General features: G+C 42.9%; 25 protein-coding genes and 1 tRNA gene (1 of these 26 cut by a window edge). 15 read left to right on the top strand and 11 right to left on the bottom strand.

Annotated elements, in window-relative coordinates:
- From ACM0OR_RS04855 to ACM0OR_RS04885, 7 genes are all read left to right on the top strand, one after another.
- Positions 1–2612 carry the 3' portion of an amino acid adenylation domain-containing protein gene (locus ACM0OR_RS04855; protein ID WP_414575221.1) on the top strand. 832 nt of this gene lie to the left of the window's left edge, so the window shows 2612 of its 3444 coding nt (coding positions 833–3444); the start codon falls outside the window, past its left edge; it ends in the stop codon at positions 2610–2612.
- A gap of 120 nt (positions 2613–2732) precedes the next feature.
- Positions 2733–5789 (top strand): thioester reductase domain-containing protein, encoded by a 3057-nt coding sequence (locus ACM0OR_RS04860; RefSeq protein ID WP_414575222.1) that lies wholly within the window; start codon positions 2733–2735, stop codon positions 5787–5789.
- 28 nt (positions 5790–5817) lie between these two features.
- Positions 5818–6696, top strand: a complete 879-nt coding sequence (locus ACM0OR_RS04865; protein ID WP_414575223.1) for a class I SAM-dependent methyltransferase — start codon at positions 5818–5820, stop codon at positions 6694–6696.
- A gap of 70 nt (positions 6697–6766) precedes the next feature.
- Positions 6767–8245 (top strand): aspartate aminotransferase family protein, encoded by a 1479-nt coding sequence (locus tag ACM0OR_RS04870; RefSeq protein ID WP_414575224.1) that lies wholly within the window; start codon positions 6767–6769, stop codon positions 8243–8245.
- A 329-nt stretch (positions 8246–8574) separates the two neighbouring features.
- Positions 8575–9024, top strand: coding sequence for a hypothetical protein (locus tag ACM0OR_RS04875; protein WP_414575225.1), 450 nt, complete (start codon positions 8575–8577; stop codon positions 9022–9024).
- Positions 9018–9593, top strand: coding sequence for a siderophore biosynthesis protein (locus ACM0OR_RS04880; protein WP_414575226.1), 576 nt, complete (start codon positions 9018–9020; stop codon positions 9591–9593). The genes ACM0OR_RS04875 and ACM0OR_RS04880 overlap by 7 nt, the downstream gene beginning before the upstream one ends.
- 53 nt (positions 9594–9646) lie before the next feature.
- Positions 9647–14350 carry an SDR family NAD(P)-dependent oxidoreductase gene (locus ACM0OR_RS04885; protein WP_414575227.1) on the top strand — a complete coding sequence of 1568 codons (4704 nt, stop codon included), beginning with the start codon at positions 9647–9649 and terminating at the stop codon, positions 14348–14350.
- 134 nt (positions 14351–14484) lie between these two features.
- On the opposite strand, the gene ACM0OR_RS04890 is transcribed toward ACM0OR_RS04885, so the two are convergent.
- Entirely contained in the window at positions 14485–15420 is a 936-nt protein-coding gene (locus ACM0OR_RS04890) for an alpha/beta fold hydrolase (RefSeq protein ID WP_414575228.1), read from the bottom strand.
- Positions 15421–15517: 97 nt separating this feature from the next.
- On the opposite strand from ACM0OR_RS04890, the gene ACM0OR_RS04895 reads away from it, so the two are divergent.
- Positions 15518–16396, top strand: coding sequence for a shikimate dehydrogenase (locus ACM0OR_RS04895; protein ID WP_414575229.1), 879 nt, complete (start codon positions 15518–15520; stop codon positions 16394–16396).
- Between the two features lie 32 nt (positions 16397–16428).
- Here the strand turns inward: ACM0OR_RS04895 and ACM0OR_RS04900 are convergent, their stop codons facing one another.
- Both ACM0OR_RS04900 and ACM0OR_RS04905 read right to left on the bottom strand, forming a co-directional pair.
- Positions 16429–17409 carry an alpha/beta fold hydrolase gene (locus tag ACM0OR_RS04900; RefSeq protein ID WP_414575249.1) on the bottom strand — a complete coding sequence of 327 codons (981 nt, stop codon included), beginning with the start codon at positions 17407–17409 and terminating at the stop codon, positions 16429–16431.
- Positions 17410–17447: 38 nt separating this feature from the next.
- A complete protein-coding gene (locus tag ACM0OR_RS04905; RefSeq protein ID WP_414575231.1) occupies positions 17448–18350 on the bottom strand; it encodes a rhodanese-related sulfurtransferase in 903 nt (300 codons plus the stop codon).
- 72 nt (positions 18351–18422) lie between these two features.
- Between ACM0OR_RS04905 and ACM0OR_RS04910 the strand changes: the two genes are divergently transcribed.
- Positions 18423–18495, top strand: a tRNA-Ala gene (locus tag ACM0OR_RS04910).
- Between the two features lie 93 nt (positions 18496–18588).
- Here the strand turns inward: ACM0OR_RS04910 and ACM0OR_RS04915 are convergent.
- Positions 18589–19230 carry a class I SAM-dependent methyltransferase gene (locus tag ACM0OR_RS04915; RefSeq protein WP_414575232.1) on the bottom strand — a complete coding sequence of 214 codons (642 nt, stop codon included), beginning with the start codon at positions 19228–19230 and terminating at the stop codon, positions 18589–18591.
- A gap of 42 nt (positions 19231–19272) precedes the next feature.
- A complete protein-coding gene (locus tag ACM0OR_RS04920) occupies positions 19273–19434 on the bottom strand; it encodes a type II toxin-antitoxin system HicB family antitoxin (protein WP_414575233.1) in 162 nt (53 codons plus the stop codon).
- A gap of 322 nt (positions 19435–19756) precedes the next feature.
- Between ACM0OR_RS04920 and ACM0OR_RS04925 the strand changes: the two genes are divergently transcribed.
- Positions 19757–20374: a Uma2 family endonuclease gene (locus ACM0OR_RS04925; protein WP_414575234.1), complete on the top strand. Its 618-nt coding sequence runs from the start codon at positions 19757–19759 to the stop codon at positions 20372–20374.
- Between the two features lie 48 nt (positions 20375–20422).
- Positions 20423–21835 (top strand): 1-acyl-sn-glycerol-3-phosphate acyltransferase, encoded by a 1413-nt coding sequence (locus ACM0OR_RS04930; protein WP_414575235.1) that lies wholly within the window; start codon positions 20423–20425, stop codon positions 21833–21835.
- A gap of 85 nt (positions 21836–21920) precedes the next feature.
- Here the strand turns inward: ACM0OR_RS04930 and ACM0OR_RS04935 are convergent, their stop codons facing one another.
- The gene (locus ACM0OR_RS04935) at positions 21921–22841 is read right to left on the bottom strand and encodes an FTR1 family iron permease (RefSeq protein ID WP_414575236.1); all 921 of its coding nucleotides are present in this window, start codon (positions 22839–22841) and stop codon (positions 21921–21923) included.
- A gap of 4 nt (positions 22842–22845) precedes the next feature.
- Positions 22846–23202, bottom strand: a complete 357-nt coding sequence (locus ACM0OR_RS04940; RefSeq protein ID WP_414575238.1) for a hypothetical protein — start codon at positions 23200–23202, stop codon at positions 22846–22848.
- Between the two features lie 332 nt (positions 23203–23534).
- On the opposite strand from ACM0OR_RS04940, the gene ACM0OR_RS04945 reads away from it, so the two are divergent.
- The 3 genes from ACM0OR_RS04945 (at position 23535) to ACM0OR_RS04955 (ending at position 28614) form a co-directional block, all read left to right on the top strand.
- Positions 23535–24923: a 3' terminal RNA ribose 2'-O-methyltransferase Hen1 gene (locus tag ACM0OR_RS04945; protein WP_414575239.1), complete on the top strand. Its 1389-nt coding sequence runs from the start codon at positions 23535–23537 to the stop codon at positions 24921–24923.
- Between the two features lie 172 nt (positions 24924–25095).
- Complete coding sequence (locus tag ACM0OR_RS04950; RefSeq protein ID WP_414575240.1) at positions 25096–25929, top strand: potassium channel family protein; 834 nt, start codon at positions 25096–25098, stop codon at positions 25927–25929.
- 84 nt (positions 25930–26013) lie between these two features.
- Entirely contained in the window at positions 26014–28614 is a 2601-nt protein-coding gene (locus tag ACM0OR_RS04955) for a polynucleotide kinase-phosphatase (RefSeq protein WP_414575241.1), read from the top strand.
- A 144-nt stretch (positions 28615–28758) separates the two neighbouring features.
- Here ACM0OR_RS04955 and ACM0OR_RS04960 read toward each other — a convergent pair whose 3' ends face one another.
- A complete protein-coding gene (locus tag ACM0OR_RS04960) occupies positions 28759–28938 on the bottom strand; it encodes a hypothetical protein (RefSeq protein WP_414575242.1) in 180 nt (59 codons plus the stop codon).
- A 234-nt stretch (positions 28939–29172) separates the two neighbouring features.
- On the opposite strand from ACM0OR_RS04960, the gene ACM0OR_RS04965 reads away from it, so the two are divergent.
- Positions 29173–29838: a DUF305 domain-containing protein gene (locus ACM0OR_RS04965; protein ID WP_414575243.1), complete on the top strand. Its 666-nt coding sequence runs from the start codon at positions 29173–29175 to the stop codon at positions 29836–29838.
- 90 nt (positions 29839–29928) lie between these two features.
- Here ACM0OR_RS04965 and ACM0OR_RS04970 read toward each other — a convergent pair whose 3' ends face one another.
- The 3 genes from ACM0OR_RS04970 to ACM0OR_RS04980 form a co-directional block, all read right to left on the bottom strand.
- Complete coding sequence (locus ACM0OR_RS04970) at positions 29929–30591, bottom strand: PEP-CTERM sorting domain-containing protein (protein ID WP_414575244.1); 663 nt, start codon at positions 30589–30591, stop codon at positions 29929–29931.
- A gap of 260 nt (positions 30592–30851) precedes the next feature.
- Positions 30852–50447: a beta-propeller fold lactonase family protein gene (locus tag ACM0OR_RS04975; protein WP_414575245.1), complete on the bottom strand. Its 19596-nt coding sequence runs from the start codon at positions 50445–50447 to the stop codon at positions 30852–30854.
- Positions 50448–50799: 352 nt separating this feature from the next.
- Positions 50800–51546, bottom strand: a complete 747-nt coding sequence (locus tag ACM0OR_RS04980; RefSeq protein ID WP_414575246.1) for a hypothetical protein — start codon at positions 51544–51546, stop codon at positions 50800–50802.
- Positions 51547–52215: the final 669 nt, after the last annotated feature.

Genomic DNA, 52215 nt, shown 5'->3' on the forward strand with positions numbered 1-52215 from the left:
TATTACAATTACCCACCGACTACCCCCGTGGAAGAGTACAGACATTTCGGGGTGCAATTGAATCTTTTTCTCTCTCTCCTCAGTTAAGTCAAGACATTATCAAACTGGCAAAAAATGCAGGTGTCACCCCCTTCGTTACCCTCCTCACAGCTTATAAAATTCTCCTGCACCGCTACACCGGACAAACAGATATACTCGTTGGTACTCCCGTAGCTAATCGCCATCGCCGAGAAATTGAAGCTTTAATTGGATTTTTTATCAACACATTAGTATTGCGGACAAATTTAGCAGATAATCCTAGTTTTCAGGAATTATTACAGCAGCTAAGAACCACCACTTGGCAAGCTTATGATCATCAGGATATACCTTTTGAGAAATTAGTAGAAGTTCTACAACCAGAAAGAGATTTAAGTTTTAATCCGCTATTTCAGGTGAAATTCCGGTTAGAAAATGCCCCTACAGAAAAATTAGAATTACCAGGGTTAACTCTCACACCTCTAAATCGGACAGAAGCAAGTGCCAAACTAGATTTAAGTTTGGATATGTACGAGACATCAACAGGTTTTGTAGGTGCATTTGAATATAACCGTGATTTGTTTGCACCAGAGACAATTAAACGGATGGTAGGGCATTTTCAGACGCTATTAACAGCAATTTTTGAAAATCCACAAAAACGGATTTCCGAATTACCATTACTGACAGACAAAGAAAAGCAAACCATTCTCATTGATTGGAATCAAACCCAAGTAGAATTTCCTAGCCATTTAACCTTTCAAGACTTATTTGCAGCGCAGGTAGAAAAAACACCCGATGCAGTAGCAATTATCTTTGAAAATCAGTCTCTTACTTATAAAGAACTCAATCAAAAAAGTAATCAAGTTGCTCATTACCTCAAACAAAAAGGGGTGAAACCAGAGGTAATTGTGGGATTATGTGTAGAGCGTTCCCCATTAATGATCATCGCTTTACTTGGTATCCTCAAAGCTGGTGGTGCATATCTCCCCCTCGACCCCAATTATCCCCCAGAACGCCTGGGGTATATGTTGGCTGATTCCCAAGTACCGATTTTACTAACAGAAACAAGTTCCAGGGAAGCAGAGGAGCAAAAATTTACCCAGTCCCCAAGCTACGAAATAATCTATTTAGATACAGACTGGGAAACAATTTCTCAATGCAGTATAGAAAACCCAGAAAGTGAAGCTACACCAGAGAACTTAGCTTATTTAATTTACACCTCTGGTTCTACTGGTAAACCAAAAGGAGTGTTAATTCCCCACATCGGCTTAACTAACCTCACACAACACAAAATTGAAGTCTGTGATGTCCATCCCGGTGATTGTGTACTGCAATTTTTCTCCCTCAGCTTTGATGCTTCCATCCCCGAAATCATCATGGCTTTGGGGAGCGGTGCTAAACTCTGTCTAGCCAAACCAGAATCTTTACTACCTGGAGAAACCTTACTCCAACTGCTACGAGACAACGCAGTTACTCATATAACTATCACCCCCTCAGCCCTGTCCCTACTACCCTCAGCAGATTTACCTCATTTGCGGATGGTACTAGTAGGAGGTGAAGCACCATCACCTGAATTAATCGCCAAATGGTCAGAAGGAAGACGTTTTATCAACGCCTATGGCCCAACCGAAGTTACAGTCAACGCCAGCATGGTACTTTGTGGAAACGGTCATCCTCTACTTCCTAGCATTCGCCCCAGTGCCAACAAACAACTATATGTATTAGATAATTATTTACAACCCGTCCCCATCGGCGTAATTGGTGAACTCTACATTGGTGGTATAGGTTTAGCAAGAGGCTATTTGAATCGTCCAGATTTAACAGCCCAAAGATTTATTAGTGATTGGGGACTGGGAAAAGAAATGTCCTCAGTCAACAGTGATTCCAGACTCTATAAAACTGGTGACTTAGCTTGTTACTTACCTGATGGTCGCATCAGACTTTTAGGAAGGGTTGATAACCAAGTCAAAATTCGCGGTTTTCGGATTGAACCGCAAGAAGTGGAAACAGTATTGTGTCAACATCCTGGGGTGCTTGCGGGAGTTATAATTGTCCGAGAAGACCAACCAGACCAGAAGCGTTTAGTCGCTTATGTTATTCCCAATGAGGAAGGAAGGGAGCAGGGGAGGGAGAATTTACCCAGTCCCCAATCCCTCCGCGCTTTCATGCGAGAGAAGTTACCCGAATATCTTGTACCGGCGGCGTTTGTTTTACTAGAAAATTTACCCCTGACACCCAACGGTAAAGTAGACACCCACGCACTCCCCGCACCCGAACAAGTCCTAGCAAACGCTGAATTTATCGCCCCCCGTACAGAAATCGAAGCGCAATTAGCCGATATTTACGCCCAGATACTCAAGTTAGAAAAGGTGAGTGTTCACGATGACTTTTTTGAATTGGGGGGACATTCTCTCATCGCTACTCAATTAATCGCCCAAGCTTTGCAAGTGTTTCAAGTCGAACTGACTGTTATGGATTTGTTTGATGCACCGACAGTAGCAGGGATGGCGGAACGAATTTTACAACGACAACTCACCGCACAAATTCCAGTAATATCTGATACCCCCGATGATGAACGAGAGGAGTTTGAAATTTAGGCCTAGCTGAATTTGAATATGAAATGCAAAAATCAACTCTTCTCAACTCTTACTCTCTGCGACTCTGCGCCTCTGCGTGATCAAAATTCATATTTCCACTCAGCAACGCCGAAATTAACCATGAACCAACCGCTATATCTCAAACCAAATGTCATCATTGAACCACTATTCAATCAGTGGTACGCCTGGTCATACCTAATTTCTCCCGCCACAGCCGCAATGTATATTGCTAATTCTCACATACCAATTATGCAATCATTCATTGCTGCGCCACAGTTACATCATGATGCTTTGAAAAATCCGGCGATGACTGGTAGCCCCTTCATCAACCATAATCCCAGTCAAGTTGAGGATATTCGGGTATTACTGGAGACAACGCAAAAGCAGCAAGCGCAAATGCTAGAACTGGCGCAAGCAATTGAAGATTTAGAACACCTCTTGGCTGCACATACTCATGGTTATTCATTAGAGCCTTTGTATGCTAAAATTCCAACCCCACTACGAGGTTACGTAGAACTGGTACAGGATAGTAACAATCACCCCTCAATTCGCTTCATTGAAGGGCTACTATATCGCAGTCCATATTATAATCCTGCCAATCAATCGGTGAATATGTACATGGGTGACGGGGATAAACGCGCTTTTGTTTTGAGTACACCGCGTTTAGAAGATGACCAGAGTATACATCTAAAAATGGCATTTAGCGATCGCCGTCTTGACCAACTCTGCCAAATGCGTCATACTCCCCACCCCTACAACGACATTCGCGAAACCCTGCAAATTCAACCCCAGCAAGAATCGCTATTTGCAGACTTTTTCACCACCACACCCCCAAACCCAGAACCAGACTACACCGGGGAAGCTGTACGAGTTCGCTACTTTGGTCATGCTTGCGTTCTTATTCAAACCGAATCAGTCAGTATTCTCTGTGACCCCATCATTAGCTATCCCCATGATTCGGGGATAAATCGCTATACATACGAGAATTTACCCCCGGTGATTGACTACGTTATTCTTACCCACAATCACCAAGACCATGTAATGTTAGAAACACTGTTGCAGTTACGCCACAAAATTAAAACAGTGGTCGTTCCTAAAAGCAATAAGGGAATATTAATAGACCCTTCCCTAAAATTGATGCTGCAACAAATTGGTTTTGCAGATATCCGAGAAATTGACGAGTTAGAAGTAATTAATCTAACTAACGGATATATTACCGCATTGCCATTTTTAGGAGAACATGGAGATTTAAATATAGGTGCGAAAGCAGCATATTTAGTAAATCTTAAAGGACGTTCAATCTTATGTGCAGCCGATTCTAATAATATTGACCCCAAATTGTACAGCCACCTACAGCAAATTTTTGGGGATATAGACGTACTATTTATTGGCATGGAATGCGAGGGTGCGCCTTATACATGGGCTTATGGCTCATTATTAACCAATCAAGTACCGCGAAAGATAGCCCAAACCAGACGATTAGATGGTTCTGATAGTAGCAGAGCGATCGCACTAGTGCAACAACTCCATCCCCAGCAAGTATACGTCTATGCGATGGGACAAGAACCGTGGCTGACATTCATCACCTCAATTATATATACCGCAGAATCTCCAGCCATAATTGAATCTAACAAACTCATCGCCTATTGTCATAGCCAAAAAATACTCAGTAAACGCCTCTATGGTTGTGAAGAAATCTATTTAACACCCAACACTCAACCATCATTTATCCTAGCGAATATTAAAACTCCCTCCCTTTTACAAGGGGAGGGTTGGGGAGGGGTATCTTCAATTCAATCATTACTCTCAGAATTACAACATTTAGATATTCGTATATGGCTAGAAGACACTGATAGCACACCTAAATTAAGATGTAACGCTCCCAAAAGAGTTTTAACCCCGAACTTAAAAGCACAATTACAGGAACGCAAAGAAGAAATCATCGAATTTCTACAGAATTGTCAACAACCAAAATTAGAAATAGATTGGGAAAAAGAAACAACCCTTGACCCTACAATTATTCCTCTTTCCCCATCTTCCCTACCTTCCGCATATTCCTCATTACTATTAACAGGCGCGACAGGATTTATCGGGGCATTTCTACTAAGAGAACTACTAAACAAAACTACAGCATCAGTTTATTGTTTAATCAAAGCTGAAAATTTTGAAACCGCAACCCAAAGAATTATCAAAACCTTACAAGATTACCAAATTTGGGATAGCTCATATCTAGAAAGAATTATTCCCATAGTAGGCGACCTAGCCCAACCAAAACTAGGACTATCTGAACTGGAATTTGAAAATTTAGCTAATCAGATAGACGTAATTTATCACAATGGAGCGAGGGTAAATCACACAGAACCTTACAACAGATTAAAACCTGCTAATGTGTTAGGTACACAGGAAATTTTAAGACTAGCAAGCCAGAGCAAATTAAAACCCGTACATTTAATTTCCTCAATCAGTATTTTTGCAGCCAACAATAATAGTAATCTACAGGTAACAGAAGATGATAATTTAGATAATTATGGTATACCTATTGGTGGTTATGCTCAGAGTAAATGGGCAGCAGAAAAATTAGCCATCACTGCTATAAACCGAGGAATACCAGTCAACATCTACCGATTAGGTGCAGTTTCAGGAGATAGTAAAACTGGAGCATTTAATCAAGATGACTTTCTCTACAAACTGCTTTTAGGCTACATACAGTTAGGCAGTATACCAGATACAGCCATGCCCTTAGAAATCTTACCAGTAGATTACGTCTGTAGTGCCATTATCGAACTATCAAAAATATCATCTCACTATCAAATTTTCCATATCATCCAACCAAAGCCTGTCTCCTCAGAGATTGTTTTTGAACAACTAAAAAAAATCGGCTTTGAAATTGAGAAAACATCATATGATCAATGGCGCAACAAAATCTTAGAAATAGCCCAAAACTCCCCAGAACATATCTTATATCCCCTAATTCCCCTATTACCCAGACAAAGAAACACCAGCGAAACCCAAACAAACAAACTACAAATTGACAACAGAAAAACCCAAACCATACTAAATCAACTCATCACCCCACCCACCATCAACGAAACCCTAATTCAAACCTACCTCTTCCACCTCATCCAACAAAACCTAATAAAAAAACCTCCTTCAAACCTCCGCGCACCTTTGCGTTAACCTCAGCGTACCTTTGCGTTTAAAAAACATGATCTCCAACAACCCAAACCATACAGAATATGACACCTGGGCTTGGCTATATAACCAAACAATGGGGCCAGAATATTGCCAAAACCAACTAAAACCCCTAGAAAAAATTCTCCTACCCCTACTAAACCAAAACGCACAAATCCTAGACCTATGCTGTGGAACAGGACAACTAGTACAAATATTAATCAATCGAGGATATCAAATAACAGGCGTAGATAACTCCACCCAAATGTTAAATTATGCCCATCAAAACGCCCCCAACGGAGAATTTCTCCTAGCAGATGCGCGTCACTTTGAACTTCCCCCATCCTTCGACGCAGCATTTTCCACAAGCGCAGCCCTCAACCACATAATGACAATTCCTGAACTTCAGCAAGTCTTTCAAAAAGTATATTCAGCCCTCAAACAAAATGGCTGGTTTCTCTTTGACATTAACCATCATCAACAAATGCAACGCTGGTGGAGAGGAAAAATTGCCGAAGGAGAAATAGAAAATAAATACGCCTGGATGGTGACACCAAACTACAACCCCGAAGAACGTAAAGGCTACTTTCAAATCACCATGTTTCAGAAAAAAACCAAACCATCATCCGCCCCCATACTAAAAACAATTTGGCATTTATTTTCCCCAATATTAAACCACAGACTTTTATACAGAATCCGTATAAAACTCCTATCAGCATTTCAAACCAAAGAAAAAAACTGGCAAAGAATGGATGAAAAATATTTTGTCAGAGGACATATCCCCCAAGAAATCGAAATAGCCCTACAACAAACAGGCTTCACCGACATTCAAATCCTCACCCTAGAAGGAAACCCCACAATAGACGATAGACACTCAGCTTACTTCCTCTGTCGTAAACCCCTAAACATCTAACATTTCTTCCTTTGCGTCTTTGCGCCTACTCTTCGAGAACAGCTTCGCCGAATGCGCGAACAAAAAAACCATGACAGCTACTCAAAACCCACCCCAACAAAACTACCTAAAAAACTTCATCCAAAACTACACCCAACGTACCCAAACCTCCAAAAACCTAGCCCAACAAAATCGCCAAATATTAGCCGATAAAACCTCAATAGGCTTCAACTTCGCAGCAGAAACCAAAGAACTCTGCTACCCCATCGCCATCGAAAAATCCAACGCTTCTCGCCTGTGGGATATCGATGGAAACGAATACATAGACATCCTCATGGGACTAGGAATCAACCTATTTGGACATAACCCCCCATTCATCCAAACAGCCATCACCGAACAACTACAACAGGGAATGCACATCGGTGTCCAAAATACAATAGCTGGCGAAGTAGCCCAACTCATCAGCGAATTAACAGGTGCAGAACGAGTCACCTTTAGCAACACAGGTACAGAAGCAGTTATGACGGCTATACGCATCGCCCGTACAGCCACAAAACGCCCAAAAATAGCGATTTTCACCAACTCCTACCACGGACACTTTGACTCTGCACTTGTAAGGGCAACAATGACAGAATATGCTAAAAAAGCCGCCCGTCGCGTCATCGCCGCTAAATCTGGAAGCCTCCTCGGTAGACTAGCCCAACCAATTCAAGCCATTTTCACAGCCAACCTCAACCCCAAAGCCGTACCCGCAGCCCCAGGTATTCCCAAGAGTGCAGCTGCTGACGTGCTGATTTTAGAATACGGTAACGAACATTCCTTAAAGCTGATTCGCAAACACCGCCGAGAACTCGCCGCCGTCTTAGTAGAACCAGTACAAAGCCGTTTTCCCGAACTCCAACCGCGCGAATTTCTGCAAAAATTACGACAAATCACCCAAGAACTAGGAATAGCCCTAATTTTCGATGAAATGGTGACAGGTTTTCGCATCCACCCCGGAGGAGCGCAAGCACACTTTGGTGTAAAAGCAGACATTGCTACTTATAGCAAAATCGTTGGTGGTGGACTACCGCTATCGGTAATCGCTGGCAAAGCTAATTATATGAACTACATAGATGGTGGACAATGGCAATTTGGTGATGATTCCGCGCCCCAAGTTCCCACAACCTTCTTTGCAGGGACATTTTGTAAACATCCTCTCGCCCTCGCCGCCGCCCGCGCCACCTTACAACACCTAAAAATAGAAGGTATTAAATTACACAAAGAGTTAAATCAACGGACTACCCAACTCGTCAGTGATTTAAACGCGCACATGACACAACAGGGCATAGCTATCAAGTTTACTAGCTTTGGTTCATTTTTTGGCATAGCAGCCTCCCAAAGCGCAGTTTCCCCAATGGCGATGAATTTACTCTCTTATCACCTCATCGAAAAAGGAATACATCTGCGCCAAGGAGACAAAGGCGGATTTCTTTCCACAGCACACACACAAGAAGATATTAATCTCATCAAAAAAGCCTTTATCGAGAGTATTAACGAACTACGCAACGAAGGATTTATTAACAATTAATTTAGTCCTGATTCTCATTCACATCAAAAACACGAATAAAGCCATGCCCCAAATCGGAACATATTGCAAAGCTTACCTATTAAAACAACTGCGCCAATATCCGAAATAGCAAGAAATCACCGACAATCAACTAACAGAAGAAAGCGTCTTATATCTCCAAGAAAATTATGTAGTAACCACCGGAATTTATTTAGATGAAAACATCATCTTCAACAATATCACCCCCGAATGGCAACAATTTTGTCACCAAACCTTAAAATTCTCCCTCCCTTCTTAAAATATCTGCGCCCCTCTGCGTTTCCCTCTGCGCCCCTTTGCGTTTAAAAAATATGCTCCTAGAACTCTTAAACCCCGCAGAACTCCCCATCAAACAACAGCTAAACCCACCCACCCAAATTAAACTCAAAAAAATCCTCACAGAACTATTAATAGCATTAACCGAAACCGATATTCAACAAGCCATAAACACAATTGAAACCGCAATAGCTGAACTAGAAATATATGATGTATTCCCCTTAGAAATAACCTCCACACAAACAACCTTAAAATACTGGGAGATAGAAGACTTTGACACTTACTTTCATGTACAACACGTCCAAAGCAACGAACCAGAATTGTGCTTAGTCAAAGGTTTATTATCAGCTTGTCAAACCTTCTTGTATCTCCAACAAGAGAATTTAAATCTAGATATTACTCAAATTGAACTACAAAGAGAAGGCTTTAAAAATCATGTCTATCTTTTAGACAGAGTATTTCAACTTAACTTAGAGTCATGTTAAAACTCACACCCCAGGAAATTTGGCAAGGTTTCCATTGGTCATTTTTTATCAATATTCAAGGATTAATTATTTGTTTACGTCGCTTTGGTTTAGAATTAATAGACGGAAATTTACAAGAAGCACGAACAGAGTTAAAAACTGCTACTAAATTAATGTTAGCATCCGGTGCATCAATGGAATTAGCAGGTAGCTTAAGCCCAGAATTATATGAAGCTGAAATTCGCCCTTCGATGATGCCTCCTCATGTTAAATCTCATGATTTTAGTGGGTTGATGTCTTGGGAACATTCAGTTTTGATTAAAGTTTGGAAGCAGTTACGACCTCATTTTGCTAATCTACCAACAGAATTAAAATCTGAACATCAAGCGTTTGTTGATGCTTATCTTTATCTGGCTAAGTCTCATCGAGCAGTTTGTCAAAAGTTTGGTGGGGAGGAGGCTGGTAGTTTAAGATTTGAGCGTAGTTGTGCTGTTGATGTTTTAGATGCTTTTGCTCGTAGTCGTTGTCAGTTTATTAATCCTGAGAATTTGGAGGGTTGTCTCACGCAGAGACGCAGAGGCGCAGAGTGAGATTTATAAGTTTGCTTAGTTTCATATTAGAGAGTTTTAAGGGTAGAGAGATTATGAATTATTCTATTGATGATATTAAAAATCACCCTGCATCTGAGCGTATTTTGGCGGCACTTAAGGAGGCTCGGATTAAGTTAGAAGCGGTGGAATTAGAAAGGTCTGAGGAAGTTGCTATTGTCGGTATGGCGGGACGGTTTCCTGGTGCTAGAAGTGTTGATGAGTTTTGGGATAATCTGAAAAATGGTGTTAACTCGATTGAGTTTTTAAGTGATGAGGAGTTATTAGCAACCGGGGTAAAAGCGGAGGATTTAGAAAAACCAAATTATGTCCGGACTTATGCTAGTTTCTCTGGAATTGATGAGTTTGATGCCGGTTTTTTTGGTTATTCTCCTAGAGAAGCGGAAATTCTTGATCCTCAGCATCGGTTGTTTTTAGAATGTGCTTGGGAAGCTTTAGAAAACGCTGGCTATGATTCGGAGCAATATTCAGGTAGTATTGCTGTCTATGGTGGGGCTGCACTGAATAGTTATTTGGTGAATTTATTGAGTAATTCCCATTATCGAGAAACTGCTGATACTGTGCAAGTCGTAATCAGCAATGTTATGGGCTTAATGCCTACTCGCGTATCCTATAAATTGAATTTAACAGGGGCGAGTTGTGGTATTCAAACTGGTTGTTCTACTTCTTTAGTAAGTGTACATATTGCCTGTCAAAGTTTATTAAATAAAGAATGCGATATGGCACTAGCTGGCGGTGTATCTATCGGTTCTGGGGAAAAGACAGGTTATCTTTATCAAGAAGATGGTGTACTTTCACCAGATGGTTATTGTCGGGCTTTTGATGTCAACGCTAAAGGTACAGTCTTCGGTAATGGTGTGGGAATTGTGGTTTTGAAAAGACTGCGGGATGCTATTCAAAACGGCGACCATATTTATGCAATTATCAAAGGCACTGCAATTAATAATGATGGTTCGCAAAAAGTTGGTTTGACTGCACCCAGTGTCACAGGACAAGCAAAAGCCATCACTACTGCTTTAGCAAAAGCCAAGATAAATCCAGAGACAATTCAATATATTGAAACCCACGGAACAGGAACAGCTTTAGGCGACCCTATTGAAATTGCGGCTTTGACTAAGGCATTTTCACCACATACTAATCAAAAACAATTCTGTGCTGTTGGTTCAGTCAAAACTAATATCGGTCATTTGGATGCGGCTGCGGGTATAAGTGGTTTAATTAAAACTGCCCTTGCTCTCAAACATAAACAAATTCCTCCAAGTTTAAATTTTACTACGGCGAATCCCCAAATTGATTTTGCTAATAGTCCATTTTTGGTGAATACTCAGTTGACACCTTGGACAAGTCATCAACACCCCAGAAGAGCTGGAGTCAGTTCCTTTGGGATGGGTGGAACTAATGCTCATGCTATTTTAGAAGAAGCACCTGTTTTTAAGCAGAGGAGCAGGGGAGCAGGGGAGCAAGGGAGAGATTATCAACTTTTGGTACTTTCGGCTAAAAGTGAGAAAGCACTTGAACAAGCAACAATCAATCTTGCTACACATTTACAAAAGCATCCAGAATTAAACCTTGCAGATGTGGCTTATACTCTGCAAATCGGTAGAAGAGGATTTACCCATCGTCGCTGCTTAGTTTGTCAAACCCCAGCGCAAGCAATCGAAATACTCTCAGGAATTGATTCTTCCCAACTGTTGAGTTATTCCCCAGAAAACAGCGAACCCAGTCTAGTATTTATGTTTCCTGGACAGGGTAGCCAATATGTGAATATGGGACAAGAATTGTACAATACCGAACCAGTTTTTCGCAAAGAAATCGACCATTGCTGTGAATTATCAATACCACATTTAGGCTTAGATTTGCGTGAACTTTTGTATGGTGATGATGTGGGAAACCTAACCCCCCAACCCCCTTCCCTGTCTTCGACACGCTACGCGAATGTAGGGAAGGGGGAGAGTTTAAAGCCTCTCTCCTTGGAGGAGAGAGGTTTATTAAAACAAACCACCTACGCCCAACCCGCTCTATTTGTCGTAGAATATGCCCTAGCTAAACTCTGGTTATCTTATGGTATCGAGCCACAGGCGATGATTGGTCACAGCATTGGGGAATATGTCGCTGCAACTTTGGCGGGTGTCTTCACCTTGGCTGATGCTTTGGCAATAGTGGCACAGCGCGGAAAATTGATGCAACAATGTCCATCGGGAGTGATGCTTTCGGTTTCCCTTGCGCCTGAAAAATTGCAACCGTTTTTGACTGATGATTTAGTCATCGCTGTCCATAACGCACCTCAGTTATGTGTCGTATCGGGAACTGAAGCAGCAATTACTCTACTAGAAAAACTTTTAGTACATCAAAATATTGCTCATCGGCGGTTACACACTTCCCATGCTTTCCATTCACCCTTGATGGTAGATGCGATCGCTCCTTTAACGCAAATATTACAAAATATTCCCCTCCATTCGCCACAAATTCCCTTCATTTCCAACGTTACGGGAACTTGGATAACTCCAGAACAAGCCGCAAACCCCAATTATTGGGCTACCCATTTACGTCAACCAGTGCTGTTTGCTGAGGGAATTACCCAACTCCAACAAACACCCAATCAGATTTTCTTAGAAGTTGGTTTTGGTCAAACTTTAAGTACCATTATCAGACAGTTTCCCGATGCACCCCCCACCTTATCATCTGGACGACATCCCCAAGACACCCAATCTGATGTAGCTTTGATTTGCAAAACCTTGGGACAACTTTGGCTGCGAGGTGTGACTATCAACTGGGTAGAATTTTACACCCAACAACAACGCCGACGATTACCCCTCCCAACTTACCCCTTTGAACGTCAACGTTATTGGGTAGAACGGGATACCTTCCCAGAAACTACTTCTACTACCTCTAAAACGCTCCAGAAGCAAGAAGAAATCTCAAATTGGTTTTATTTGCCCTCTTGGAGACAAAAACCCCTGTTGCGTTCTGCTGCACCGCTAAATAAACAGCGATATTTAGTATTTTGTCATGCTGGGGATGTGGAGGAAAAATTAGTACAACATCTTCAGGAGACTGAACAGGAAGTAATCACTGTCAAACCGGGAGAGAGATTTACTCAAGAAGGTGATAATTACAGAATCGCACCTCATAACCCTGAAGACTACAAAACACTGTGGTTACAATTACAAACAGATGATAAGTTACCTGATGTAATTATACATTCATGGACTCTCACAGAACGCACAGATTTTCAGCAACAGCAAAATCTGGGTTTTTATAGCTTACTTTGGCTCACTCAGGCTTTATCTTCCACAACCCTATCAATTTATGTACTGACTCAGCAAGTACAGAATGTTCTGGGGAATGAAAGTTTTAACCCTGATGATGCTACTATTCTGGGTTTAGTTAAGGTAATTCCCCAAGAATACCCGAATTTGACTTGTCAAGATATTGATGTGTCAATTTCTGACATTAACTTACAGCAAATAGTTAGGGAAATTACCACCAATCCCTCAGATAAAGCCGTTGCTTATCGGGGGAAAACTCGTTGGATACAAGAATTTCAACCGATTTCTTTACCCAACCCTGAACCTACTCAACTACCCTTAAAATCAGGGGGTGTGTATGTGATTGCTGGGGATTTAGTGGAAGGTTTAGGGTTAATTTATGCCAAGTTCCTTGCAGCCACAGTCAATGCAAAATTAGTGTTTCTGGGACGCTCAGATTTACCGCAACCAAAAGAATGGGATAATTGGCTGGCTACCCACGGTCGTCAAGACGCCGTAAGCCATTGTATTCAACAACTGCAAGGTTTACAGGCTCAAGGGTGTGAATTTTTATTTACGAGTGTTGACTTAGCAGACATTAACCAAGTGGAAGATGCGATCGCCAATGCCCTCACGCGATTTGGTAGAATCAACGGTGTGATTCATGCTGCCGCAATGGGCGATCGCGCTAGTTGTTTGATTCGCAATCTCACTATCCCAGAGTGTGAAAAACAATTCCATACGAAAATTCACGGTCTACTGGCGTTAGAGAAAGCACTTCAAAATCAGCCCCTAGACTTTTTCCTATTGCAATCATCCCTCTCGGCTGTAGTTGGTGGTATAGGCTTTGCGGCTTACGCTGGGGCAAATTGTTTCATGGATGCGATCGCTTATCAACGTAGTCAAAACAGTCACACACATTGGATTACTATTAACTGGGATGCCGTCAGTTTAGCAGAAATCACCACTCCCACAGGTGCAGCCCTCGTAGACTTGGCGATGACTCCCCAAGAAGTTTGGCAAGTCACAGAACGGATTTTGGCGCAACCTATAGCCCCACAAATCACCGTTTCCCCCGTAGACTTAGCATCTCGCCAAACATCCCAGTCACTAGAACAATCAACAACTAACCACGCCCGTCCCCAAATTGCTACTACCTACGTTCCCCCCAACAATGAAATTGAAGCCAGAGTCACCCAAGTAATGGAGAAGTTATTGGGCATCTCACCTATTGGGATTCATGATAACTTCTTTGAATTGGGAGGACATTCCTTGTTAGCAATTCAAGCCGTTTCCCAACTCCGGGAAGAATTTCAAGTAGAATTACCCATGCGGCAATTTTTATTTGAATCACCAACTACGGCGGGGATAGCCAAAATTATCGTTGAAAATCAATCACCTATGACTGATGATACAGAAGCGTTAGCAGCACTAATAGACCAAGTTGAACAAATGACCCCCACCCAAGTACAGCAATTGCTAGCGGAATAATAATAAACAGGAACAAGGCGATTGTTAGAGATGACTCCACATCGAGAGGGATACCGTTCTCAATATTGAGCTAGTTGGAATAAGAAAAAGATGGTGCGTTCACAAAGTAACGCACCCTACAAATATTGGATCATTTAAACAATTGACAACACCCAATCTCGTAGAATTGGGTTTACCTGATCTGGTACTTCATCATGGGGACAATGACCAGCCTTGAGAAAATATTCTGTTAACTCATGATAATATAGGCGGAATTTTTGAGAACGTTCTCTAGCATTCATCCAAGGATCAGCTTCTCCCCAAAGTAGCAATAAAGGGCAAGTTAATTGTTTTAATAAGACATCAACTTTTTCGCCTTGAGGAGTGCTGAAAACTGAGACGAACACATCCAAAGCACCAGGATCGTAAGCAGGACGCGCAATTTCTGCTACTAATTGATCTGTGATTGCTGTTTTATCAAAATAAACTTTTTCTAAGGTTCGGCGAATTACCCAATTTTGTCGCAAGTATTGAAATAGTAAAAACTGGGCTAGAGGTTGTTGAAAAATCCATTTAACACTAGTACCCAAAAGTTTTTGTAAGGGAGATGGTTGTTTAGGTGGTTGAATGTGTGATTGTAAAGCTTCTGGTTCAGATGTAGATGGAGTGACGCTAAAGGGGCCAGCACTGTTAAGTAAGACTACACCAGCTACGCTGTCAGGATATTGAGCCGCTACACACAAGCAAGCATAACCGCCAAGGGAGTTACCTGCTAGTATTGCCTTTTGACCTATCACTTCACTAATAAAATAATGGAGTTGGTCGCCCCACAAGTCGCCGCCATACTCTAATTTTGCTTTGGCTGAACGTCCAAATCCCAACAGGTCGATCGCAAATACTTCAAAATCAGGATACAGACCTGTGATATTCTTACGCCAGTGGTCTGTTGAAGCACCAAAACCATGCACCAAAAGCAATGGCGGACGCTGCGGTTGTTTTTCTCCCGCACGGACGTAGTAAATTTGATGCCCTCGCCACTGCCAATATTGTCCAGGAATAGGAGTTGTAGAAGGGGCGGTTGTTACCTGCATATTTTGAATAAATGTTAAGTAGATGTTAATAATTGTAAAGCAGGTGCAGGGGAAGAGGACAGGTGATAAGGGAGACAAGGGAGAAAGACTAATAACTATGATTACAGGAAAAACTAAGTTACTAGGTGTGATTGGGTATCCGGTGGGACATTCGCTGTCACCAGTGATGCACAATGCAGCGATCGCTCATTTGGCGTTAGATTATGTGTATCTTCCGTTACCTATCGAACCACAAAATTTAGAAGTGGCGATCGCAGGTTTGGCGGCTGTGGATGTTGTCGGTTTTAGTGTGACAATTCCCCATAAACAAGCAATTATCCCGCTACTCTCAGAAATTACACCCCTGGCTCAAGCTATAGGTGCAGTGAATACCGTGAGCCGTAAAAACAACCAATGGGAGGGTACAAACACGGATATAGTAGGATTTATTCATCCTTTGCAAACTACCTATAAACAGGATTGGAGTCAGAAAATCGCTGTCATTTTAGGGAATGGTGGCGCGGCTAGGGCGGTTGTTGCAGGTTGTCACCAGCTAGGTTTTGCGGAAATTCATGTAGTGGGGCGGAATTTAGAGAAATTAAAAGATTTCCAACAGAGTTGGGAAGATTCACCCATTGGGGACACTTTACAAGTTCATACATGGGATAAATTAACACAGTTGATTCCCCAAGCTGACCTACTGGTAAATACAACCCCTATTGGGATGTATCCCAATGTGGATGATTCGCCTGTAAGTGTAGATGAAATGACGAATCTACAATTGGGTGCAATCGCCTATGATTTGATTTATATCCCCCAACCGACCAAATTTCTCCAATACGCACAACAACAAGGTGCGATAGCCATTGATGGCTTAGAAATGTTAGTCCAGCAAGGTGTTGCAGCCTTAAAAATCTGGTTGCAGCAAGACAATATACCTGTAGATGTCATGCGTCAAGCTTTGAGACAACATTTAGGCTTAGAAAATAGGTGTTAAAGAACAGAAAATTGTTTGTAGTGGTTCTTTAATTACGAATTACTAGAATCAATCTTTTCTAAAATAATTTTAATAGCATTTATGATTAACTCAGGTTGATCAATCCAAACAAAATGACCACTTTTATGAGCATCAAGTTGTACACAATTTGTAGATAAACTAATTATTTGCTTGTGCATTTGCTCTCGTAAATGATTAGCTGCTTTTATAGGTAAAAGCACAGTCCAAAGGGATGTTTGAAAAAAAGTATTGGCTTTAATACTAACTATAGGTAAGGCTTCAAACTGACTAATTAACTGAAGTTGGCGACTGCTATTATCAAGGTTTAAGAGTTCGCGACTCATGGTAATCCAGTGTTTAGGGCGACAGAAAGAACGCTTAATTGGGTTGAGTGCTGCTTGAGGAAATTTAATTAATTCTCGCTTAATAATTTCAAAAGTACCAATCACTTTAAGTAATCTGATAATGCCAAGCATTGATCCTAAAATTGACATGAAGAAGCCAGAAACAAAAAATAGTTTCAAAGCTTGTAAATAGATGGACATTTTCAGCATTCCTGTTTCATGGAGTCCATCAGTAAGTACCATTCCGATTACTTTTTCGGGAAAATAATGGGCATATAACCGGACGTTATAACTACCAAAGGAATTACCTACAAGAATATAAGGTGGCTCAATTCCTGCTTGTGTGAGGAGAGTATCTAATTCTGTAACAATTTGCTGACTGGTGCGTGGATGAGGACTATGATCACTCCAACCATACCCAGCACGATCATATATACAAACTCGTGATAGCTGGGCTATTTCTTGCACAAGTAAATAACCTTCCATTCCGCCTAAACTGTGTTCTAAGACCACAGTGGGGTTAGACTTTCCCGCCGTGTAAAAGTGTAAGCGATACCCACCCACATCAATTAGTTGTCCTGGTGGTGGTTGTCGATTTTCTCTTAAACTTGCGATCGCCTGATAAAAAGTTGTAGCTAATAGTACGATAATTTCGATAGGGGATGGCATTCTATATGGTTGGCGTAAAATTCTAGAATAGCCGTCAATTAGCCAAACCGTTGCTTTTGTAGTTGGTACTGTCGCCATTTTTCTTGCTGACGCACTCTTTTCTCTGGGGTGAGATGATCAAAACAGTAGGGACAGGACATACCTAACTCATATTTGGGTGAGGCTTTATCTTCTTCAGCTAGGGGATGTCCACAACAGAAGCATAATTCATGACTTCCTGTTTCTAACCCATGACCTACGGCTATGCGTTCATCAAAAACAAAACATTCCCCTTCCCATAGACTTTGTTCTGGGGGAATTTCTGCTAAATATTTGAGAATGCCGCCTTTGAGGTGATAAACTTCCGTAAAACCTTGGGAAAGCATAAAAGCAGAGGCTTTTTCGCAGCGAATTCCCCCAGTGCAGAACATGGCTACTTTTTTGTGTTGATGAGGGTCAAGGTTTTGACTGACATATTCGGGAAACTCGCGGAAGGAATCGGTTTGCGGATTTTGCGCCCTTTTAAAAGTACCGATATGCACCTCGTAATCGTTGCGGGTATCAATCACGGTGACATCTGGGTCGGCAATTAAATCATTCCATTCCTGGGGGGTGACGTAAATACCTACCTGTTGATTCGGGTCAACTTCCGGTACACCCAAAGTCACAATTTCTTTTTTCAAACGCACCTTCATTTTTTCAAAAGGAGGGTTTTCAGCCGTAGATTCCTTGTGTTCTAAGTCTGTGAAGCGAGGATCAGAACGCAGATGGCTAATAACTGAGTCTATTGCTGGACGCGAACCTGCGATCGTACCGTTGATTCCTTCTTTGGCTAAAAGAATCGTTCCCTTAATGCCTTGTGCTAAACAGTAAGACAATAAGGGTTCTTGCATCTCGGTAAAATCCGGTAAACTCACGAATTTATAAAACGCGGCAACAATTTGGGTATTTTCTTGGTTCATCCCTTTGGTAAAATTACAACTTTCTGGTATACTTATCTAAGTGAAATAAAATTACTCATATTTTTATTTTACGGGGGTTTAGCTCAGTTGGTAGAGCGCCTGCTTTGCAAGCAGGATGTCAGCGGTTCGAGTCCGCTAACCTCCATACTATTCATTCATTTAAGTTTGTAGTAAGGACTTTAGTCCTTAAATAGAAAAGCACTAAAGTGCTTACTACAAACCTATCAAAATTAATGTACTACTTAGAACGCTGAAATACTACTGACAGATTATTGGCTGGCATTTGGTAAGTTGCTTGTAAACTGAGATTTTCTTTACTAGCTACTGTTACCACATCTTCTAAGTTGCGTATACCCCATTCTGGATTTTGAGCGCGTAAAGATTCATCAAAAGCCTCGTTACTGGGTGCGGTATGTTCTCCGCCTTGTTTATAGGGGCCATATAAATAGAGAATACCGCCTGGGGGTAAAATGCGACCAGCACCCGCCATCAGTCCCAAACAGGCTGACCAAGGGGAAATGTGAATCATATTAATATTTACAATAGCAACTATGGGGGAGTAATTACTGTCTTGGTCTTTTTCTACTGGCCAAATTGGTTGTGCAGCATCCAGTTCTAGAGGGGGATAGAGATTATCGCTGGGGAAATGTTCTGCCCAAGTTGCGATACTAGCCCGTAATTCGGGATTAGGATCAGAAGGTAGCCATTGACGGGGAGTGAGGCGGGGGGCAAAAAATATGGAGTGTTCGCCAGTACCGCTTGCTATTTCCAAGATAGTGCCAGTGGTGGGTAAGACTTGCAAAAGCAGTTCTAGAATGGGTTCACGATTGCGCTGTGTAGCTGGGGCGTATTTTCGTGCGTCTTCTTTTGGTATATTCATTTGACTGTGTAGCCTGCCTTGGATATTCATCTCATAATTAAGCTAACAGCGATCGCCTAGTAACATCTCGATTACTTCACGCAGATTCATCTGTAACTCGTCTAAAGTTTCAGCTTGAGAATGCGCTCCAGGAAACCCAGGAACGTAGCCCACATATAAACCAGTTTCCATGTCTTTCTCAACAACCGCAGTAAAGGTTTTCATAATGGCTTAAGTAGAACAACTTGAAAAAGCAAAACTATGTTAAGTAATGTAAAAAAATAGGATTGAGTTCGTAGTAAGGACTTTAGTCCTTATTTTAGGACTAAAGTCCTTACTACAAACCTTTAATTATTTACGCCGTTCTGCTTAGAACTTATTGATTTGTTAAGCGTTGCTCACCCACTCCAGGGAAGATTTACCCTTGTAATTCGAGGCTACCATGCTCCTGCTGATTCCAGTGTAGTCGCTCTGGGATATTCATCTGATAATTAGACTAACAGCGATCGCCCGCGTATATTATATTAATTCGTCTTGAGGTGAAGCTATGACTCAAGCCTTACGCCAGTTAGTGACATTTGATGAGTTCGTTGCTTGGTATCCAGACAACTCACAGCGACGTTATGAGTTGCATGATGGAATAATTATTGAAATGCCGCAACCCACAGGCGACCATGAAGAAGAGATTGGATTTTTGGCTACACAATTGACCTTAGAGTACAGTCGCCTTCATCTTCCTTACTTCATTCCCAAAACTGCATTAATTAAACCATTAGAAAATGAATCGGCATATTCGCCAGATGTGGTGATATTGAATCGCCCCAACTTAGTTAACGAACCTCTATGGAAAAAAACATCAACAGTTAGCCAAGCCGCATCAGTTCCGTTAGTTATTGAAGTGGTGAGTAGCAACTGGCGAGATGATTATGTCAAAAAGGCTAGTGATTATGAAGTGATAGGAATTCCAGAATATTGGATTGTTGACTATTTAGGATTGGGTGCGAGGCGATTTATTGGCAACCCCAAACAACCCACGATCTCAATCTACACTTTAGTAGAAGGCGAGTATCAAGTCAATCAATTTAGAGATCAGGACTTTCTCATCTCACCGACGTTCCCAGAACTAAAATTAACCGCCGCACAAATTTTTCAAGTTGGTCAATAGTTCTCCCTTGTCTTCCCAGTCAACAGTCAACACTTCCCGGAGATTCCTTTGCCTAAATTTATTACATCTGTCCAACCGCCGCTAAAATTTATCCCTCACCGGTTTAATCCGCTTATCCTGCGAATTTTTCACGGATTTTTACCGATTATCTTACGGTTTCGGACTCGTCCTTGGCTACCGGCGGGAATTGTCCGGGTGGAAGTGAAAAATGCTGAGGTATTGGCAGAACTCTATGCACAATTCCAAACTGGTAAAATTCGTCTGTTGATGGCATTTCGTCACCCAGAGGTAGAAGATCCCCTGTGTGTGCTGTATATGTTGTCGCGTCTTGTACCACAGGCGGCACATCAGCAAGGAATCAAGCTACAATACCCAATTCACAGCCATTTTCTCTATGACCGAGGGATGACTATCTGGGCTGGGAATTGGTTAGGGTGGTTGTTTTCGCGGTTGGGTGGTGTGGCGGTGCGTCGTGGACGGCGATTGGATAAGCAGGCGATTCAAACCGCACGCAATTTATTTGCAAATGGCGAATTACCGATCGCCATTGCCCCGGAAGGTGGTAACAATGGTCATAGTGGCATTGTCAGCAACTTAGAACCTGGTGTGGCACAAATGGGGTTTTGGTGCGTGGAAGATTTGCACAAGGCTCACCGTACTGAAACTGTGATAATTGTGCCGATTTCGATTCAATATCACTATATTCAGCCACCTTGGTTAAAACTAGATCAGTTATTAAGTAAGTTAGAAGCTGATAGTGGTTTACCAGACAAGTCTATTGGTGATGAGGTAAATCAGCCGGAAATTTACCGTCAGCGTATTTGTCGGTTGGGTGAATATCTGATTACGGAGATGGAAGAGTTTTATCGCCGCTTTTATCATCAAGATATCCCGAAAGCGAGCGTATCTGAAGCCTCGAATACACCAAATGAGGTGTTAATAAATAGACTACATTACTTATTAGAGAAAGCTTTACAAGTTTCCGAGCAATATTTCGGTCTGCAACCCCAAGGTAATTTTATTGACCGTTGTCGCCGTTTGGAAGAAGCTAGTTGGAATCTGATTTATCGGGACGATTTGCCAGATATAAATACTTTACCACCTTTCAAACGGGGACTCGCTGATTGGGTAGCCCAAGAAGCAGACTTAAGGGTACAGCATATGCGCCTGGTAGAAACTTTTGTGGCGGTTCAAGCTAATTATCTGCAAGAACAGCCGACTGCTGACAGATTGGCAGAGACAGCTTTACTGATGTTTGATATGTTATCTCGAATCCAATCATCTACATTACCAGGGCGATCGCGTTTAGGTTTGCGACAAGCAACACTGAAAGTAGGTGAACCCATTTCTGTAACTCAACGCTGGGAAAAAGTGCAGCATGACCGTCAAGCAGCTAAACGTGCTGTTAGTGATTTGACGCAGGATTTGCAGTTGGCGTTAGAACATTTGATTCGGGACTGATGACAGTGAGAACAAAAAAGTGTTTTTTTACCACAGAGGCACAGAGACACAAAGAAGAGAATATTGAGCTTTTATTAATAAAAAATCAAGGATTTGCGACAGTTTTTAGTTGTGTAGGTTTGTGAAGACTACGGAAGTATAGACTACCTACTGTTAGCCAAAACAGCAGATAACCGATCGCCTGCACGAGATACAGTTTTTGGGTGTAGCCAAATAAGGTTTTGAGCAAAATTCCTGGAAACTGTCTATCAGGTAAGATTTCTGATAAATCCCACATGAGGGGGCCGAGAAGACAAGAGGTGTTTTCTAGTCCACAAGTATTAGATATTGAGGGGTTGATGTGGTTAAAGGCGATCGCAGCTGCATCTAGATGACGGAAAGCTGAAATCACTAATCCAGAGACAATCAACAGCAGCAATACACCCATTGCTTGGAAAAATTGCCTTAAATTAATACGGATGCTCCATTTAAAGAGCAGCATACCAATGACAGCTGCCATAATTAGTCCAGCGATCGCACCCAGTACAGGTGTCCAGCCTTCTTGAAACTTAGCGACGATAAACACAGCTGTCTCTAAGCCTTCCCGAAATACAGCGATAAAAATGAGGCTGAAAATTGCCCAAGCTGCTTTGCTATCTTGACCTAATGCACTTTTAACAGAGCCTTCGATTTCTGCTTTGAGAAACCTTGCTTGTTTAGTCATCCAGATGAGCATCCAACTGAGCATAGCGATCGCAATTACACCCAGTCCCATCTCAAATAATTGTTTGAAAACAGGTGCATATATATTCTCAGATGTCTGTAATCCTTGGATACCTAAATTTAGTAATAAACCAACCACAAAACTAGCTATAGCGGCGGTAAAAATTCCTAAATATACCCAACGATGCAATTTTTGTTGTTCGGCTTGTTGTAAACAGGCGAAGACAATACCGACAACTAAAGCAGCTTCTACACCTTCTCTGAGGGTAATCAAAAAAGTTGGTAATGCAGCACTCCAATCCATATTCTTAAATGCTTTCTGTAGGGGATACTTCTACGGTTTTAATAGCCGCAGATTCTTTATCTTTAACAGATTTTTCCTGGTGTGAGCGATGCTTTGATTTTTTGGATTTATGTCCGTGCGGTTTTTCGGGGTTAGCAGCTATCTTTTCTTTGGCGATAGGTTCAGAATCTGCTACTGGTTCAGTCTCGGTTGTCGTCAATTCTTCCTTACTGGCTACTGGTTCAGTCTCAGTTGTCGTCGATTCTTCCTTACTGGCGTGATGTTTTGACTTCTCAGGCTTATGTTTGTTACCTTTCGTCTCTGAAGGTTTCGCTAAAGCTGCGGCTGGTAATAAGAGTGTAGCAGCGATGATTGCTGTCACTTGCCCTAAAAAAAATCTCCGGTAGATAGCTTGATAACCCTGCTGTTTCTACATACCAAGAGTTTGACAGATAAACATAACAGAAAAATAACAACACGAAGGCTTATGTTGCTAGTAACTGCCGATTTTGTCATAAAACAGTTCAATTTGAAAGGACGAAGGAAACTCTGGCATAGTTGGCAAACTATCCGTTTTTATCGAAAATTTGGGTTTAAAACCCCGTTTTTACTTTTGCGAAAGTATAGTGTAACAAATTATAAATTACAAATTTTCCGTAATCGCTTAACATTGAGCAGTATTTATTTACTATTCGCATATCTTCATACCAGTGAATGCTGCTTACCATCACCACGACTTACTCCCCAGCTACGGAGTTAGGCTACTTACTACATAAACACCCAGATCGTTGTCAGTCCTTTGCTCTCAGTTTTGGACAAGCGCACGTTTTTTACCCGGAAGCAAACGATGATCGCTGTACAGTCGCGCTGTTGTTGGATGTTGACCCGGTAAAATTGGTACGGGGAAGGAGTAAAAGCCTAGAACAATATGTGAACGATCGCCCTTATGTGGCATCATCTTTTATGAGTGTAGCGATCGCACAAGTTTTCAGCACGGCTTTGGGTGGACGCAGTAAAGATAAGCCAGAATTAGCTCAAACTCCTCTACCTCTAGTGGCGAAACTATCTGTATTACCCTGTCGTGGTGGTGAAGGTTTCCTCCGGCAATTATTTGAGCCGTTGGGTTACACTGTGAAAGCCACAGGTCATGTTTTAGATGCAAAATTCCCAGAGTGGGGAGAGAGTAAATATTTCACTGTCGAATTGCAAAACACCATCACTGTTAGCGATTTGTTAAGTCATCTCTATGTTTTAATTCCCGTACTTGATGACGACAAACACTACTGGGTAAACGATGAAGAAATTGACAAGTTACTACGTCATGGTGAGGGTTGGTTATCGCAACATCCAGCCAAAGAACAAATTACTCGCCGTTACCTCAAACGCCAGCACCGTCTGACGCGTCAAGCTTTAGCGCAGTTGGTAGAGGAAGATAATCCTGACCCTGATAGTACAGAAGAAACTCACGCTGAGGAAGAAGCGGCGGTAGAAAAGCCCATTAGCTTAAATCAGCAGCGCATGAATGCGGTGAGTGAGGCTTTAAAAACAAGTAATGCTAGGCGCGTGATTGATTTAGGTTGTGGTCAAGGAAATTTATTAAAAATGCTCATGAAAGATAGCTTTTTTGAGCAAGTTACAGGTGTAGATGTTTCCTATAGGTCGTTAGAAATTGCTCAAGAAAGATTAGACCGCTTACATCTTCCTCGTAATCAATGGGAACGATTACAACTCATTCAGAGTGCGCTGACTTATCAAGATAAACGCTTTTGTAGTTACGATGCGGCTACTGTAATTGAGGTGATAGAGCATTTAGATTTACCGCGTTTAGGGTCATTTGAGCGGGTTTTGTTTGAGTTTGCTAAACCAAAAACAGTAATAGTAACAACACCGAATATTGAATATAACGTTAAATTTGAAAATCTGCCGGCGGGGAAACTACGACATAAAGACCACCGTTTTGAATGGACGCGATCGCAATTTCAAGCTTGGGCAAATAAAATTACAGAAAAATTTAGTTACGCTGTAAAATTTCAATCTATTGGGGAGGAAGATTCAGCAGTCGGTTCACCTACGCAAATGGCACTGTTTAGCCTGAATAATTAACCTCAGATGTTCAAAATCATGCCTTCTGATTGGTGTCATTGACCAATTGTTTGACTAAATTAAATATTAAAAGTGATATGTTGCTGACTTTATTTAGATTAGTCAATTCAAATCACAAAACTTTTTCAGAAAGTGTTGCTAAAGTTTGAGCCAAAGTTATTCAGAAAAAACTATGAATGAACCTAACTTTTCTCGAAAACAAGACCTAGAAGCACAACGTAGCGAGATTTTACAACAGCTAGAAGAGTGGCTAGAAATCCCAATGTTAATTCTGGCATTTACTTGGTTAGCACTTTTTATAATTGAACTGATTTGGGGTTTAAATCCTCTACTGGATGTGATTGGTATCACTATTTGGATAATTTTTATTCTAGATTTTGCCGTGAAACTAGTCTTTGCTTCACGTAAACTTTCTTATATCAAAAGCAATTGGTTAACCGCTATCTCTTTGATGATACCCGCCTTGCGTACCTTTCGCATTGTAACAGTAGTGCGATCGCTAGCATCAGTCAGAGCCATCAGAGGATTACAACTGTTACGAGTGATGACGCGCACGAATAGAGGAATGCGGGCTTTAGGCGCAACTGTTCAGCGTCGAGGTTTTGGTTATGTACTATCACTAACAGCCATTGTCACCTTAGTAGGCGCAGCTGGAATGTATACGTTTGAAAGTGATTTACCCAATGAATCTGGGTTGAATAACTATGCTAATGCGCTGTGGTGGACAGCAATGCTCATCACCACAATGGGTTCTGAATATTGGCCTAAAACCCCTGAAGGTAGATTGCTGTGCTTTTTCTTAGCAGTATATGCGTTCGCTGTGTTTGGCTACGTCACCGCAACCCTTGCAACCTTCTTTATAGGTCAAGACGCAGATGATGATGAAGCAGAATTAGCAGGTGCAAAATCGATTACCGCACTTCAAGCGGAAATAGCAGCCTTGAGAGCTGATATTCAAGCATTATTGCAGCAAAATTCCAACCCGGAAAAAGATTGCAGAGATTAAAAAAGATAACTCTTTACACCTCTGTGCCTCTGCGCCTCTGCGTGAATAAATTACCTACCAACTCAACAACGCCCAATCACATAAATGAACATCACCATCCCCGAATTATCCTTAGTTGTCCTCATTGGTGCATCCGGTGCAGGTAAATCAACCTTTGCTCGTAAACACTTTCAACCCTTTGAAGTCTTATCCTCAGATTTTTGTCGGGGGTTAGTTTCTAATGATGAAAATAGCCAACCTGCTTCCGGGGATGCTTTTGATGTTCTGCACTACATCGCAGCCAAGCGACTCGCAGCAGGTAAACTAACGGTGATAGATGCTACCAACGTACAGCCAGAAGACCGCAAAAACTTGCTGCAAATGGCAAAACAGTATCATTGCTTTGCAGTTGCCATAGTTTTTGACTTACCAGAAGAATTATGTCATGAAAGAAATCAGCAAAGGAGCAATCGCAATTTCGGCTATCATGTCGTGCGTCGTCACACTCAAATGTTACGGCGTTCCCTGCACGGTTTAGAAAAGGAAGGTTTCCGCTACGTCTACACCCTCAAGTCTGTTGAGGAAATCACATCTGTAGAAATTGAACGTCAACCCCTCTGGAACAATAAAAAACATGAACACGGCCCCTTTGATATCATCGGTGACATTCACGGCTGCTGTGATGAATTAGAGGTGTTACTGCAACAGTTAGGCTACGTGAGAGAAGAGGGGAATCAGGAAGAAGTTTCTACATTGTCGCCCTCATCTCTCTGGAACTCTCCCACCTACTACCACCCAGAAGGGCGTAAAGTTGTGTTTCTTGGTGATTTAGTAGACCGTGGCCCCCGCATTCTAGATACAGTCAAGCTAGTGCGAAATATGGTTGCTGCTGGGACAGCTTTTTGTGTTTGTGGTAATCATGAACACAAGTTTTTGCGGAAATTGCGGGGTAAAAATGTCCGGATAACTCATGGTTTACAGCAAAGCATTGATGAAATGGAAGCTTTACCGGATGCAGTGCGTAAACCTTACAGCCAAGAACTCGCAGAATTTTTAGACTCCCTCATTAGTCATTATGTGCTAGATGATGGACGCTTAGTAGTGGCTCACGCAGGGTTGAAAGCGGAAATGCAAGGACGTGGTTCTGGTGCGGTGCGAGAGTTTGCTATGTATGGTGAAACTACAGGTGAGATTGATGAGTTTGGTTTACCTGTACGTTACAACTGGGCGGGAGATTATCGAGGTGAGGCGTTGGTTGTCTACGGACATACCCCTGTACCGGAAGCGGAATGGTTGAATAACACTATCGATATTGATACAGGTTGTGTGTATGGTGGTAAACTTACAGCCCTGCGTTATCCCGAAAAAGAACTGGTGAGTGTACCGGCGGCTCGTGTTTACCGCGAACCGGTTAAACCCTTGGGAGATAACAACATTACCCGTACAGCCCAACAAGAACTAGACGATGTCCTCAATATTGAGGATGTTTTGGGTAAGCGCATTATCAACACCAAACTCCAGCCAAATATTACCATTCGAGCAGAAAATGCGATCGCCGCTTTAGAAATTATGAGTCGGTTTGCAGCTAACCCCAAATGGCTGATTTACCTACCTCCTACCATGTCCCCTGTTGAGACATCCTCAGCATCGGGATATCTGGAACACCCAACCCAAGCCTTCGCCTACTACCAAACCCAAGGAATTACAGAAGTAGTTTGTGAAGAAAAACACATGGGTTCACGGGCGGTTGTCGTGATTTGCCGCGATGTCGCCGCCGCCGAAACTAGATTTGGTGTAGTAGATGAAGGTATCGGGATTTGCTACACCCGCACAGGGAGACGCTTTTTTGATGACCCAGCATTAGAAGCGCAAGTCTTAACGCGGGTAAATGCGGCTCTGACTCAAAGCAACTTTTGGGAGCAATTTAATACAGACTGGGTATGTTTAGACTGTGAACTGATGCCTTGGTCAGCCAAGGCGCAAGCTTTGCTAAGAGGTCAATATGCACCCGTGGGAGTTTCATCAAACTTAGCTTTAAATGATGCTGTAACTCTATTAAAACAGGCAAGTGTGCGGGGTGTTGATGTCGCCACTCAACTGACTCACTACCAACAACGTGCTGAAATGGCGAGTCAATACGTCACCGCTTACCGTCGTTACTGCTGGAAAGTCAACGATATTGCCGACTTAAAACTTGCGCCCTTCCACATTCTAGCCACAGAGGGAACAGTCCACACCGACAAAAACCATCTTTGGCACATGGAACAAGTAGCCAAAATTGCTCACTCAGACCCCGCACTACTCCTAGCAACTGCATACAAAGTTATCGATTTAACCGACCCCAGCAGCCAAGCTGAGGGCGTACATTGGTGGTCAGAAATGACTCAAGCCGGCGGTGAGGGTATGGTAGTTAAACCTATGCAATTCATCGTCAAAGGTAGCCGGGGTATTGTACAACCTGCGGTGAAATGTCGTGGACAGGAATATCTGAGAATTATCTACGGCCCTGAATATTCAGCCCTAGAGAATTTGCAACGTCTGCGTCAACGGGGTTTATCCCTCAAGCGTTCCCTAGCCATGCGTGAATTTGCCTTGGGTGTAGAAGCCTTAGAGCGATTTGTTACCCAGACACCCTTACGCCGTGTACATGAATGCGTCTTTGGCATTCTCGCCTTAGAGAGCGAACCAATTGACCCACGACTATAAAATGTCAATCACACACTCTGTCCCTCTGTGCTAAAAAAATCACCTTTAAACACAGAGATAGAAAGACCTGACTTTTCACGGGATATGGAAAACTCCTCTTCAAAAACGCGGCTTCTCGCTAGAGTACCTCTCCCCTACAAAGAGCTACAGTGTACACACAAGTTGCTGCATCGACATTGCCAATGTATCGCCTGACATTGCTAATGTATTGCCTGACATTGGCAATGTATTGCCTGACATTGGCAATGTATTGCTTGACATTGTCAATGTATTGCTTGACATTGGCAATGTATTGCTTGACATTGCCAATGTATTGCTTGACATTGCTAATGTATCAACTAACTATCTTGTGTGTACACTGTAGCCTACAAAAAGAGAGGCTTTAACTTTTCCCCCTTCCCTACTAGGGAAGGGGGTTAGGGGGTTAGGTTTCGCATTAGCTTTTCCACATAACGTGAAAAATCAGGTAGAAAGACACACAAAAAAATTCATCCTGATTTCACTTTTATTTGCCAGACTAGATAGTTGAACTGCTAACTTATGCTGTAGATAAAACTAATGCGATTCCCCACTTGGAAAACAAGTTTTTTAGCTTTTAGCTTTGTAGTGCTAACAGCGTGTTCTTCAAACTCTCAAGCCCAAAATAAAAACTCCAATCCTATTGCTGATACTAGCCATAACCAGCACATGAATCATGGTGGCATGAATCACAACATGGCAATGGATTTAGGGCCAGCCGATGCTGACTATGATTTGCGATTCATTGATGCAATGATTCCCCACCATCAAGGGGCGTTAGATATGGCTAAGGAATTGCAACAAAAATCCACTCGCTCTGAACTCAAACAGCTAGCTCAAGCTATTATCAAAGCTCAGAACCAAGAAATTAGCCAGATGAAGCAGTGGCGAACAGCCTGGTATCCCAAAGCAGGAGATAAACCAATGGCTTATGATGCCAAAATGGGTCACATGATGGAAATGTCATCTGACCAAATTAAAGCCATGATGATGAGCATGGATTTAGGCGCAGCTGATGCAGAATTTGACCTCCGCTTTATCAATGCGATGATTCCCCATCATGAAGGAGCTGTCGTCATGGCTCAAGATGCTTTGAAAAAATCTCAGCGTCCTGAAATCAAAAATTTAGCTCAAGCCATTATCAAAGAGCAAAATACAGAGATTAATCAAATGAAAAATTGGCGTAAAACTTGGTATAAAAAGTAGACCTCATTTGATAACTTTGCTCAAGGCTTCTCAGTTACCGATTTAGGTTGTGTCTTCCGCAAAGAGAACATAGGCATCTCCTTGCGAGTCTTAACATTTTTTACCAAAACGCGATCGCATAACTAAGCCGCAACCCAATCCCGTAAATACACTCAAAAGAGTTAAGGGTTCGGGAACTTTTTGAAGTCTACCATTGCTTACTATTAATTGTGATTCACCACCACCATCAATGATATCGACGATACCAATACCAACCAAGAAATCACCAGCACTCCCAAAGGTATACTCGTAGTCTCCACTCAAAATATCATCTATATTCAAAGGATCGATTGAACCATTAATAGTCACAAAAGCTTTGTCAACAGTATCACTTCCGTCCTGAAGCTTCCAGTTAAAACTTAACTTATCACCAACTTTTATATTATCGAAGGTCGTCTTGATAGCTGAACCAAATGTAGCAGCATTAGCAAAAGGATCATCGAGATTAACTGGAGCAAGGCTATCGAGACTACCAGGAGTAATCTCCAAGAACTCTTCTAGAGATCCTGTACCACCACCAGTCAAAACTGTATCAAAAGTACCTGAATTAGCTTGAGCTTGATCTGGTGTTACCGGGTTAACATCACCAATTTTGTCCCAAGTAGTGAAATTAAGAGTGAAAGCATAACTAGGACTGGCCAGCAAACAATTACCAAAACTCAATAAACTAGCTGCGCCTGCGGTCAAAAGTGAATGTTTGAAACCAATAAACATAGGTGTAGTTAGTGGGTGAAAAAAGTTTTGCATTCAACAAATAGAAACTATGACATTTGGTTTGACCTGGCATTTTAGTCTCACCATTGGCGTGATCCAAAATTTTCTCTCTTAGATTATGCCAATCATGAGTTCGGTATTGAGAATACCAACACAGAGCCTTGTTTTCATGAGTCATTCAGGGGAGGGCTAAACAATTAGCCCATTTACCCTAAAAACACAATTAATTAAATTTAGGTAAAGTAACCAAACCCAAATTATTAAATGTGCTTACTCACAGTAGTGCTGGTAGTATCACTACCGCCATCATCATCAGTCACAGTCACATTAACAATGTAGTTATCCACATCTTTATAGATGAAATTGTCAGGATTATTCATAGCCTCCAAACCAACATTATCGATGATTAAGAATGAACGAAAAATTGCCGACCCCTCACCATCACGGTCAATTTGGATAATGGTGCTATTAGCGGTGGGGCCTTGTACCAGGCGCACATAACCATCAGCAATCGCATCCGTACCCTGATAACCGCCAATCACCAAGCTATCAAGTAGTTGGTTCAGATTGATTTTGTCTTTACCAACTTCAAAGTCGGCAATGCGATGACCCACTTCTCGGAGGTCTGTATAAATAAACTCATCATTACCTGCACCACCAGTAATCGTTTTACCATTCAAACCCCCGAAAATCCGGTCATTACCGCTAGTACCATTTAAAGCAGAGCGGCTACCATCACCACTGATGACTGTGTATTCATAGGTAGCTGTGAATGTGCCTGTAGCCGCGTCAACTACTGCGTTAGATGTTGTACCGTTACCCCAATCGATAGTCACAGTGTGGGTATCTAGCAGTCCTAAATCATTGAATCCACCAGTAATAGACACCAAGTTGCTACGATTGACTTTTGTTTCAGTACGTTGGAATGCCGTAATTACTGGAGCAACATTCGTCACCGTGACAATCGTGCTAGCAGTAGCACTGTCACCATCATTATCAGTGACCGTAGTAGTAATGATGTAGTCATCAAAAGCTGTGCCAGTGGGGTTGTCATCTGCGTAGCGACGGGAAGCAGTGAATGTCCGGGTGCTGGCATCAACTGTGGCCGCAGAGGTGAAACCATCACCCCAATCAATCACTACAGTATGGGTATCGCCAATTCCTGCATCTGTGATTCTGCCTGTGACTACGACTAATCCACTTTCTGGTACAGTTGGGTCTGCTAATACTAGTCCAGAGATCGCTGGTGCGGCATTATTGACTCTTGCTATAGTTTCTTCAGTGTCACTAGCATCATCTGTGTCAGTCACCTTGACATTAATTTTGTAGTCCCCATCATCCTCATAGCGATGTTCCAAATCAAAATCAGTTGTGCTAGCCGCCAAAGTAAATGTCTCTGATGAGCCATCACCCCAATCCACCACCAGCACGAAACTATCTTCACTACCAGGGTCAACAATCCTACCCGTCAAGTGGCTAATACTACCTTCAATGGCGGTTGTCGCTGACAAGTTTTGCAGTTGTGGTGCGGCATTGCTCACGGTCACAGTCTTGGTTGCGGTGTAAGTTCCATCCTCATCAATAGCTGTAACTAAAATCACCCGTGTACCGTTGTCTGTAAATTGGTGTGTCAGAGATTGGGTATCCCCAGCAAAAGTTTCGATTGTGCCATCATTCCAATCCACAATCCATTGATTCACTGTGTCATTACCAGGGTCAGTGGCACTTAAATTCAGGGTGTATGATGCGCCCTCTACTGCCGTATCTGCACCACTGATGATTAATGTGGGGGCGACTGCCAATACTGTGATCTCAGTGAACAATTCCGTGGCATCACCATCTTGATCCTGAATGACACCCCGGATGGTCTGAATACCATTATCGCTGAGGAATTGGGCAGGAACTACCACGGAACTAGAGCGGGTGTTGATGATCTCAAACTGACCATCATTGTTGAAGTCGTAGCTGTAGAAGAAACCGGCTGTTGTGTCACTTTGGGATGGGTCGAACTGGTCAAGGAAGGAGACGGTGGTAGTGCTACCTTCATTGACTGCTCCACTATTAATTAAGCTTGCTGTGGGTGCTGTGTTGCTCACTTGGAGGGTGACGGCGTTTGATGTGGCTTGCTGATCTATGTCGTAGTTAACTCGCACGCGGACGTTGAAAGTGCCGTTATTTTGGATGGGATTAGCTGCCAATTGTTGTAGCTGTGTCCATGTCAGGGTGGGATTTTGACCTGTGGCATCTGTAAATATACCATCACCATTAATATCCCAGAGATAGGTTGTAGGTGTGCCGACGGCGATCGCATTGAGTGTGAGGGCTTCCCCTTCGGCAATGGTATAGGGGCTACCAGCACTGACTTGATTGGCTGAGACTGTAATGCTGATGTTCTTAGGTGCGGCAAAGGTAGCGTTGGGTGCAGAGTCTTCATCGACTGCGCCGACGATGATTTGTGCTTTGCCTGGATTGGTGTAGATATGAGTTGCTGAGGTGGTGTTACTACCCAAGATTTCCATAGGTGTGCCATCACCCCAATTAATGCGCCATTCAAATACGCGATCGTTTCCAGGGTCGGTAGCAGAGAAATTAATCGTATAGGGTGAGCCAACTGCTATTTCATTAACACCACTGACTTGAATAGCAGGTGGTGTATTGTTAATGGTCAGGGTGGTAAAGGCATTACTAGAGAAACCATCACTGTTAGTAGCTCGGACACCGATTTGATATGTACCGTTGTCGCTTAACCCTAAATCCACCAGTTGCGCCCAACTGAGTGTCAAAGTTGCGCCACTAACTTCACCAAAATTGCCGTCACCATTAATATCCCAGATGACTGGTTCTGAGAGTGAGTTACCCAATCCTAGGGGTGTGACGTTGGCTTGGAAAGTGACAGGCTGACCTTCGGCGATTTGGTAAGGCTGATTGAGGAAGTTGATGATAGGTGCAGCAATAACAATGACATCCCCCTCAAAGGTATCGTACTGGAGTATCCCTCTATTGGTGACGTTGACATTGCCAGCACCTGGGGTTGGTGGGGCTGGTGTGTAGTTGGGGGTATTGGGGCTGGGGTTTTGAGGGTCGAAGATCAGCCTATCGCCTTGGTTTTGGGGTACGCCATTGGGGTCGTCTCCGTGAGCAATGGTGGTAGCGGAGGTGGGGAGGTTATTTCCAGAGACGCGCACTGTGTCACGGTCATCACCACCGAAGACTTCGGTGCGGCTAAATTCTCCGACTCGCTCGATGTTGATGGTGTCGTCTCCACCCTCGCCTCTGACGGTCAGGTGAGAACTAGCAGTGTCAGCACGGAGTTGGGCTGTGTCATTACCTGCGCCTAGGTTAACTATTGTGTTGGGGCTTAAAGCTTGTAATATGACGCTATCATCTCCGTCTCCAGTGTTGATTGTGGTTGTTACTACTTCTGGGGATGGGGCTTGGCGGAGGGTGATGATGTCTTCGCCATTGGCTGTGCTGACTTCCAAGGCTTCGATGTTGTCGAATGTGGTTAGTAGTGTGACTGCATCTGGTAGGAGTGTGTTGGTATTGAAGAGTGCCAGTCCTCCATTGTTGCCTGTAATTCCTAAGCTACTGACAAAGGTCTGAGTACCATTGGTGGCTATGGCTGTGGGTGTCTGTAATCCTGCTGCACCGCCGACGTTATTTCGCAACAGTTGCACGAATTGTAATTTGCCTGTGGCTGTGTCACGCTGGAAGACTGCCACTGCGTTGCTGTCTGTGCCGCTTACCATGACGTACCTGCCATCTGGTGTCACAGTCACATCGCTCGCACCGAGGAGACCACGCACACCACTGACCCCGTTCTGGAATGTCTGCAAACGGGTGAGAATTTGACTACTGCTGTCGCGTTGGAAGACTGACAGGGTGTTACCGTCTTGACCTGTGATGTAGATGAAGCGATCGTCTGGGCTGACTGCTAGACCTTTAGCTCCGTCTAATCCGTTAGCTGCTCCCGATATGTTCTGAATCACACTAAGATTGCTGGCGTTGACAATTAATAAGGTGTCACTGTTGCGACTAACGGCATATAATACTGCACCATCGTTGCTAACTGCTATATTGCTGAAGTTACTGACACCGCCTAGACTTGATGATGTTTGCGCTGCTGTCAACCCTCCAGTAATGGTGTTGCGGGTGTAGGTGATGATACCGTTTGTTCCCGCCGCATAAACGCGGTTGCCATCATTGCTGATTGCTACTGATTCCAAACTTCGTCCGCTAGTTGCTATTTCTTGAACTAGGCTGAGGTTGCCGTTAGCGGCATTTCTCTGGAAGACTGACAATATTCTGTCGCCTGGACTGGTCACGTAAATATGATTACCGTCACGACTCAGAGTCAAGTCACTAGCACCTGCTAATCCATTCACTCCTTCTAAGCCGTCTTTGAATAACTGACGCTGAGTCAGGTCATTGGCATTTACAACCACTAAGGCGTTTTGTGTGGGGTTGACTCCGTAGACTTGTTGGCCATTTGGGCTGACACTAATGGATTGTAGTCCTGTGAGGTTTGGTGTCACTGTTAATTCTGGGCGTGCGGCTCGAATGTAGGCTACTTGTCCATCAATTAAGGTGGTGTTGTTGATGGATGTAGTCGAACCACTAATCGAGGCATTGACCTTGACGCCATCTCCGGGTATCAGGGTTGCCCAGACTGCACCCGGATTCAGTGTTGTTAAAACCTGTGCTTGCCCTGATCCACCAAATGTAGTATCGGAGCGGAAACCATCTGTGAGCAAACTTGTAGCAAAGCCTGATGTCAAGGTTGTGGGCAAGATACCGAGTGCAGGATTCGTCAGCACAGAGTCTGTCAGGTTAACAAACAACAGCATATCGAAGTCGGTGGTCTTTGTACCGTTGACGTTAAAGCTGCCATAGTCCTGATTAAAGCCTGATGGACCTAAATCTAATCGATACACTGCCACCAAGGCATCCGGATTGGCTGAGGTGTTGATACCTATGTTTCTGCCATCGATTCCCTCTAGTAAACCGTAGGTGTTTGCGCCTCCAGCTAAACCAGCAATGAAAGGTGTAATTTGTTTATCGGTAGTGAAGACATTGGAGATGAAGGGGTTGTCTGCACGTTGCCCATTGAAGAAAGATGTGTTCGCTCCTGTTCTTGTTCCTGGGAGGCTACTTGCATAGGTATTGCTACCAATAATCAGTCGTCCATTCACTCCAGTTTGAGAACCACTACCACCTGAAGTATTGACTGTGGCACTACCTGCATTTACTGTTGTGCCGTAGAGCTTGACTGTACCGCCTGCACCACCAGCACCAGTACCACCTACGCCACCCAAGCCGCCAGTACCACCTCTACCACCATCTCCACCATCTCCACCATCTCCACCATCTCCACCATCAATTAGACCACCGTCTTCACCTCTACTACCTCCATTACCATTACTTTGATTAGCATTTCTAGTTCCAGGTGAACGGTTGCTATTGTCAGCAGATCCAGGATTTTGACCATTCCCTCCTTGGGCAGAGAATGTAGAAGATAGTGTATTTACTCGACCCTGGGCAATGATTTCAAATGCACCACCGCCAGCACCGCCGACACCGCCAGCACCACCGCCACCACCGCCGCCACCGCCACCACCATTGCCACCTCTACCACCATTGCCACCTCTACCACCTGCTAAAACAACAGGGACAATGAAAGCAGCAAAAGAGCCGTTACCACCGCCACCGCCACCGCCGCCGCCACCACCGCCGCCGCCGCCGCCGCCGCCGCCGCCGCCGCCACCAGTACCACCAGCACCACCACCACCACCACCAGAGATGGTCAGACTATTACCAGTATTTTGTCCTTGTGAGCCGTTACCTCCAGGATTACCATTGCCGCCATTGTTGCCATCGCCTCCATCACCGCCACCACTACCATCCTTGCCATCTTGACCAGATCTAAAGTCTCCTGCCGCACCACCACTACCACCACTACCACCACCGCCACCACTACCACCAGTACCACCAGTACCACCAGTACCACCAGTACCACCAGCACCGCCACTGTTAGGTGAATTAATGCCATTTAGACCATGACCACCAGTACCACCAACACCACCAACACCACCAGCACCACCACCATTACCACCATTACCACTGCTACCACGGCTACCATTTCTTAAATTGAAGCTTACACTACCACCAGGAGCATTACCACCATTACCACCACTACCACCATTACCACCACCAGTACCACGAGTACCACCACCACCGCCAGTACCAGCACCACCGCCAGCACCACCACCTATGCCTGGTGTTGTACCATTGGCGGAGAAGTTGAAGTTGACATTAGTACCAACGTTGACATCATTACCAGCTAGTAAGGAGAGTCCACGGCTACCCGTACCTGAGACACTGCTGTTATTGCCAAAGTCGATGTCACCCGCGAAGCGGAACTGAGCAATGTTGCTATTAATTACTGATGTGGAAAGTGAACTATTGCTGATGACACTACCATTAACTCGAATCTGGAGGTTATCTGTATCGAAGACGACGTTACCACTCAGGGTTAAGGTGGGTATGGATGTGGGGATAGTTGTCGGCGCAACATTTGCGAACAATTCTATAGCAACAATATTGTCTACTAAGGTTGTACCCGGTTGCCAAGATAAAGACTTCAATACCCCAAAGCTAGTGGGAAAATCAAAAGTCTGAAAGCCTGTGTTACCTACTACGGCGGTGAATATGGCTGTACCACCATTCATGGTAGTGCCAGTGAAAGTTATAGATTCGGTTTCCGATGTTGTGGCAGCCAGAGATATAGAATAGATAGCAAAACCAGCACCAGTAGCTGAGGTGAGAGTGAAAGTATCATTGCTAGAGCCAGCTTTGGCTGCTGGACTTATACTATTGTCAAGCACGATTGTACCACTACTTGCCAATTGGAAGCCTGCTTGCAGGTAGGTGGTGGCAGAGTTAGCCAAATTGTCAAAATTGATTACAGAATCATAATTCTGAAAATTGTTAGTAAAACTTACAGGCTCTAGTACAGTCAAACCGGAGCGCAATTCGACGCGATCGCCATCAATTAACCCTTGAATATTGTTAGCCGTCTCACTCACAACATTTAAAGTATCAGCCTGAGTGCCTCCCAAAATCCTCGTCAGTTCCGCACCCTCAGTATTAATTACAGAGATTTTTGTGGTATCAGGAGCAATCTTCGCCTCTAACAATGCTCCATTTTTGAGTGTCCAGTCTATTGGTTGACTAGTATTACTGCTATTATCTACAACTAGTGTCTCGATATCTAAGTTGAGACTTGTAAACTGGTTATCTGTGGGTACACCATCAATTACCACGGTGACTGTATCTACACCAAGTTCACCGGCAATATTAGTTTCAGGACTACCGATGCTGCGGACAGTAATGGCATCATCACCGTCGCCACCTTTGACTGTGACTACTGTGTTGGGTAGGGTGGTGTCAATGGTGAGGTCATCGTTACCTGTGCCGAGTTTTATTTCTACTTGCTCAATGGCACTGAAAGTAATATCACTGCTTGTTAAGTTTTCAATGACACCTGTGTTAGCTTGTGTATCATCCCTGAGCAGTCCGCCGATCGCCGCCGCAGTTTGGCTGGAACGATCTATAATCAGCCTGTCAACACCGTTTCCTTCTCCATTAATTGCCAGTGCAGCATTGGCATTGAGGACTATTACTTGATCATCGCCGTCACCAATATTGAGAGTTACCGCCGCAGCAGTATTGAGGACTGTTACTTGGTCACTACCTCCACCTGTATTTAAGGTGACTGGTGTTGTGGTGTCGAGGATGGTGAATCGGTCATTACTGTCACTTTGGGTAATAGTCAGAGCAGCAATTTCCTCAAACTCAATACGACCGGGTACATCTGATCCGGTGATGACACCTCGATTGAGTGTTAAATCACTGGCGATGTTGGAGTTGACTAAGAGAGTATTGTCTCCTAATCCTCCTTGCACCAGTAGACGTGCTGCAATCTGCGGCAGTTCGTCTCCTACTGTGATGCTGTCATCTCCAGCACCAGTGTTAATGGTTGTCTCAGTATCAACGCCATTGACAGTAAATTGATTATTACCATTGCCTAGATTGATCTGTACACGCTCTAACTCACTGTAGACAATACCTCGTTCTAAGTTGCTCGCTGTTTGGTCGGTTGCACCCATGCCTAGACCTGTGATGCGTTTACTGTCTAGGATACCTGCATTGGTAGTGGTGTCACCTGTATCGTTGATGTTGAGGGTATCAGTACCAGCCGCACCTCGAATCTCTAGTAGTCCGCTAATTTGGTTGACTTGGTTGTTGGTATTGCCGACGTTAATAGTGTTCGTACCTGCGCCTGTATTCACCAAAGTTGTTGTGTTATCTTGGGTACTTTCGATATTGACTGTATTGGCATTTTTACCCAAGAATATCTCCAGGGTTTCAATATCTGCATATTGAATGCCCTGATTCATGCCTAAACCAGTCACACTGCTATTGGTGATGATGCCTGTGTTGATTTTGCTGTCGGCAGATTCATCTAATTCTATGCGGTCAGTACCTGTACCACCGCGAATGATTACCTGTCCCCGGATATTGTCCAGGATTCCATCGGTGTTGGCTTGTGGGGTGGCTTGGCTACCGATGTAAATTATGTCGTCGCCACCACCTGTTTCGATTGTAGTGGTGACTCCGGTATTGACGTTGCGGAGAGTGATCACATCACCGTCTGCTTCACCTGTAATTAGTACCGAACTACCTTTGATGTCCCCAACTAATTCTATGACTGTACCCTCTAGATCGGCGTTAGTCCAGTCCCCAGTGATAGTGACTGTTGACCCGGCTGTGACTGTACTGCCGGCGGCTAATGCTACATTGTCACCCGCTAGCAGGTTGACTGTTCCCTGACTCGCCAAAATCTTACTACCGTTACCCAAGACTAAATCTTGTCCTTGGCTGGCTAGGTCTGGGAGTATCAGCTGGACATTGCCTCCAATGGAGGTCACATCATTAATACTCAAGCCACCCTCAATGTCACTAATCACGATGTTTTGCTGTGCCAAGGCTGTTAGTCCAGCAGTGGTAGCAATCGCATCTATTTCTAGAGGATTGGCGTTATTACCAATACTACCGTTGAGTGCATTGAGTTTAATTTGTTGGGCGGTGATGTCTGCGGTGGCTGTATCGTTACCATCTAAGATTGAGCCTTGAGCTTGGAGGTCAACATTACCATTGCTGGAGGTGACTTGTTTGATGGTTAAGTCGTCGGCAAATTCGTTGATGGAGATGTTGTTGCGGGCGATCGCATTCAGCAAGTTAGACTGGGTGCGGATGGCGTTGCTTGTTGTGCCGATGCTGCCATTGTCAGCCTGCAAGTTTAAAGTAGTTGTTTTAATCTTGGCTGTGGGAGCAGAGGTAAAGATATTACCGCCGTTGTTGAGTATTTGTGTGCTGCCGAAGGGATTATCAATAAATCCATTGAGGCGGATATCTGCGGTGCTGGTGTTGGTAATGGTAATAGCTGTATTACCGGGTTTGGTTGTGGTGGTGTAGTTAAAGTCAGCTTTATCCCTGACGTTGACGCTAATCTTGTTATTTAACTGTTTTGATTTGTTGAGGACATCAATATCATTGATTTTCAGATGCTTGGTGGAACTGTTGATGATGTCTACACCCTGGAATCCAGTGATAAACTCTACTTTGGCGTTACCTTTGATCTTAGCCACATCTTTGAATGATCCACTCCGATCATAGACCGATTCCTGTATCGAGAAGGTGATAGTTCCCGCCAAGGCATTGGTGTTTTTGATATCACGCACAATAATCTCATCAGGTGTGGACTGGAAGTTGACATTGACTTGGCGCACCACGTTACCATTAGCATCGATTTCGAGGTTAGGATTGGGCGCACTAAATAGGTCTATTTTAGAGTTGAAGTCGATAGTTCTATTCAGACCTAGGATACGAGGATTTGCAGTGTCTCCGAGAGTTAATAGCGTGTTTCCTTCTCTTCGCGCTATGGCATTAAAGATGAGATTAGATGGTGCATTAGCTTTGACTGCCAAATTTCTTGTCTTTATGTGTGAGTCTTTGCTGGTATCAACATTAGCAGTTGTATTTTGGGTAGTGGAAGCATCAGCATCCATTTTGCCAGAGAAAACTTTAAGTTCTGTTAATGCCTCTGAAGTTGTGTCCAATCGTTCGTGTGCTGCTGTGATATCAACTTGGTCTTTTCCTGTGATATCTGCCTTCCCTTTAATGTCTACTGCCGCAACCGAATTAGTTGTGAGATTAGCATCAGAAGCTATGTCAGCCCCTAAAGCCCCAGCTTTGGATATGGAAACCGCATCAGCTTCAACATTTGTGACACGGGCTAGTATTTTTACCTGATTTGCTGAGAGGGTAGCACCGTCCACAGTTGTTTTAGTTAAGCCATCAAGAGTCATTGATGTCCTGGTTCTGGCGTTGGTTCCTAGTCCCTTAGTATCTGCTTCGGACTTAGAATTCGCTGTAGTATTCATCTGGGACTCTACCTGGAGGGAATTTACAGCAGTTATCTTACTGTCATCGCCTACCTTAGTTGTAGTTTGGTCGTCGGTGGAGACGGTTGTTACAGCCCTAGATATATCCACTACTCCGCCACTGCCGGCAATGGATTGTGTCTCAGCATTGTTGCTGGATTTCGACAACAGTTTAAAGTTATTGCCAGCAGTAATCCCAACATCTTCTCCAATAGAGGCATGATTGCGGTTAATCAGATTTGCTTGTGTCTCAATACCACCTACTCTAATGACACCACCTGAGCTGCCAGATCCCTTCGTATTCACATCAGTTGTAGATAGAGATTGGATGGTGATATTGCCAGTTATACCTGTGATTGTGACGTTGTCTCCCACTGATGTAGAGGTATCGGCATCGATTGTGGCGTTGACTTCAGTGCCTCTTTCACCATCACTGGCAGAAATAAGTCCACCACCGGAGGCACTAGCGTCAGCATCGGCAATATTTCTGGCATCTGTGAGGATATCCAAATTGCTTGCGCCCGTGATTGAACCGTTCACACTGGTGGTTGTCTGCCCATTCGCTGTCGCCTCGGCAAAACTTGTTCCTACGCCTACAAGCAAACCAATTGTCAGTCCATTGGCATCAGCTTTGGCCTTGTTGTGGGACAGGGAAGATATGGCGATCGCCGCACCAGCATTCAGCATTACACTATCCTCAATATAAGTATCAACATCGGCATTCGATGTAGCTGTTGCATCTGCTCCCGTTCCTGCACCCCCAACACCAAATGTTATGGGTGCTGTGGCCTTAGCAGATGCACCCATACTAGAGAGTGGTTGTGTCATCCCAAAGTTATGTTTTGATTGCAGTGTAATACCACCATCTGCTCTGACATTACTTCCTTGCCTAATAGATGTTTCCACAACTGGGGTAATTACAGCATCAGCTTCAGTGATTCCTACAGATACAATACCAACACTAGCTGTAACACCAGTTACACTGGCATCAGCATCTATTCGAGATTCTGAGGCGATCGTAATATTATTACCAGATACTATCTCTGTATTATTTCCTAGATAAGCTTTAATTGTGGGATTAATCATGACTTTGGCTTCAGTGTCTGTAACAAAAACTGCGCCGACTCCACCTGCGGCGGCTGTTGACTTGGCAACAATGCCCGACTCTGTAATTAACTTTGAATTAATATTCAAGTCACCTGTTGTTGCCGTTACTGAAGCATTGTCGATATAAGCCTCCACTTTACCACCAACATCAGATTTAGCTTTACTGACTCCAACGGCAGCGATTGTAATTCCAGCACCAACACCTACAGCTTCTGCTTTGTTCTTGACGATGTTATTGATAGCAGAAACTTTAACATCCTTATTTGCATTCAATTCTGCATCATTAGTAACATAGGCTTTCACCACTGTATTCAGTTCTATATCTGATACAGCACCAGCCCCTGCACCACCAATAGCAACTACTACTGAAGTTGCCACTGTCAAAGCATCAATTTTCGATGTTGATGAAGCATCAATCTGAATATCATTGTTGTGAGAGGTGACAGTTGCATGGTCAACATACGCCTGAACATTGTTGTTGATCAAGTTGTTCGCCAATGAAACGCCAATGGAAGCCCCAACCACTGCACCTGCTAACGCCCCAGAACCCACATCTGTCTTAATGTCTATATTGTCTATTGCCTCTAGTGTGACAGAGTCAGTGGCTGTAACTGTACTACCATTACTGATCACAGCCGTAATCGTATTGTTTGTCGTATTTTTAGCATCCGCGCCTGCACCACTAAAGCTCAACCCACTTTGTGAAATTCCAGCTGACACGGAGGCTGCTACGGTGAGAGCGTCGATTTTGGCGGTAGATGAAGCAGTTAAATCAATACTTCCATTAGCCGTTACTTTTGAGGAATCAATATAGGCTCGGACTGTATTACTTGTAGTATTTTGGGCTAGTGCTACACCAATTGCAATAGCTCCGGCAAAAGCCCCGCCTACAGAAATCGCCAGACTTCCACCTATTGTATTAGCCGCGATTTCGGCATTATCTGCTGCTGTCAGATTTATATCTCCCCCACTGGTGGTTGTCACTACACTGTTATTGCTAATGAATGCCTCAATAGTGTTGCCAATCGTGTTAGTAGACGTTGTACCAGTTCCGGCTGCACTACCACTGCTTGCTACACTTTGTGTAATAGCTATAGCACCAGCCGCAGCATAGGCATCAATAGTTGCAGTAGAATTTGCTGTTAAATCAATATTGCCAGTGGTTAAAACGGTGGAATTATCAATGTAGGCTTTAACTGCATTGCTGATATCATTGTCCACAATTGAAATTCCGACGGATGCTGCTCCACTGTTAAAAGTTCCGAAGATGGCTGCCAGGGCAAGACTACCAGCACCGGCTGTGATCTCTGTTTTGTCCTCAGCAGTGAGTATGACACTATTACCACTGACATTGGCAGTGTTTTTAATTGCTGCTTCAATAGTGTTATGAATAGTGTTACTAGAACCTGCACCCGCGCCTGCTAACACTCCGGAATTAATACTGCCAGTATTTACGGCTGCTGTTCCACCCACTGTGACAGCTAGGATGTTAGCCGTTGATGTTGCACTTAGTTTTACATTACCTGATGTTGAGACGGTGGAGTTGTCAATATATGTGCTGACATCATTGCTAATGTCATTAACTGCTGCGGAAGCTCCGATGGACACCGCACCGCTATTACCCACAGATCCTAAAACGAGTGCAATTGCAGCAGTACCGGCACCCGATGTGATCTCGGTTTTGTCTTCAGCAGTGAGTGTGACAGCATTACCACTGACATTGGACTTATTCTGAATTGCTGCTTCAATGGAGTTATTAATGGTGTTACCAGAACCAGCACCTGCACCAGCCAACACTCCGGAATTAATACTGCCAGTATTTACGGCTGCTGTTCCACCCACTGTGACAGCCAGGATTTTAGCCGTTGATGCTGCACTTAGTTTTACATCACCTGATGTCGAGACAGTAGAATTGTCAATATCTGCTTTGACATTATTTCTAATGTCATTAACTGCTGCTGAAGCTCCGACGGACACAGCACCACCGTCCAATGTTCCCAAGATCAAACCAAAAGCAAGAGTACCAGCACCGGCTGTGATCTCGGTTTTATCTTCAGCAATGAGTGTGACAGCATTACCACTGACATTGGCACTATTTTTAATTGCCGCTTCAATAGTGTTATTAATGGTGTTACCAGAACCAGCACCTGCACCAGCCAACACTCCGGAATTAAGACTGCCAGTATTTACGGCTGCTGTTCCACCCACGGTAACAGCCAGGATTTTAGCTGTTGATGTTGCACTTAGTTTTACATCACCTGATGTTGAGACAGTAGAATTGTCAATATCTGCTTTGACATCATTGCTAATGTCATTAACTGCTGCTGAAGCTCCGACGGAAACTATACCACTATTTGTTAAAGAACCTAAAACTAGTGCAATGGCAGCAGTACCAGCACCGGCTGTGATCTCGGTTTTGTCTTCAGCCGTGAGTGTGACAGCATTACCACTGACATTAGACTTATTCTGAATTGCTGCTTCAATGGAATTATTAATGGTGTTACCAGAACCAGCACCCGCACCAGCCAATGCGATGGAATTAAAGGAAATAATACTTCCAGGATTTCCGGCTGCTGTTCCACCCACGGTAACAGCCAGGATTTTAGCCGTTGATGTGGCACTTAGTTGTACATTACCTGATTTAGAGATGGTGGAATTGTCAATATAAGCATGAATCTTATTGTCAATATTATTTTCAGCTGCCGAAAAGCCTAGCGTCGCACTGATTGATGCTGTACCAAAACCGGCAACCCCACCAATCCCGTAAGTATCAGAACTATTATCAGCAGTAACAATCAAGTTACCAGTTGTACTAACTGCTGCATTTTTTAAGAAAGCTTCTGTTTGATTGCGGACAACATTCCTAGAGTATGAACCGGGAATACTTACCTGAACCGCAGGTAATACCTGTTTGGCAAAACCACCACTCAAACCAACTGCTGCTGCACTAATGGTACTGTTTTCTTTGGCTTTAACTGTGACTTGCTTTGCCTCCACTACTGCACCAGCAATAAAAGATTGAGTTGTGTGATCAATTTCGTTAATACTAAAAGCTCCAAATAGACCACCGGAGATGTTTTGTCCAGCCAAAATGGTAGCACCACCAGATGCAGCAACAAAGAGCGTATCATTCTCGCTCTCTAATTTGAGATCACCATTCTTGGCTGTGATGCTACCAGTATCATTGATGTAAGCTTGAGTGGTTTCATTAATATTGTTGACTGAACTACTACCAGAGACACCTATACCAAAGGGATTGGGATTATCTACGTCTGTGGGTAGTTTAACTGCGATCGCTCCCGCTAGAGAAAATGCCCAAATATTTCCACTGGTTGTAGCTTTAACATCAATATTACCAGTAACGTCAATTAATGTACCTTCGTTACCAGGTGTTGTGTCTGTATCCGTTTGTTCCTTACCTATAATGGCTTTGGTCTTACGAGTAATATCGTTGAAGGCAAAACTAGCACCAATACCTATACTTTCTGTTAATTGCACCGAACCGACAACATTGACGCGTGTAGCTTCCGACTCAGCAATCACTGACAATGACCCGCCAGTAATATTGACACCAGTTTCTATCTGAGCAATGGTTTCACTATTTTGGATTATCCCTACACCAGTTCCCGTAAAACCAACGAATTGAGCATCACCGCCTGCTTGTCCCAGTGTTACAGAAATAATGTTTTCTTTGGCTTTTACCTCTAGACCATTTCCCAGAGAACCTGTATGAACTGCGGCTTTGCTTTCAATTTTAGCGATGGTTTTGTTATCCATTTCTTGGATGATTGCCGTACCACCGACACCATTTTTGGCTCGGTTGCCAAAGAAAGTAAATGCCTCATCGAATGATCCTTTAACAACTGCCCTGGCTAAAACATCTGCTGCTAAATCGATGTGAATTACCCCACCTGCATCCAAGGTGATGATATCTGTTGTGGCATTGATGGCAACTGACTGGATAGCAGTTTGGTAATTAGCATCTTGGTTAATTTGCGCGCCAGAGCGAATAATTGCTTGCGACTCGTTTTTAAATTGTGTATACGCAAATGACAAGGCAAAAGCTAAATTACCCGTTGCCTCGTTTGTTTTTCCCCGATTTTTGCTGGTGATAAAAGTATTAAAGATGCGATTTGTTAATCCTAATTTGCCATCTAAGGCAAATGCTCCCAGCAGAACGGCGAGATTACCTGTAGAATTTCCGGGGTCTTGTGAAAAATCAAATTCCTGCTCAAAGTCCAGTAAAAACGGATAAATTAGTTCGGATGTTACCTTAACTTTGTGTCGAGCATCAATGGTTGCAGCTTGGATAATATTTCCATTGCCATCTAACCTATTGTCCACGATCGCTTCTACTTGATTGTTGTACAATCCAATAACTGTAGAAGCAGCGATCGCTACGCCTTGTCCTGTTTGTCCTCCTAAACCTGGGGTTACACTCTTACCAGTTTCCGTATCTACAAGTGTTTGGATTCTCTGTGTTGTTGAGGCGTTGATATTGACATCCGTACCAGACTTCAGCACTCCATCAGCACCCACCTTGGCAATTACATCATGTTCAAACAGGTTGAAACTGAAGCCTACTGCTGCGGCAAACTGATTTTGACCAGTCATCTGTCCAAAGGGACTTCCTGAACCTCCTCTGAGTATTTCTTTGCTTGTTCCCGGTTTGAGGAGCTGAGGTATTACACCAGCAAAGGCTAGAGGAGTTCCTACGAAATCCCTCAGCTTGGGGTAAGAACCAGCTACCCCTTTTGAATTAGCTATATTTTGAGCTTTTAAGTTGGCATTAACTCCAATCCCGGTGTTTTCTTCGGGACGCAGTAATTTGTGTCCAGTACCCGTTGCCACACTCGCATCAATATCAATCGGTTGAGCCAGAAATGCTTCTGGTTCCGATTCTGTTAGTTGGATAGTATTTTCATCAATAACGACAACATAGTAAGTATCACTATCTTGTAAGCCAGCAATTGGCTCATCTCCAACTGTGACTGTGGTAAATGATCTCAGGTTATGTAGAATACCTGCTGCCCCAGTTCCTAAATTAATGGCAATCCCATCAGTTGCATCGGTTGCTGAAGCTGCTAATTTAATCGTGTCGTCATCAACTATGATTGCATAATATTTTTGGTTGGCTTCTAGCCCATCAATCGCAGTACCATCATTGCCCAAGTAGTTAATTTGGTATGTCAGTTCATCACCTACGGCTAAACCGTGTCCCACAATGGAAATTGTGTCAGTTGCTAAATCTATATTTGTGATGGGATCAAACGACAGATTAATTGGTATTGTTTGTTGTGTAACAATGCTTTGGTCTGTTCTGTAGACGACGGCATCCCCTGTTTGAAAACCGTGGCTGGGGATTGTAATAATGTTATTTAGATTATTGACAACTGTCTGATCTGAAGCATCAAAAGTTATCAGAGGTGTGGTGCTAGTTAACAGATGATTTGAGCCAGAACCTTTACTACCTAAATCCAAAGCTATTCCTTGTAAGGCATTACTCTGAGTATTTGCCAATTTAATAGTATTGGCATCCACCACAATCACAAAATAATCACCTAGTGTGGATAGGACATCAATTTCTTCTTCTTGGGCATTATTAGAATAGGTAACTTGCTGCCCAGGTTTCAATTGATGGTTGGTAATGGTGATAGTATCATCATCTAAATTTACGGCAGTATCAGGGTCAAAATAAATTTCATTTCGTGCTTCTTTGATGAAAGTTAAGAAATGATTTGAACCAGTTCCCTGACTTCTCAAATCCAGAGCTACCCCATTTGCCACATCTTCTGGAGTCAATGCCAATTTGATAGTATTGGCATCCTCTACAATCACAAAATAATAACCTTGTGTGGTCGAGATATCAATCTCGTTGCCTTGGGGATCTCCGTAATAGGCAACTAACTGACCAGCACTAAAACCGTGGTTGTTAATGGTGATGGTATCATCATCTAAATTTACGGCAGTCTCAGGATTAAATTGGAAGCCAGTGCGTAAGTTAAATCCATGTCTTGCTCCCTGATTGACAGTTGAATTATCAATGTCAATACTCTGCCCATTTGTCAATTTAATGGTGTTGTCATCTAACCACAAAACTGTGTAGCTTTTGCCATCTTCCAATCCCCCAATACTAGGGTTTCCACCGTTACTGTAAACAATTTGTTCTCCGTTCACAGGGTTGGCAAAATTTGGTAATTCAATTGTGTTGTTGGTTGAATCAACCTCGGATAAATCAATCTCCGTTCCAACTGAAGAGCCACCAGCTGTAATCGTGCCATTGACATTGGCATTAATATCTGTATCGTCGAAGTTTAGCCCTATGCCTGTCCCTGTTAAGCCGCTAAGATAAATTGCCGTCAAAGCTTTAGCCTGGCTTGTGACTGTGCCTTGAGCATTCACATTCACGTTGCCACCTGCTGTAATTGCAGATCCTGCTGCTAATTCTGCTTTCGATTCAGTTTTTGTATTGGCAATAGCAACTGAAATACCTAATTCGTTGGCATTAGCTGGTTGTATTCTTTGCAGGATGTTGCCAAATACCCGTGCATCAACTCTGGCAGTCGTGGTTGTATTCGACTTAATATTGACATCTGTACCTGCCTGGATATTAGTATTACCCTGAATCAGAGCATTGGCTTTACCTGTGGCTTGACCATACGCTACTGCAAAGTGAGATAAGGGATTGACTTTATTGACTAAGCTAATTGCTTGAAGGCTACTGTCAACTAGAGCAGTTGATATAACATCTACTTTGCCACTAGCAGTGATGACTGCATTATTGAGGGTGATTTTAGATTCAGCACCTCGTACCTGCACTGATGCTGGTAAAATCAGGTTTTCCAACAGATAAATCGATGATTTCACTAATGGGTCGATAATCATCCTTTGAACTTGTTCAGGCGCTCCACTAAAGGGATCATTATCTTTAGCGTCTGCCGTTAAGATAATATCGGCTCCTTTGATAGTTGCACCATCTAAGGAAATATTGACTTCTCTGTTTTGGAAGTCAAATATAGTAAAATTGCCAATTCGTATACCTGTATCATTAGCCGTCAGTTCAATATTACCAGCCTGAAATTGACTGCCATTTTCTACATGAGCTAAGAGTTTAGCATTATTGCCTACCTTGATTGTTGGTGCATTCAGCTGAATAAAACCGGAATCTTCAATTGACTCGGCTTTATCGGGATCATCACCAGCAATTTGCCGGGTAGAAATAATCACATTTTCTGACACCTCAATGGTGTCGGCTAAGACTTGGAGTTGATTGCCATTCAGGTTAAGATTACTTTTAAAGACAACTTTTTCTGGACCCAGCCCTCCATCAATAATCAGATCGGCATTAAAAGCACCAAGTCCTTCTATTTCAACGTATTCATCACTACCGACTGCATTTAACCCTGTATTAATAGTTAATGATTTGCTGGGGTCATTAAATGTAACGCTTTCAAAGGTATTATTCACACTTTGAATCGTAATTTTCCCTGATTCTGGTCGAAACACACGCACCTGATCAGCAACATCTGTAGCTGTAAAGACGCGATCGGGGGTATTAGTATTATCTGTAATCGGCTCCATGCCGATATAGGTAATGATGTTACCGTCACGATGAATTGTGCCGGAGTCTCGATTGGTAGAGTTGTAAAGTACGCTATTAAAACTACCGCCATCTAGCACTACACTGTCGAAACCACCATCGCCACCTGCAACTGTGCCAGTAATCCCACCATTGGCACTAAAGATAAATGTATCTTCGTTGTTAGTTCCACCTGTGAGGTTTTCAACGTTCCTAAAACTAACAACATCAAAATTCCCTGTGTTTAGTCCGGTGATGTACCACGTAGTATTTGCACTTGGCCCAAATAATGTATCTTGCCCATCTCCACTATCAAAACTCAGTGTGCCACCCTGTTGTTTGAGGGTATCAACTAAGGAAGTATCAAGATATAGTTTGTCATTACCTCCTTGAAGATTGACCTCGATATTAACCCCAGTAAAAGAACCTAAAATGTCTGTTTGTGTGTTTGTGGGATTAATATCGTCGAAAAAATTAGTGCCATCAATACTGTAAGCTAATTGATTGTTTTGATTTAACTTCAGGTATAGTTCATCCCAACCATCACTGCCAATAAATGAAATTTTATTGTTCACCAATGGATCAATAGATACTGATGCTGAAGAGTTGAGTGGATCTATCCCCCATGTTGGTAAGGAAGTGAGATCAATAATTAAGCCTTCCATGAATTTTATTCCTTAGCTTGATCTGTAATTGTTGATGGGCAAGTTTTTTTAAACTCAACTACGCCATTTAATGAGGGACTTCCAAGTAAAAAAATATCCCGTTGCTTTTTTATGGCAGGGGAGCAGATACCAAAGGGAGGGATAATCGTTTTGATTTCAGAAGTTGGATAATTTATTTTTTGGAGTTCTCTTAATTGGTTGGTGATTTATCATAATTAGCAAATCTATGCTCATGGGTAATTAGTAATTTATCTATTACCCATGAGCTACAGAAACCCCAAAGGATGTGTGAAAAATTTTAAAGATCAAATAGGAGTTATGTCTCTATTAATCAGCAAAGCCTAGCTATTTTTTAGGACTGAGATATCAATAATTCAGATGCGTCTTTTCCTAATTGTGGCGCATCTTGCACGAGAATTTTAGATTGCAGAAATTTGGTGTTGATGATATCTTGGTATGTCTCTAATGCTGGTTGCCACTTATCTACTAACTGATGTAGAGATTGTAGCTGTTCCTCTTTATTATTACCTGTGACGCTATAGCTAAAGTTGCCGGAAAATAAGACAATAGGAACGGTTTCTTCTTCAGTTATATATAGTTTACCTTCATTAATACTTAAGTTAAGTTGTCCTTGTTCGAGGGTAAAACCTAATTTTAGTGATACTTGGACGGGTTTATTACCGACTTCTTGCCAAGGTGCTGCTGCTAGCAAAGATTGCAGATATTTTTGGATGTCGCCTTCTGTATCTGCTTGAGTTTCGGTGATATAACCTCTCAAATCTATGCCTAATGCTTGATAATCTGAGTTGGGTAAGGCTTGAATGTATCTGTGAGCAATTGCTGCTATCTGAATTTCTGCAATATCTTTAGAGCCAATTACTTCTGAGAAACTCAAGATGCCTTGTTGAGCAGTAATACTCACACCGTTTTGGAAGATCACTTGAGAACCTTGGTTGCTCACAATAGGCTCTCTGGCTAATTCCCAATCTAAGGGAACGATATCACCATACTTGAGAAAATCATAGGTAAGAATACTGCAATTATAATTTTTAACTGCGATCGCAATCCCTAGATTTTGGAGTATTAAAGATTTTTGCATTTACTACCTCAAATAAACCTGGTCAAAAAACTGTTTCTCATGCGTTATTTAAGCTATTGAACCCATTGCCAAAAAATTTGTAAATTTTAAACTTACAAATTGCTAATAAATTGATAGTAATAATCTGTTTATGTCCAGTATTTTATTTTCCCCCGTGTAGATTATCATAAATTTCATCTGTAAAACTACCCAATCATTAAAGATTTATATAATTTACAGAGAGTAATAAGTATACTTATATTTACTTAGCTATCTTTAAAATAAAGTTAAGTCAGGGTTAATGAATACATGATTTTTAAGTTGTTTGGTATAGAGCATTAAGGACTTGCAAATAAAAAAATATCCTGTCGCTTTTATGGAGAGCAGGGCGAGGGATAATCGTTTTGATTTCAAAAATTAGATAATTTATTTTTTGGAATTCCCTAAGTTGTCCAAACTTCCCCTCATTACAATTACGAATTATTTCCTCATGAACAGCTTGTTTCTGTATCTATAATTGTTTCTGTTTGGGTTTTGGCTTAATTACGTTTTTTGAAAAAGAAGTTCTACTTCTCCATCATTACATCTTGGTCACTAACCAGAAAAGTAAGGAAGGAACTAGCAAAAAGTGCAGCGGGAGCATCCACTTTTGGAAGATATACAAGTTTTGGGAGAATATAACAACAGAGA

Origin of the sequence: Anabaena sp. CCY 9402-a (genome assembly GCF_963920945.1) — a bacterium.
GTDB lineage: Bacteria > Cyanobacteriota > Cyanobacteriia > Cyanobacteriales > Nostocaceae > Trichormus > Trichormus minutissimus.

Coding starts and splice junctions, on each gene's coding strand:
- ACM0OR_RS04860 (WP_414575222.1), top strand. CDS start 2,733: ATGAACCAACCGCTATATCTCAAACCAAATGTCATCATTGAACCACTA.
- ACM0OR_RS04865 (WP_414575223.1), top strand. CDS start 5,818: ATGATCTCCAACAACCCAAACCATACAGAATATGACACCTGGGCTTGG.
- ACM0OR_RS04870 (WP_414575224.1), top strand. CDS start 6,767: ATGACAGCTACTCAAAACCCACCCCAACAAAACTACCTAAAAAACTTC.
- ACM0OR_RS04875 (WP_414575225.1), top strand. CDS start 8,575: ATGCTCCTAGAACTCTTAAACCCCGCAGAACTCCCCATCAAACAACAG.
- ACM0OR_RS04880 (WP_414575226.1), top strand. CDS start 9,018: ATGTTAAAACTCACACCCCAGGAAATTTGGCAAGGTTTCCATTGGTCA.
- ACM0OR_RS04885 (WP_414575227.1), top strand. CDS start 9,647: ATGAATTATTCTATTGATGATATTAAAAATCACCCTGCATCTGAGCGT.
- ACM0OR_RS04890 (WP_414575228.1), bottom strand. CDS start 15,420: ATGCAGGTAACAACCGCCCCTTCTACAACTCCTATTCCTGGACAATAT.
- ACM0OR_RS04895 (WP_414575229.1), top strand. CDS start 15,518: ATGATTACAGGAAAAACTAAGTTACTAGGTGTGATTGGGTATCCGGTG.
- ACM0OR_RS04900 (WP_414575249.1), bottom strand. CDS start 17,409: ATGCCATCCCCTATCGAAATTATCGTACTATTAGCTACAACTTTTTAT.
- ACM0OR_RS04905 (WP_414575231.1), bottom strand. CDS start 18,350: ATGAACCAAGAAAATACCCAAATTGTTGCCGCGTTTTATAAATTCGTG.
- ACM0OR_RS04915 (WP_414575232.1), bottom strand. CDS start 19,230: ATGAATATACCAAAAGAAGACGCACGAAAATACGCCCCAGCTACACAG.
- ACM0OR_RS04920 (WP_414575233.1), bottom strand. CDS start 19,434: ATGAAAACCTTTACTGCGGTTGTTGAGAAAGACATGGAAACTGGTTTA.
- ACM0OR_RS04925 (WP_414575234.1), top strand. CDS start 19,757: ATGACTCAAGCCTTACGCCAGTTAGTGACATTTGATGAGTTCGTTGCT.
- ACM0OR_RS04935 (WP_414575236.1), bottom strand. CDS start 22,841: ATGGATTGGAGTGCTGCATTACCAACTTTTTTGATTACCCTCAGAGAA.
- ACM0OR_RS04945 (WP_414575239.1), top strand. CDS start 23,535: ATGCTGCTTACCATCACCACGACTTACTCCCCAGCTACGGAGTTAGGC.
- ACM0OR_RS04950 (WP_414575240.1), top strand. CDS start 25,096: ATGAATGAACCTAACTTTTCTCGAAAACAAGACCTAGAAGCACAACGT.
- ACM0OR_RS04955 (WP_414575241.1), top strand. CDS start 26,014: ATGAACATCACCATCCCCGAATTATCCTTAGTTGTCCTCATTGGTGCA.
- ACM0OR_RS04960 (WP_414575242.1), bottom strand. CDS start 28,938: ATGTCAAGCAATACATTGGCAATGTCAAGCAATACATTGCCAATGTCA.
- ACM0OR_RS04965 (WP_414575243.1), top strand. CDS start 29,173: ATGCGATTCCCCACTTGGAAAACAAGTTTTTTAGCTTTTAGCTTTGTA.
- ACM0OR_RS04970 (WP_414575244.1), bottom strand. CDS start 30,591: ATGTTTATTGGTTTCAAACATTCACTTTTGACCGCAGGCGCAGCTAGT.
- ACM0OR_RS04975 (WP_414575245.1), bottom strand. CDS start 50,447: ATGGAAGGCTTAATTATTGATCTCACTTCCTTACCAACATGGGGGATA.
- ACM0OR_RS04980 (WP_414575246.1), bottom strand. CDS start 51,546: ATGCAAAAATCTTTAATACTCCAAAATCTAGGGATTGCGATCGCAGTT.